This window comes from Streptomyces sp. NPDC059743 (assembly GCF_042732975.1).
Lineage (GTDB): Bacteria > Actinomycetota > Actinomycetes > Streptomycetales > Streptomycetaceae > Streptomyces.
On the sequence record NZ_JBHWGS010000018.1, the window covers coordinates 77,223 to 131,083 of the forward strand.

Consider the following 53,861-nt stretch of genomic DNA (forward strand, 5'->3'; position numbering starts at 1 on the left):
CCTCAAGACTCTGCGCGGCGAGTGCGTGGTGCTGTTCCTGCCCGGCTCCGATCCGTCGGGCCCCCCCCCGGGGGGGGGCCGCCGCGCGTGGCCCCGGCGGGGGCCCCCGCGCCCGGCGGGGGCGGCGGGGCCCGCGACAACGAGCACACCCCCCGGGTGACCTCCAGGTGCCCCGCGCTGCCCAGCCCGACGACAACGCGCCGGCGCGAGCCGTAGCTGAAAACCGTGGTCATCGGGGCGTTGAGGCGGTGCCCGGCGAGTACCGGCTGAGCATGCCTGCGGGCGTCAGAGATCAACTGGAGTCATTCCCAGGTAGTCCAGGAGGAAGCCGAGGTGGTCCGTGAGAAAGCCGGCCGTCCGGGCGTGATTCTCGCTCGCACAGACGGTCGCCACTTCCTGGCTCGTCAGCATGACGCCGAACTGCTCGTTGCGCTCCAGGAGCTTCTGACGCGAGATCTCCTCCAGGATTTCGGAGACACGGACCCACTGCTCTTCATCCAGCCCGGCGTCGCGGGCAGTCTGGAAGCGACCGAGGAGGTGCCGGGTCTCGTCCGCGATCGTTCGGTCAGCGACCGCGAGAACCTCGCGGTCCACGTGGCTGGAAGAGTCCAGCAGGTTCTTCGCGGAGCGGATACCGAAGTAGAGCCCCAAGCCTCCGCCCTCGGACAGGTCGACCGCGATGGCACCGAGCTCGTCATCCCGGTAGCTCAGCCGCAGCTCGGTGAGCGCGGCTCCCTCCTTCAGGTTTCCGAGTTCCGCGATCGCCGGCGGGGGTGTGGCGGATTCGATGAGGAGGAACAGGTCGTGCAGCTGGGCGTAGTGCCGGAGCTCGTCGGAAGCGAAGCTCAGCTTGGTGTAGGTGCTCTTCAGCGGAGAGGGAGCGACCGCCCCGCGGCCCAGCGGCGCGACTTCTTCGGCCACTTCGGCGATCATGCTGGCCACGGTGGTGTGCCGGGGACCGTAGACCCCGCTGCCGGTCCACTCCTTGAACATCTGGTGGCCGACCCAGACCTTGTCGGAGCCGGTGTTCCGGGCGCTCGAACCGAAGTAGCGCAGGGCGATCTCGTGCTCCGCAGCCCAGTACGGGGCGCTCATGCGCAGCGCCTGCTGAATCGTTCCCATGGGACCTCCGTGGTTGTGGTGATTGAAAGCGCTGCCTGGATGGGAGGCGGCGCGTTCGGGATACGCTCGAACGGGAGATGACCGAAGGCGTTGGCGGCGACGTCGAGCAGTTCTGCGAGAGGCAGATGCGACTCGGCGACGTGCCGGGAGACGCCGCGGCACTCCAGGACGTAGCGCAGCATCGGGGCCCGCTTCTGGTGAGCGGGCGGGCAGGCTGGGCGTATGACCGGCGGTATTACGCCCACCGGCGGGAGGGGCCTGGCTGACGGGGGCAGTGCGCGATCCAGGGCACCCTTGTGTAGGGCGAGTTCGGGCGGGTTGCTGGCGCGTCAGTCACGGCGAGCTACCACCAGCTTCCTGATGCCGGCTGCGCCGCGAGGTCCGGCAGCAGGCTGGCGCCTCTCCCTCATGGGGGCGGGCGGGGGACCACGACGCCGCTGAGCTCCGGCCCGGGAATGCCGATGACCGACAGGACGGTGACCGGCCGGCGGTCTGTGGACTTCGCGGTCACACCGTCACCTCCACCCGGTTGTAGGCGTCACCTGCGGCGTGGAGTTCGGCGCGTATCCGGCCGTAGGTGTCGTCGACGAACGTGAGCTCCTCATGCGTCAGTGGCGCTCCGAGGCAGGAGTAGTTCTCGCGGATCTGCTCGGCAGTGGTGAACCCGACGATCACCGCCGTGTGGTCGGCCTGCTGGAGGCTGTACCGCAGGGCGACGCGGACAAGGTCCTGCGGATGGCGGCCGAAGCGTTCGCGCAGCGTCTCCAGGCCGCGGTCGATGATCTCGAGACCGGGATTCGTGAACCACCGCTTGTGCCGTCGGTGGTCGCCCGGGCCGAAGACGACGGGGGCACCCGGGTGGTACTTGCCGGTCAACAGCCCTTGAGCAAGGGGCTCGGTGAGCATCAGCGAGACCCCGTGGCGTGCCGTGAAGCTGAAGAGGTCCTCGCCGTCGACCAGAGTCGGCGGACTCAGCGGGTTGCACCGGGTCCAGAGCACGTCGGGACGCAGCAGACGGAAGATCTTGGCGAACCGGGCACTGCGCACGTCCGCGGCGTCCTTTCGGTCCGAAGCCAAAGGGTGAGGTCCGCGCATGCCGATGGCTTTGATGTACTCGGCGTCGCGAAGTGCGTGCATCTGGTTGATGGCGACATGCAGATAGTCGTCGTCGTCCCCGAAATCGAGGGTGTGAAGGAAGTAGGCGTCCAGGTATTCGACGCCCAGGTTCTCCATGCTCTGCTCGAACTGGTGGCGGAGTTTGGGGCCTGCGTACGGGTGAGGTGCTGTGCCTCGCACCCATCCGATCTTGCTGGCGATGTGCACGGACTCCCTGTCGACCTCTTTGAGGAGCTGTCCCAGCAGCCTCTCGGAGTGGCCGTGCCCGAACACGTCGGCTGTATCGAAGAAGTTGGCGCCGTGCTCTACCGCGGTCCGTAGGCCGTCGAGCGACTGCGCGTCGTCGACGGAGCCCCAGCCGACTGGATGGCCCGAGTTGACCGTCGGGCCTCCGATCGCCCAACAGCCCACTCCGAGCGGGTTGACAGTCAGCCCGGGCGCGATGTGCCGCGGCTTGAGATCGAGGGCGGTCATCGTGAGCTGTTCTCCTGGAGCGCAATGGCGAACACCGCGACCACCGCCTTGCCGCCGGCCGTGGTCGGTTCGGCGAACCACTCCTCGGTCAGTCGCGCAACGATGTCGAGCCCGCGGCCGTTCTCGTCGGACTTCCGCGCAGACTTGACGGCCACCGCAGAGCAGTTCGCACCAGCGTCGAACACCCGCACCGTGGCCCGGTCCTGGTTCACCTCCAGCAGGAGGGCCCCGATGCCCGGGGTGTGCCGGAGGGCGTTGGCGACCAACTCGTCCACGACAAGGACCATGTCGTCGACCGTTGCCGGGTCGGCCCTTCCATCCAGCACCGTGCGGATCTGAGTACGCGCGGCCTTGGTGGGCCACTCGCTCACGCTGAGGTCGAGACGGTGCTGTTCGGGCGCGTGGTCGAGATGACCAGACGGTTTCAGCGCAGCCGATAGAGGTGGCACCATCGTCTCCCTGCACGTGCGGTGACCGCCAGTGGGCCGAGCCCGTCAGCGGAGGGCCCGGTGAAGGCCCGCTTCCACGGTGAAGGAATCCCGATGGCGTCGGTACGCCATTGGGTTGCCACTCCACTGCCATTTCGTCTGGCGGCTGGAGCAGTCGAGACGGCCCATTTGAGGTGAAGCGTGCACTTTGCCGGAATGGGAGGGAACGGGGCCCTCGTCGACAAGTGGCAGAGAAGTGGCAGACGAATGGCGTACCGACGCCATACGGATCCGGCGAACGTAGATGCCAGCCGCCCTCTGCGAGCTGACGCATGAGCAGCTCGCCGAGGGCGGCATCGAACGGACGCCCGCTTGGGCGGACCGCGCATTGACCCCTTCCTCAGCCGGAGGCTGCTGTGCCCTTACCTTCCACGTCCGTGTCGCGAAGGCCCCCCACCCGGTGCGACACCATCGTCATCGGTGCCGGCCCCGCGGGGCTCCTCGCCGCGATCCGCGCGGGGACTCCGGCCGGCGGCGTCGTCGTCCTGGACCAGGGCGACGACATCGACGGACGCATCCGGGCCCGCGAGTTGGGCCAGGACGAGAAGCGCACCATCACCTCGGGGTTCGGCGGGGCCGGCATGTTCAGCGACGGCAAGCTGTGCCTGTCCCACCGCATCGGCTCGACCATCTCCCACCGCTTCCCCCCTCACGAGGTCGAAGCACGGCAGTACGCGATCGACGAGCTCTTCCGCGGCGGCGAGGACGCCCCCCTGCACGGCGTCGACGATTCCACGGCCGCCGAGCTGGCCGAACTGGCCGCAGCCCACGATCTCGAGTACTTGCACTACCCCGTCCGCCACGTCGGCAGCGACCAGCTCATGCGGATGACCTCCGCCCTGCGACAGCACGTCGAAGCCGTAGCTCCCGTGCTCTGCGGGATCCGCTGCACCGACGTGCGGCCTTCGCCCGTAGCCGGCCACCGCTGGGAGGTCTGGGTCACCGGAGCCGACTGGACAGAGCCAATGCCGCTCTACGCGGACAACGTCGTGCTCGCCCCCGGAAAGATCGGCGCGGCCTGGCTGCGCGCCTTGGGCGCCACCCTGGGACTGCCCCGCAAGAGCGCCCAACCCAAGCTCGGCTTCCGCCTGGAAGGCCCGCGCGAGTTCCTGGACCTGCTGCTGAAGGTCGCCACCGACCCCAAGGTCATCTGGAAGCCCGGCGCAGGTGCCGAGGTGCGCACGCACTGCGTCTGCTTCGGAGGGGACGTCGTCCCGGCTCAGTACCAAGACCTCACCCTGGTCGGCGGCCACTCCACCAGCGACCACGGGCACGACCGCAGCAATACCGCGGTGCTGGCCACCGCCGGCGACGGATTCCCCTTGAGCACCGAGTACGTACGCGACCTCGTCACCCGGATAAACACCAGCACCGGAGGCCGGGTCATGGCCCAGACGCTCGGTGACTTCCTGGCCGGCCGCCCCACCACCGGGACCGTCACCGATGCTGCGTCCGGCTTCGTCCCCAGCATCCCTGACGCCGCCACCGGGAACCTCGCAGACCTCTTCCCCCAGCCGATCGTGAGCCTGCTGCGCGACTACCTCCAGCGTCTCGCCCGGCTGTGCCCGCAGGCCCTGGGCCCTCGCAACATGCTGTACGGGCCGGCCGTCGAGCGCTGGGCAGACCGCTTCGAGGTCGACGACGACATGCAGGCTCCGGGCTATCCCGGTCTGTACCTGGTCGGTGACGGACCCGGCCTCACCGGAGGGATCATCGGCGCCGCCGACTCCGGCTGGCTCGCCGGTGACGCAATCGCCGCCCGCCGCAGCGTCACCGCCTGACTCCCCCGGCCTTCTCTCAAGGACTCCAGCATGTTGCCCTCCCCTCGCACAGCCCGCCCGAAGTGGCTGACTTCCGACGAGGCCCCTCTGTGGGGCCCAAGCACCTTCTCGCCCGAAGCCTGGACGTACACGCTCTCGCGTGAGGAGTCCGCCGAAGTCATCGACGCGCTCACCGTTGCGCAGAACCGACTCCGTGACCGCGACATGCTCACCGACCGCGACATCAACCGCCAGGACTTCCCTCTCGGCCACGTCGGCTCGATCCTGGAAACGATCTCCAGCGAAGTGTCCGACGGCCGCGGCTTCGCCGTGCTGCGCGGGCTACCCGTCGACCGGCTCGATGAGCGCCAGAACGCGCTGCTTCTGCGCGGACTGGCCACCTACCTGGGACCCATCGCCACCCAGAGCCGGGACGGACAGCTCATCCGACATGTCCGCGCGACCGGACGCGCCTTGGGCGACGGAACCGTGCGCGGCCATCAGACCGCCGACCGCCTGTGGTTCCACACTGACGGCGCCGACGCTGCAGCCCTTCTGTGCCTGACCGCGTCCGAGACCGGCGGCCTCTCCCGTCTCGCCTCGGCCGGCACCGTGCACAACCAGATGCTGAACGCCTCCTCGACGTGGACCGCCGAGCTGTACCGGCCGTTCCACTTCCACATGGCCGGCGGAAACGTGCCCGGCCTGCCCCCCACGTTCATATCGCCAGTCTTCTCGCTCCACCGCGGCCGCTTCTCCACCCGCTACGTCCGACACACGCTGCTGGAGACCCCCACCTTCACCGAGGTTCCGCTCCCACGGGATGCGATGGCCGCCTTCGACCTCCTGGAAGAACTCGCCGACGAGAACAGCGTCGACATGGAACTGCGGGCCGGGGATCTCCAGCTGGTCAACAACCACACCGTCCTCCACTCCCGCACCGCCTACCGCGATCCGCGCCCTCCCGCAAAGCCCCGTCACCTGCTCCGGTCGTGGATCACCTTCCCCCACTACCGCGGCCGCCGGGCCGGAGAGGCCGACGAGTACCTCCGCTTCGGGTGGCTCACCGATCCCCAGCAGCAGCAGCTCGCCACCTCCTGGAAGCCGCCGGCCAATCCCGCGCCGACCACCGCCTCATGAGCCCGCAGCTGTCGTCGGCGCAGTGGCGGGCGGACATCGTCGGCAAGCTGCACCGCACCGCGCGCCAGAGACCCGACCACCCCGCTGTGATCGACCGCCACGGCACGACGAGCTTCCGTTCCCTCTACCTGGCAGCCGCTCGGCAGGCGCAAGACCTGGAAGGCCACCCGGAGCACAGCGCGGGCGTCGCCGTACTGCGTGCCGCGCCCAGCGCCGCGTTTTTCATCCAGGTGTGCGCCGCCCTCATGGCGGGCCGTACACCCCTGCTCCTACCCGCTCGTGTTCCCGAAGCCAAAGTGCTGCACGACGTGCAGACAGCACGAAGAGCCGGCTGCCGGCCGTGGAAGGCGGTCCTGGCCGTTTCAGGTCACCGCCAGGTCCCGGTCCTGACGCACGGCGAATCGCCCGCCGCGCCGCGCAAGGCCCGCGCTCTGGGCATGCGGGCGGGCGGCCGCGCTCTGTTCGCCGCCCCCATGCACCTGAACGGACCGTTCGAGTTCGCCCTTCGACAGCTCCTCCTCGGCGGCTGCATCATCCTTGCTCCCCGCTTCACGCCCGAACAGTGGCTGCACTACGCCGGTGCGTACAAGGCGGACTGGGCGTTCCTCGTTCCGTCACAGATCCAGCAGGTCTGGAACGACTCAACGCCGCCCCGAGAGCTCCGCACCGCCTGCTCCTCGCTGCGCCTGCTCCTGCACTCCTCGGCCCCGTGTCCGCCCCCGCTGCGCCAGCGCCTGGCCGACGTCCTGGGGGCCGAGCGCGTCGCGGAGTACTACGGGACCACCCTGTACGACGGAACCCTCAGCCCCTACGCCTCTCCCGGCCCCGGCGGGCCTCCACTGCCCGACTCCGAGCTGCGGGTCGTCGACGCCAGCCGCTGGCCCATCGCGACCGGCGCCCAGGGAGTCATCGAAGGCCGCAGCCGGGCCGGGCTCATCTCCCACCGCACCGACCAGCCGTGCACCGGCCGGTCTGAATGGCAGAGCGTCGGCGACATCGGCAGGCGGATCGGGGACACCGACCGCATCGAGGTCACCGACGTGGCCGTTCCCGGCCGCGCCATCGTGGCGGGCATCAAGGTCGCCCTGGCCGAGACCCACGACACCCTGATCGCGCACCCCGCCGTCCGGACATGCGAAATCCGCATCAGCCCCCACGGCCGGTTCGGATCCGTTCTGTCCGCCGTCGTGCACACCGAGGACCCGACCCTCACCTCATCGGATCTGCGCACCTGGTGCGCCCGGCGGCTGACACCCCCTCAGCGCCCTCATGCCATCGAGCTGCGTCGGGACACAGCTCACGATCACACGACCCTGCGAGAAGGACATGCCCGACTGTGACCTGTGCCAGGCCATCAACCCGGACGTCGACGACTGCACTCTGCAACGCCATCTCCACGCCGGCCAGCAGCGCGTCGTCGCCGCGAACACGGGCGCGGCGGCGGTGCCGACCATAGGCGCCTTCGTCCCCGGCTACCTGCTTGTGGTGCCCACCACCCATGTCTTGTCCCTCGGACGGCTGAGCGACAACGAACTCGAGGAGGTGGAGGACCTGGCCCACGACCTCGCCGACCGACTTCACCAGGTATACCGGCGCCCGATCCTCACCTTCGAGTACGGCCTCAATCTCCCCGCCGGGCGGCGCATCAGCCACGGCCATCTGCACATGCTCCCCAGCACCGCCGATCTCGGTGAATGGCTCGCGGCACGCGTCTCGGGATACGAAATCGCCAGCTACGCCCAGGTCCCCCGGGGCGCTGACACCTCCTACATCACCGTCCGGGACCAGACCGGCACCCTGACGTGCTACCCCATTCCTAACGATGCCTTCCCCCGGATCCGTTTGCGCCAGGTCGTGGCCCAGCTTGATCCGCAGATCGAGGCCGCGGCGTGGGACTGGCAGGCAAACCCGTTCCCCGAGCTGATCCGGACCACCGTCGACGACCTCACCACTGTGAAGCCGGCGGTGTCTCGGGCCACGGCATACGGGGCCGGGACGCCAGGATGAGCAGTGAACTCGACTTCGCGAGCCTGTGGCGGCGCATCGCTGCAGACCATCCGGAGCGCCTCGCCCTCATCCATGGCAACACCACGGTGACGTGGCGCCAGTTCGACGCGCAGGCCGCCACGCTGGCCGCGCACCTCCGAAGTCGCGGCATCGACCGCGGAGACGTTGCCGCACTGGCATTACCGAACCGGCCGGAGCATCTGGTCTGCCTTGCCGCCTGCCTGCGCATCGGCGTCGTACCCGCCAACGTCAACTACCGCTACCGGGCCCGTGAACTTGACGGCCTCCTCGCCATGCTCACGCCGAGCGTCGTCTTCCTTGCGTCAGAGCAGCTCACGGAGATGTCGTCCGCCCGTGCCGGGCTGCCCGGCTGTCGCTCGTGGATTGTCACGGGCCAGCAGGTCTTGCCCGTCTGGGCACAGCCGCTGGAGCACATCCTGCGGGCCGAGAGCGCCTCGGACTCGGACGATCACCGCTCGTCGGCGGACGACACCTTCATCAAGTGCACCGGTGGCACGACCGGGGAACCCGCCGCGATCCGCTGGCGCGTGGGTGACCTCGCGCGCAACGTCAACGCGCACAATCCGTGGTTGCGACGCAACGACACGGGGCCGGCTGGCCAAATCCCGGTTGCGGACGCCCGGTTGGTCGTCGCAAGCCCGCTCATGCATGGTTCGGGGCAGACGCGTGCCCTGGGCGCGCTGTGCGCCGGCGGCACGGTGATCACCGTGCCCCAGCCCGGCCCCTCGGCCATCTGGGACGCCGTCGCCCAGCACCGCGCCGACACCCTCGCCATCGTGGGCGATCCCCTCGCCCGTCCCCTCGCCACGGCCCTTCACCGCCGGCCGGGCCGATGGGACCTCTCCGGCCTGGCCACCATCACCTCCTCGGGTGCCGCATGGAGCCAGCAGGTCAAGCGCAGTCTCCTCGATGTCCTGCCCCACGTACGGCTTATCGAGACGCTCGGCGCCACCGAAGCGACCGGGATCGGCGCCTCCACGGCCACGGCCGACTATGTGCCGGCCACCGGAACTTTCGATCTCGGCGCCCATGCCGTCGTACTGCGAAGCGACGGGACGTGCGCGTCCGTCGGGCAGGACGGCCACCTGGCCGTCGCCGCGCCCCATCCGCTCGGCACACACCCCGGCGGCAGCCTTCCGGCCGAGCGATTTCGCGTCAGCTCCGGAACCACGTATCTGCTGTCCGGAGACCATGCCAAGCTGGTCGGGGATCGCCGCATCGTCCTGCTCGGCCGGAACAGCGAGTGCGTCAACCTCGGCGGGGAGAAGGTCTACCTCCCCGAGATCAGCCGCGTGCTTCAGGACCATCCCGACGTGCAGGACGCCGCCGTCGTGCCGACGGCTCATCCCGTACGCGGACACACCTTGGGCGCACTCCTCCACCTGGCGCCCGGTGGCGAGGTGGAGGACGTACGCCGGTACGCCCGCAGCCAGCTCGCAGACTTCAAAGTTCCCCGCACCATCGTGCGGGTCGCCGCCATCCCGCGCACCGAGGCGGGCAAGCTGGACACTGCCGCCGCCCGTACCCGCCTTGAGCAGGCACAATATGCCGCCGCTCCCGTCAGCGAGGAACTCGTCATCGTCCCCGGAGCCCCCTCTACCAGTCCCAGCATCTGGCAGCGCCTCACCCAGGTCGCCGAGCGCGAGCAGCTCCTCTTAGAGCGCGCTCTTGCGTCCCTGTTCAATGATCCGGCTTTGGACGGCCGGATCGGCAAAGCCCTCGGATACCCCGAGTGGCCCCAGCCGCTCACCCTCCTTCCGGTCCTGGCCCCCGAATTGGTCAACGCCACCGAGGACCTCGCCCTCTACCTGGAGGCGTCCGCCGACGCCACCGCGGAGGTGATCGACGCGGTGGCCAGGCATCGCTGGCCGAGGCTCGACCGGCACGGTCCCTCTGCCACCGATGCGGTCTGGCTGCTGATGCAGCACGCGGATCTCGCGGGCGAGCGCAGAGACGAACTCCTCTACGAAGCAACCCGCAACGTCAGCACCCGGCTCATTGACGGACGGCACCTGGCGCTGCTCGACGACCGTGTCCAGTCCCTCCACGGGCAACCTCAGCGCTACGGCACCTTCGTGCTTGTCCGTGACGAGGAGCCCCGCTTCCTCTACCCGCTCGACGGCTCCTACGCGCAGGTCGACGAACGGCGTCAACTCATCGGGATGCCCCTGCTGCACGAGGACCTCCGTCACGCTTACAGCCCGATCACGCCCTATGGCGCCGGACGGACCACGGCAGGCAATCGCTTCTCGGCCAGGCCGGGACCGGCCCGTCTGCGTACGGCGGCTCCGCACCGGATCCCGCCCAGCGAGCCCGCCCCGCCTGGGGCCGTCCCTGTATATCTCGCGGCCACGCTCCGCCACCGCAATGAAATCCGCCGGCTCCGCGACAGACTGCCCGCGCCGCTGCACTCCACCTCGCGATGGCTCGACCTCGACCCGCTCACCCGGCCCAGCTGCCAGTTCGATGCCGGCATAGCGCTCAACCGACTGGCCGCCCGGCTGTGCCTGGACGACGTCCGCCGCTCCAAGGTGCTCATCGCCCTGGGGTTCAGCAGGCGCAGCGCGGGGCTGAGCGTTGAGATCGGATGCGCGCTGGCCGCCGGCATCCCCGTCATCTACGTGGGCGAGCCGAGCTGCTCCTTCGACATGCTCCCCGAGGTCACCCTCGTGCCCGACGTGGACGCCGCGATCGAGACTGCCCTCACCTTGACGGACGACTGAGCCCGGCGGGTACACCCCGGGACGCACGAAAGGGGCCGGCGCCGCGGACGAATCGCGGCACCGGCCCCTTTCGCGGCGTCGTCCTCAGCCTTGGCGAGGACTCGTAACGGTCGGTGCGGACATAGCCAGGCCGATCATGTCGGCCCAGGCCGCGTCGCCCACGTTGTCCTGGAGCTCCTTGGCCGCGCGCTCCTCGGCCGTCAGCACGCCGAACTCCACCCGTGTGTCGTACGGCAGGAAGTCGAGCGCCAGGCGCCGACCGACGTAGTCCAGCACCGAGGTGGCCTGCCTGATCTCGGGGTCATTGGTCAGGCCCGCGGGCTCGAAGCGCATGCTGACGTACTCGCGGACGAACACCTCCAGCGGTACCTGGTGCCGTAGCCCCTGGGTGATGGTCGTACTGAAGCCGTCCATCAAGCCCGCCAGGGTCGAGCCCTGCTTGGCCATGAAGATCGTGACCGCAGCAGGGCGGCCGTCTTCGGTGCAGGCGACCGTGAGGTAGCCCTTCCCCTCGCCGACGTTGAACGACCGGGTCGTCGACTTCAGACGCCTCGGGGACCGCAGCGGCACCTGGGCGAGGGGGTGCTCCCCGCCCCTGTGCGTGCGCGCCATGCCATCAACGGTTCGGTCCGCCATCGAAATGTGTCCTCTGGGTGGTCGAAATGGGCATAACAGGGCGACACCCACAACCTATGGGCATCTCGCTTTCCGCGACCACAAGATGTGGGATTCCTACCGTAGAGGTGAGGGGTGGTCGGCACCAATCGCGGCGCGCCGAACACGCGCTCTCCGCCCAGCCGTTCGGCAATGGCGCGGTCAGGCCTCCACGAGCCTGGGAAGCGATCGGACGAGAACGTCCGGGTGCTGCTCCCTGAGCTTCAGGAGCCGTTCCAGCACGCGGCGGCGGAAGTCGGGCCGGCCAGACCAGATTGCGCTTCCGGAGTAGGTGTCGCTGCGCGCCCAGTCGCGTTGGCTGCGCCCGTCGTCCTCGCTGGCGCCGAAGAGCGCGTCGTACATGTCGGTGGCCGGGAACGGCGTGAAGAAGTGGTGCTTCTGCTCGTTGTGCGGGAGCAGGGCCAGGTCCTGGACGAGGCGGAACGTGAGGTCGCTGTCTTCGTCGGTCTCGTGCGGAAGGTCGTGGATCCAGCTGGTGAGCTGGACGATGCCGGCGTCCGACAGCATCCGGCAGCCGTCGATCGTGTGCTGGACCGTCGCGTTCTTGGTCATCAGCTCCAGCATCCGGTCGGAGCCCGATTCGCAGCCGACGAAGACCGCGCTGAAGCCGACCTTCCGGAGCCTTTCGAGGTCGATGTGCCCAGAGAGGTTCACGATGTCCTTGGCCCGCATGTTGGCCCGCAACTGGATGCACAGGCCGCGGCGCTCCAGCTCCTCGACGATGCCGATCACACGCTGGGTGTTGGTGGAGAAGTTCGGGTCCATCAGGCTGATCTGGTCCGGCGCGTAGGTCTTCCAGAGCTTCTCGACCTCGTCGACGACTCGCTTCGGCGGCAGCCCCTTCCAGCGGCGCAGGCTGGTCTTGGGCTCGCTGCAGAACCCGCAGGGATGCGGGCAGCCCCAGGACGTGAGGTAGCTCAGGTCCCGGACCCGGTCGGTGTAGTACGAGGTGACCGGAATGAGGGTGTAGTCCAGGGGTGGGACGGCGCTCATGTCCGCCAGGGCGCCGTACGGGGTCTCCAGGATGCGATCCGCCACGGTGCCGTGCAGCGAGATCTCGCGCCTTCCGTCCCGGTAGGCCAGGTTCGGGATGGCGGCGAGCGAGGCAGTATCGGTCAGGCCCCCCGTCCGCTCGGCCAGCTCGGCCAGTGCGACTGCCGCGGCTTCCCCTGGTCCGAGGACGACCACGTCCACCCACCGTTCTCGCAGAATCCCGCGGTAGGCGAGTGAGGCGTGGTAGCCGCCCCACACCAGAGGAACGCCCGGCGCGTGCTCGCGCACCGTGCCGATTGCGTCCAGCACGTTGCCGATGCTCGGGCCCGTCATACACGAAACCCCGACGTAGAGGGCGTCCTTCGCCTCGTCCGCCAGCTTCCTGCGCCAGTCCGGTTCGATCTGGCAGTCGATGATTACCGGTTCGTGCCCGGCAGCCCGCAAGGCGGTGCCGACCGTCAGCACGGACAGCGGGTGCCAGGGGTAGTCGGACTCGCCGGTGGCAAGCGGGTCCACGCCGGCGAACAAGACGATCTTCCCCACTGAAGGTCACACTCCCAGGCCGTAGATGTCAGTCGCCGCTCGACAGCGGCCACAACCAGCCTCGGGTCGCCGCGATGGCGTCGGTACGCCACGCGCCTGCCACTCCACTGCCACTTGCGCGCCCAACCGCAAGCGAGCCGCGGGCGCGTGCTCAGACCCCAGGACCCGTTCGGTTACTCAATCCGTTCGATATCGCCTCGAAGCGACCGGGCTTCCACGCAAATGGCAGTGGAGTGGCAGACGAATGGCGTACCGACGCCACACGTCAAGCGGAACGCTGATCACGGCGGCTACGCGAAAGCCGAGCTCCCCCCAGCAGCACCGCTTCTCCCGAGGACACACCATGTGCCAGCACAAGCCCACCTGCCCCTCCGCTGTGGCCACAGACCGCGAGGCCGCCGTCGTGGTCGCAACTCACCCGGACCAGGGCTGGTCGCGGCTGTGCAACGGTGTCCTGCTCTTCGACGACACCGGCGAACTCCTTCCCGACGGCGAAATCATCGCCCCCCGCCGGCTGGCCGGCGCCGCCACGAGCGCTGCCGCATGAGTGTGACCCGGCACGAACAAGGTGGCCTGCCGGTTCCCTACGTCACTGCGTGGAGTGCCGAAAAGCACCGCACTCCTGCGGTGGTGCGGCATCCGAGCGGAAAGGGAATTGGCTTCGCCGACGAGATGCCCTATGACCGCGACGCGGACGGGGTGTTGTGGGTCAGGCAGACAATCGGCGCGGGTGCGGGCAGGGCCCTGTTCCCTACGGTCCACGCCCTGCGTCAGCGACGCGCGGTGAGCAGGCTGTTGTGTCAGGTCTGCGGTACGGACACTCTGGAGCAGGATCCGGAGCGGCAGCTCTTCGTGCTCAAGGACGTCGGCCAGCCCGTGGGCGAGGGAGAGCTGACCACCGCCGCCCCTGTCTGCCCGCCATGCGCACTCATCGCGGTCAAGCACTGCCCCCACCTGCAGAAGCACGTGGCCGCCTGGGTCGAACGGCCGATGTCCTGGGGTGTGGCGGGCATTCTCTACGACCAGAGGACCTTGCTGCCGGTCCCGGGTGACGACCTGGTCAAGGTCTCCTACGACGATCCCGCTATCCGCTGGATCCTGGCGACGCGTCAGGTGCTATCGCTCCAGGGCTGCACCGCGGTGGACGTCAGCGACTTCAACGCGACGGTCGTGGCCCGGTGACGAACGCGCTGGCACACATCCTCACTGGAGTTCGGTGCCGCTCGTCGAGCCTGGCTCCCCGGCGGTCCCGCGCGTCACCGCTGGGATGGCGAGCCGCGTATCACTCCCGTACCCATCCGTGTTCCCGCCCTGTGCCGCAGGCCCCGGGAACACCCGCACCTACCGAGACGGACATTCCATGGCTGGGCGTATCGAGGACTACGCACTCATTGGGGACATGCAGACCGCTGCCCTGGTCTGCCGTGACGGCAGCATCGACTGGCTGTGCCTGCCCCGCTTCGACTCCCCCGCGGTCCTCGCTGGGCTGCTTGACAACGAAGAGAACGGCTTCTGGCGCATCGGACCGGCGTGTGCCGACGGAGTGAATCCGCCCACCGCGGACCGGCGCAGTTACGTCGACGATTCCCTAATCCTGAGCTCGGAGTGGGACACCCTCCAGGGCACGGTCCGCGTCACGGACTTCATGCCGCCGCGTGACGGGGCGCCGCAACTGGTCCGGATCGTGGAGGGCCTGAGTGGCCAGGTGCAAATGAGGTCCGCGCTGCGGATGAGGTTCTCCTACGGACGTGTGGTGCCCTGGGTCCACAAGGTTGGTGACCGCACCGCGGCTGTGGCGGGCCCCGACTCGGTCTGGTTGGACACCGCGGCCCATACGCGAGGCGAGGACCAGACGACGTACGCGGACTTTACCGTCCGGCCTGGCGAGCGGATCGCGTTCACCATCAGCTGGCAGCCGTCGCACAGGGGCGAGCCGCCGCTACCGGAGCCGTACTCGGCCCTGGAAGCGACCGCCGATTTCTGGCGTGGATGGGTCGAGCAGTGCACCTACCGCGGCCCGCACCGGGACGCGGTGGTCCGTTCGTTGATCACGCTGAAGGCGCTCACCTACGCCCCGACGGGAGGGATCGTCGCGGCCCCGACCACGTCCCTGCCCGAGGAAATCGGCGGCGTACGAAACTGGGACTACCGCTACACCTGGCTGCGGGACGCGGCGATCACTCTTTCCTCGCTGCTGCGTACCGGCTACCGCCAGGAGGCGCACGCCTGGCGCGAGTGGCTGTTGCGGGCGGTCGCCGGGGACCCCGAGAACTTGCAGATCATGTACGGCATCGCCGGAGAACGCGAACTCGTCGAGGCGGAGCTGGACTGGCTGAGCGGATACGAGGGATCTTCCCCAGTCCGTATCGGCAACGGCGCCGCCGGCCAGCTCCAGCTGGACGTCTACGGCGAGACCATCGAAGCGCTGCACCTGGCCGACCGCGCCGGCCTGGCCCCCAACGACCACGCGGCCGCCCTGCAACTCAAGATGATCGCCTATCTGCAAGAACACTGGACCGAGCCGGACGAAGGCATCTGGGAAGTTCGCGGCCCGCGCCGGCACTTCGTCCACTCCAAGGTCATGGCATGGGTCGCCGTCGACCGCACCGTCAAGCTGATCGAATCCGGTCGTGCGGTCGGACCGCTTCAGCAGTGGCGTGAGCTGCGCGACGCCATACACCGGGACGTCTGCGCCAAGGGATTCGACTGGGAGCGCAACACGTTCACGCAGTCGTACGGCTCCAAGGAGCTGGACGCGTCGCTGCTGCTCATCCCCCAGGTCGGCTTCCTGCCTCCCGAGGACAAGCGCGTCATCGGCACCATCGAGGCGATCCAGCGGGAGCTGTCCACCGAGGACGGGTTCATCCTGCGCTACCGCACCGGCGGCCCGGGAGCGGGCCTCGACGGGCTTCCCGGTGACGAGGGCGCCTTCCTGGCCTGCTCCTTCTGGATGGCCGACGACCTCGCCATGATCGGCCGCCTGGACGAGGCCCGCGACCTGTTCGAGAAGCTCCTCGCCCTGCGCAACGACCTGGGACTGCTCGCCGAGGAATGGGACCCGCGGCTGAAGCGCCAGGTCGGGAACTTTCCCCAGGCGTTCAGCCACGTTCCGCTCATCGACACCGCATTGCGCCTGCAGCATGCCCTCGAACTCGCGGAGGCGGCATGAGCTCGCACAACGAAACGCTGCGAGGACTCTTCCCCGACGCCCTCGCCGTCACCCGTCCCGTCACCGTGGCAGTCGGTGAGCGATTCGAGGTCGTCACCCTGCCCGAAGTGCACGCCCGGGCAGTCCTCGCGAGGTTCGCCTATCGCCGGCCTCATCCGGTTGGTGCCGCCGTCGCGGACAACGGGCGATGGAGCCTGGTGCTTCCGACCGGGTCGGAAGAACCGCGCTGGCCGTCGGTGGCCCACTTCCAGAACAAGGGGTGGCTGCGCATTCCGCCGGTGTCCTCCTCGGGACCCGGAACCCTGCACTGGGCCCGATTCGGCAACGAAGTCGGCTGCGCATTCACCGCCCCGCTGCTGCTGAACTTCGCGCTGGCCGCGCGGGAATCAGTCTCCGTCGCCGGCGGGGCATACCCCTCCGCCTCTCGGGCCGACGCTGAACCCGGCCCCCTCTCCCGTATCCCTGTGAGGGCTTGATGATCAACGAGATAGCGGACGCAGCTCCATGGGCCCTGACTGGGGTCTTCGTGCTCGCCACGGCGCTCGTCGGACGCCGCCTGGTGGCCACCAAGCAGCAGCTGCGCGACCAGGGCCACGCGGCCACAGCGGAACTCCAGTTGCGGGACGCGGCACTGGCCGAGCTGAACGAAACACGGTTGCCGGCCATCGCCTACGCCATCGCCCAAGGGCAGCCCCTCCCCCCGGCACGGCCCCCGCTCGACGACTTCACCAAGCATCTGCGCACCGTGGAGGAGCAGTTGGCGCGGGTCCTGGCGGAAGCCAGGGACCGCGCCGGACAGGTCAGCCAGGGGACGCTGCTCGCGGTCACCCGCACGCTGCAGAGCCTGGTCAACGGCCAGCAGGTGGCCGTCACCGACATGATCGGCCGCTACGACTCCCCGGAGGTGGTCGCTGACCTGATGGTGTTCGATCACACCACTGCCCAGGTCCTGCGCCGCACCCAGTCGCTCGCCGTGGCCTGCGGTGCCTGGCCTGGACGGCAGCACGACGCCACGCCGGTGTTCGACGTGGTGCGCGGCGCTGTTGGGCGGATCTTGGACTACCGCCGCGTCGACATCGCCCAGCCCGAAAGCAACCGGGCGGTGGTCGGCCGCTCCGTCGAGGGCCTCGTGATCGCCCTGGCCGAGCTCTTGGAGAACGCCACCCGGTACTCACACCCCGACACGGTGGTCCAGGTCCAGTTCCAGCAGGCTCACAACGGTCTGTCCATCGTCATCGACGACGCGGGCGTCAGCCTGCCGCCGGGAGACCGCGAGCGGGCCCGCTACTTCCTCGCCGCGGAACACCCGATCGACATCACCCGCCTCGGCACCCCGCCGAAGATCGGGTTCCCGGTGATCGGGGCTCTGGCCCGGCGCTACGGCTTCAGCGCCTCGGTCGACACCCCCTCTCCGTACGGCGGGGTGCGCGCCGTGGTCTACCTGCCCAGCGCCACTCTCACCGACGTCGACACCCAACGAGCCGCGAGGGGCGAGAGAGCTGTGCATCTTCCGGCCCCCAGTTCTGCCGGCCCTGTCGAGCCGGTGGGTTCAACGGCTCATGGCCTGCCCAAGCGGCGCCGCCAGGATCCGGCAGACAGCCACTCCGCTGACGCTCCAGCTGTCACGGGGCAGAGCCCCGAGCAGGCCGCCGTCCCGTTCAGCGCCTTCGTGCGCGGCTCGCAGGCCGGCCGCAGCACGCCAACCAGTGAAGGGAACACTTCCGCATGACCGGCACCGCGAACGACCAGAGCAAGCAACTGGCCTGGATGCTCAACCAGATCCTCGCCCAGCCGGAGGTCTACGACGCCCTGCTGGTGAGCGGCGACGGCCTCCTGCGGGCCTGTTCGGAGGGGATGAACCGGGCCATGGCCGAGCGGGTGGCCGCCGCGCTATCCGGGGTCAAGGCGACCAGCACCGCCACAGCGGAGTTCTGCCGGTCGAGCACCGGCTCGTGGCGGCAGAGCCTGATGGAGTTCGACGGCGGCTACGTCATCATGATCGGCGCGGCCGACGGCACCTACCTGGCGGCGGCGACATCCAGCAATGTGGACATCGCCGTGGTGGTCATGACGATGCATACGGTGGTGGGCCAGCTCGGCCGGGAGATGGTCAGCACACCGCGCCAGGAAGACGGCAGCCCCACGTGACGCCGAGGCGCGCCCGCACCGACATCGTGCGGCAGTACGTCATCACGGGCGGCCGGGCCGCCCCGTCGCGCAACGCGCCCGTCTTGGACATGGTCACTCTGGTGGTCGCCCCCGGCGACCGCCCTGTGACCGGGTTCGGCCCGGAGCTGACGAGCATCGTCGAACTGTGCGCCGGGGGCTACCTCTCCATCGCCGAAGTCGCCTCCCGCACCCAGCTGCCGATGATCGTCACCAAGGTCCTCGTCGCGGACCTCATCGACACCGGCCACCTCGTCGCCCGCCGCCCCCCGCCCAAAGCCACCCTGCCCCCCGGCGACCTCATGGAGAAGGTGCTGCATGGCCTCGAGCGTCTATGACGGCATCTACGTGCGCGAATCCGTCGAGAACACGGCGAAGATCTTGGTGGTGGGGCCGTTTGGGGTCGGCAAGACGACCCTGATCGACGCCGTCAGCGAGATCGAGCCGCTGCGCACCGAGGAACTCATGACGCAGGCCGGCGCCGCAGTGGACAGTCTGGCCGGCATCCACGGCAAGACGACCACCACGGTGGCGCTGGACTTCGGGCGGATCACCCTCGGAGACGACGTCGCCCTGTACCTGTTCGGGACACCGGGACAGAGCCGTTTCTCGCCGATCTGGAACGAGCTCGCCCAGGGCGCCTACGGCGTCATCGTCCTGGTGGACTGCCGTCGTCTTGAGGCTTCCTTCGAGGCGATGGGCCTGGTCGAGCGGCGCGGACTGCCGTACGTGGTGGCGCTGAACGTCTTCTCCGACTCGCCCGAGTTCCCCGAAGAGGAACTGCGCGAGGCCCTCGACCTGGCGCCCGATACACCGCTGGTCACCTGCGACGCGCGTGACCGCGCTTCGGTGGTCCACACGCTGATCACTCTCGTCAAGCACCTGACCCGCACCCAGGAGTCCGTGTGACGTCTTATCCCGCCCACGCCGCCGTGCCGCCACCGGGCTGCCCGGCCCACCAGCCCACCGGTCTGCCGCCCTTGTACGGGCCGGACTTCGCGGCCGATCCCGAGAGCACCTACCGACTCCTGCACCAGCAGGGCCCCGCCTCCTGGATCGAACTGCCCCAGGGGATCCAGGCCATCGTGATCACGGACTACAGCTGCGCCCTGGAGGTGCTGCGCAGCCCCTACTTCAGCAAGGACGCGCGCCGGTGGGAGGCGCTGAACCAGGGACTGGTGCCCGCGGACAGCGAGCTGCTGCCGATGATGGCCTGGCGCCCGTCACTGCTGTACGCCGACGCCGACCGGCACCGGCGGCTTCGCCAGGCCGCGGACGACTGCCTGGCCCGGGTCGACGCGCACCAACTGCGCCATTTCGTCCAGGCGAGCGCTGTCGGCCTCATCCAGCAGGTCGCTCCGGCTGGCAGGGCCGACCTGGCCGCCGACTACGCCGTCCGGCTGCCGGTACTGGTGTTCACCCAGCTCTTCGGCTGTCCCGACGAATGGGTGGCGGACATGGCCGCTGCCTGCTCCCAGATGATCGACGCCGAGCCGGCCGCAGCGCAGGCCGGCGGGGCGAACCTGGCCGCTCTCCTGGGTCAACTGATCGCGGCCAAACGTGAGCGACCAGGTGCCGACCTGACGTCCTGGCTCCTGGAACACCCGGCCCGCCTCACCGACGAGGAGATGGTCCACCAGCTCGTCGTCCTCATCGGCGCGGGGACAGTCCCGATGTCGGCCTGGATCTCCAGCACGCTCATGATGATGCTCACCGACGACCGGTTCGCCGGCGACCTGTCCGGCGGCAGCCTGACCATCGGGGACGCGCTTAACGACGTGCTGTGGTCCAAGTCGCCCATGTCGAACTTCTGCTTCCACTACGCGACCCGCGAGTACGGCCTGCGTGACCGGCACGGACGGCAGTTCATCGTTCCCCCGGGCGTGCCCGTCCTGGTCAGCCTCGCGGCGGCCAACGCCCGGCTCAGCGCTGAAGCGAGCAGCGGGCACCGCGCCGCCAACCACGCGCACCTGGCGTTCAGCGCGGGGCCGCACGTCTGCCCGGCCCAGGACCTGGCCGGCGTCATCGCCGAGGTGGCCGTCGAAACGCTGCTCGACCAACTCCCTGACGTGCAGCTGGGCCTCGACGCCGCGGACCTGACCTGGCGACCGGGGCCCTTCCACCGCACCCTCACCGCACTGCCCGCACGGTTCCCTCCCTCTCCCGCCCCGACTTCTTCTGGATCTGGAGCTCCGACATGGAATCAGCAGCACTCCGACAGTGCCCCGTCCTGGACCCCACCGGCAGCGCCCTCCACGCCGAGGCCGCCAGCCTCCGCGCGCAGGGCCCGGCCATCCAGGTGGCGCTCCCTGGTGGCGTCATTGCGTGGTCGGTGACCCGCCTCGACCAGATCAAGTCCCTGACCAGTGACCGGCGGGTATCCCGCGACCCCCGCCAGCACTGGCCCGCACTTTCCGAGATATCCCCGGACTGGCCGCTGAACGCGCTGGTCCTGCCGGAGAGCGCCTTCAACTCCTACGGGCCCGAGCACCGGCGGCTGCGCGGCCTGATCTCCACCGCCTTCACCCCCCGGCGGACCGAAGCCCTCCGCCCGAAGGTCCAGAGGATCGTCGACCGGCTGATCACCGACCTCATCGCCGTCGAGCCCGGACACAGCGTCGACCTGCGTGCCACGTTCGCCTACATGGTGCCCACCGAGGTGATCTGCGACCTGTTCGGCGTGCCCTCCCAGATGCGGCCCTGGATGCGGCGCGTCATCGACGCCGCGCTGCACACCGCGGCCAGCCCCGAGCAAGCCCAGGCCGACTACCTCGACCTCGTGGCCTGCATGAGGGCCCTCATCGCGGACAAGCGCGCCCACCCGGACAAGGACATGACCAGCGACCTGATCGCCGCTTGGGACACCGAAGGGCGACTCGACGAGGAACAGCTGATCGGGACGTGCATCCTCATGGTCGGGGCGGGATCGGAAACGGCCGTGAACCTGATCCTCAAGGCGGCCCACGCGCTCCTGTCCAACCCCGACCAGCTCGCGCTGCTGCGCACCGAAGCGGTGACCTGGGCCGACGTGATCGAGGAGACCCTGCGCAGCGAGGGACCGATCGAACACATGCCGCTGCGGTACGCGGTGGAGGACATCGACCTCGGAGGCGGCGTCCTCATCAAGCAGGGAGAGGCCATCATCCTCGGCTTCGGCGCCGCCGGCCGCGACCCGGCCGTGCACGGCCGGGACGCCGACACCTTCGACGCCACCCGGGCCAACAAGGAGCACCTGGCCTTCGGCCACGGACCGCACTTCTGCCTCGGCGCGCCCCTGGCCCGCATGGAGGCGGACATCGCTCTTCGCGCGCTGTTCGGCAACTTCCCCAACCTGGCGCTCGCCCACCCCGACCAGCCGCCCCTGCCACAGGAGTCGTTCGTCGCCAACGGATTCCAGAGCCTGGACGTCGTCCTCTCCCCGGCGCCGAGCCAGGCCTGAAGTTCCGGCGTCTCTCCCGCCCGGAACCGAGACCACCGGTATTGGCCGCGGCGCACCACTTCGGTGCGCCGCGGCCGCCGGCAGCGGACACGCCCTGCCATCCCTCCGCCCCCACCGCCAAGCCCGCCTCTCGAGTAAGGACGAGCCATGGTCGCCATCCTGCGCTCAGCAGATGAGCTGAGCACCCTGACCCCCACCCAGCAGCGCGTCGTCGAGAAGATCGCCGCTGGCCTCAGCAACCAGCAGGCCGCCACGGAGCTCGGCATGAAGACCGGCACGCTGGCTGGGCACGTGATGAGCATCGGCCACAAATTCGGCGTCACCTCCCGTCCGGCCAAAGTGCACGCCGCCCTGGCCAGTGGGCAGGCGTGCGCCCCCGACGCGCCGGCCACCGTGCCGGACTTCACCGAGGACGAGCTGCGGCTGCTGCACGCTGTCGCCACCTGTTCGGAGAACGACGAGATCGCCGCGGCCGCGCGCATCGCACCGGTGCTGGTGACAACGCGCATCCGCGACCTGGTCGAGAGGGCCGGCGCCCTCAACTCCAGCCATCTGATCGGCCTGGCCCACGCCTGGAAGCTCCTGAGCACCCGCACGGCCCTGGAACCGGGTACGGCGGCCGTGCCGTCTCCGACGAGCCCGCACCACCCCGTCTCCGGAAGTGCGCGATGACGACGCCGTCTTCCCAGCCCCAGCGGCCGGACATCGCCCAGGACCTCATCCAGCGCGCGCACGCCGCACACGAGAACTGGCGAGGCGCCCGCGCGACGGCCACGCCCCCGCAGGGGCGGGCGCCGACGGCGCTCGACACCGCGCTGCTCGCGGACCGGGCCAACACCCAGCTGCTCGAACGGATCATCTCCGCCCACGGTTGGCCCGGCCACAGCCTCGTAGGGGACGAAGCCGCGCGGGCCGCGCTGACGCTCGCGCTGCACGCCGAGCACGACCCCCGCGCCCAGGACTCCTTCCTACGCACGGTCCGTGAAGCCGCCCAACGACACGAGGCGACCCCCGGCCAGTGGGCTCGCCTGTACGACCGATGCCTCGCGCGCGACGGGAAGCCGCAGGCCTACGGAACGCAGCATCGCCAACAGCCCGACGGACAGCTGGAGCTCTACCCGGTCCAAGACCCCGATCAGCTCGACGCCCGGCGTGCACAGGTCGGCCTGCTCCCGTACGCCGAGCAACTCCAGCTGCTGTGCGAACGCCTGTCCGGCAAGAGCAGCTCGTTACCGGCCGGAGACGATCTGGACGTCCTCGTGCTGGCCGGGACCAGGACATGAGCCGCAACCGGCCCCTCCCCCGGGCGCCGTCGTCCGCGCGAGCGCCCGACCGCGACGGCGGGTGCATTCCGCAGCCGTCCATCCCGCCGATCTCCGACGGGGACCGTCGTCCATCAACCCGCACCGGGAGTTAATCCTTGAACCTTCCCACCGCCGAGGCCGATGTGATCCGCATCGCCTCCTGGAATGTCGAGCACAACGGCCTGCCTGGCCACACCGCCGGCGGCGACGACCGGCGCCGACACCTGGCGCACGAGGTCCTGCGCGCTCACCGGCCGCACATCGTGCTGCGCCAGGAGCTGACGCTCGCGCACCTCGACGGGAGGCGCCACCTGCACGAGGAGGGCAAGAAGCTCGGCCTGTCCGCGGTGATGGCCCCGGGCAACCCCGAGAGCCCCAACCCGACCGGTGTTCTCTTCGACCCGAACACGTTCGCCTTGCACGCGGAGTACACGCACGTCACGAACGGTTGGCACCCGATCTGCAACCCAGTTGTCACGCTGCGCGGCGACACCGAGGCCATCAAGCCGCTCTCCCTGGCCTCGTTCCACCTCTGCTCCTACGACCCCGCCACCCGCGAGACCGAGGCCAAGCGTCTGGTCACCCTCGGCGGGCAGAAACGGACCGCCGTCATCGGTGGGGACTGCAACTCCTACCCGCACCGCGGCGCCGACGAGAGCGTGCCGCTGCCGGACTGGGCCGAGGTCAAGGACCCCGCGCACTTCGAGCACCGCACGATCCGCACCGCGGCTGGCCGGGTCTCCGACACGATCCCCGACGAGGTCCTCGCCAGCACCAAGCCGGGGGGCGGACGCGTCTTCGTCGAGCTCGGCCATCACGCCGCCACCGAACTCGGACAGCCCGGCGGACTGGAGGCGACCGCGAGCCTGTGGCGGAAGGACCAGGGGCACCGCAGCCGCATCGACCGGATGTACTGCACGCCCGACCTCGCACCGGCCCTGAAGTCGCTGGAGGTCTTCGCCGACGACGCGGTCGCCGAGGTCTCCGACCACGCCCTGGTCGTGGCCACCTTCGACCGCACGGCCTTCCGCCACGCGCTCACCCCGGGCCGGTGAACCATGCCGCCGCCCCCATCCACCGTCAAAACCGTCAGCGAGGAGAAGCAGCACGTGGCCGATGAACTGCGCGTCGTCTGCTGGAACATCGAGCACAACGGCCGCGGCCGGCATGGAGGCGACGACCACCGCGACCTGGCCCGCGACATCCTCGCCTCCGTCGAACCGCACATAGTGATGCGCCAGGAGCTGACCGGAGCCTGGGACAACGGCAAGGCGGACCTATACTCCGAGGCCAACCGGCTCGGCGGCCTCACGCCGTTCATGCCCGCGCCGCGGGAGGGACGTAGCCGCAACCCGGTGGGCGTGATGGTCGATCCCGCCCTGTTCTTCGTCGACGGCGTGTTCGAGCACGACCTGTCGTGGAAGCCGATCACTAATCCGCGCGTCCGCCTCAAGGGGTGTCCGAAGCCGCTCGATCTGGCGTCGGCGCACCTGTGCCACTTCGACCCGGACACGCGCGCGACAGAGGCGAGGCGGCTCACCACCCTCGCCGACAACGGCCGCACCGCCCTGGTGGGAATGGACGCGAACAGCTATCCGCACCAGACGGCGCTGGAGTCCGTGGCGCTCCCGGACTGGGACAAGATCGAGGACCGCGTCCACTACCAGCACCGCACCATCGAGCGCGACGGCCGGCGCGTCTCGGACACCCGGCCGGACGAGATCCTCACCGGCGGCAACCCGGTCTTCACCGACCTCGGCCTGCACGCCGGCACCACCCTCGGCCAGCCCGGCGCGCTCGCGGCGACGGCAAGCCTGAAGCGCACCGACCAGGGGCCCGCTCAGCGCATCGACCGCATGTACTGCACCCCCGACCTCGCCCCGGCCCTCATCTCCTTCGAAGCCGTGGCCACCGACGAGGTACGGGAGGTGTCCGACCACGCCCTCCTGGTCGCGCGCTTCGACCTCGACATCCTCCGCCAGATCCTCACGCCCACCCGCTGACACCTCTGCCTCTGGGGGAAGCTCCATGCTCATCAACGCGGCAATCTGCAACTTCGAAAACAACGGCGGCGGCGACCGCGCATTGTGGCAGCAGATGCACGACAAGCTGGCGTCGCTCGACCTGCATCTGCTCCTGCGACAGGAGATGTGGAACGCACAGGACAACGACAACGAGCTCGCGGACGCGGCCGAAGAAGTGCTCGGCATGGCCGGCCTGATCGGCGCCGAGTGCTGCACCGCCCTCTACCACGACCCGAACCTCTTCACTGCGGTCGGCGAGTTCCCGAAGACCGGCCCGATGTGGGTGCTCCCGCCGACCGTGCGCAGCCTGCAACTCGCCGGCACCGCCCCCGGCGCGGTCCCGCTGATCGTCGGCTCCTACCACCTCAACTACTGCTCCACCACCACACGCCTCTCGGAGGCCGAGTGGCTGACCAAGTGGAACGACAAGTGGGTGAAGGACAAGCACGGCGACCGGTACGTCCACCACCCCGTGCTGCTCGGCGGCGACAACAACAGCTACCCCGTCGCCGGCACTCCCGGCGACCCGGCTCTGCCCGTCCTGGAGGAGATTCGCGACGAACCCCACCGGGTGCACCGCTCCTACATCGGGCCGGACGGCGTGCGCCGGATGGACGACCGCCCGGACGACACCCTGCGCACCGCCGGCCTCCAGGACGTCGCCCGCCACCTCGTCGACACCACGGGCGACACCAGTGCCGTGGCGCCGACGGTCGACGCCTGTGACACCCACGGCCCGGACGCGCGCATCGACCGGATCTACGTCAGCAAGGAACTCCTGCCCGCCGTCCGCGCGGTCGAGGTCATCGACACGAAGGGCCTGTCCGACCACCACACGGTCCTGCTGCGCCTGGACCGGGACACGCTCACGGACATCCTCAACAACCCGATCAGTCGGGCGGCATGACCGATGGCAACGCCAAAGGACCCGGGCTCCGCATCCTCCGCACCGCGCTCGCGCACATCGCCGCCACGCTGTGCCGCCCCTCTCCCGAGGAGTGCGCGGAGGACTACGCCTGGTTCCGGGAGCGCCTCGCCGACCCGGGCCTCCTCGACTGCGCGGTCGGCGTGAAGACGGACGGCGCCGTACTCCTCGCGGTGCCCGCCGGCGGCAGCCGCAGCGGCGGCTACCTGTCGGTGGGCAGCGTGACCGATGCCGTACGCGTCTGGGCAGCCCTTCGGGGCCAGCCTGGGTTCCCGCGCGTTCGACTCGGCCTGTCGGTCCACCGCGACACCTGCCACACCGTCAACTGGGGCCCACGGCAGCCCCAGACCGACGCGGAGCGCGGCAGGTACTTCGGGTACGCGCCGTCCGCGATCGCCACCTTCCTCCACCGCGTCTCGATGTTCGACCCGCTTCCGGAATCCGCGACGAGCGGAGCGGACAGGACCGGCGCACGCGCCTGGAACAAGGACCCGCTGCTGTCGACGCTTCGCGACGTCGGCGGCTGCCTGGCCGTGATCTTGATGGGCGTTCTGATCACCGTGCTGGTGTCAGCGGCCCGCGGCACCTGGCCGCTGATCGGCGACATCCCCTGCCCTCACGTCATTCACCGCACCTCACAGGACCAACGATGACCACGAACCCGCCCGCACCCGCTCAGCGCCCCCAGCCCTCGGACGACACGCTGGAAGCCGCCGTTCCCGCCCAAGGTGCGCCCGCCGCGCGGGAGTCCGCCTCCGCGAGGACCTTCTCTGCTCATGGGAAGGCCTTCACCCGCCTCCCCCGCCGGGCCCTGACCGTATGGCGGGCGGCCACGGTGCTGTTCACCGCCGGCGCGGTCCTGGTCGTCGGCGGCCTCGGGGCAGCGCTCGTTCCCCGCCTGTGGGCTTCGGTTCCCCCCTGGCCGGGGTGGTGCGCGGCGGGCGTGGTGGCCGCCGTAGGGCTGGTGCGGTTCGCGCGTCTGCCTGCTCGCTGGGCGCGGACCGGCTTCCACCTCGCCGACCAGGAGCTGTGGATTCAAACGGGCCTGTGGCGCCGCACGCTGGAGATCCTTCCGTACGGACGCATCCAGTCCGTTGAAGTCGAGTCCGGTCCGCTTCAGCGCCGCTACCAGCTGGTGTCGGTCATCGTGGCCACCGGCTCCTTCCACAGCTTCTGGCTGCACAACATGGACGTCAGCGTGGCGGACGAGATCCGCGACCAACTGCTGCGCGCCGCCCAGGACCAGCAGGTCGCCCTGTGACCGAGCCCGCCGTCCTCGAAGGGCGCCTTCACCCCATCACACCGTGGCGCCGCGCCTTGGCCACCATCACCGGAGCCGTCCTGTTCTTCTTCCGGGACGCCGAATCGTGGGTCAAGTCCGCCGAGGGTTGGCCCCGCTGGGTCCTCGCCCTCGCCGCCGCAGCCGTCTCCCTGGCCGGCGCCGTTTACGGCTACCTGTCCTGGAGGAAGACCTCCTACCAGCTGACCGACGACGCCCTCCACGTACGTACCGGCATCCTCTTCCACCGGCGGCACCGCTTCGTCCTCGACCACCTCCAGGCAGCCGACGTCCACCGCCCCCTCCTCGGCCGGTGGATCGGCGTATGCAGCCTCCGCCTGTCCGTTTCGGGGCAGAGCGCGACGTTGAGCTACCTGAGCGAAGCCGACGCCTCAGCGCTCCGCAGTGCCCTGCTGCGGCGCATGTCCGGCGACACGCCCGCCGCGAGCGAACAGGTGGCCGAGTCCGAGGAACTGGCCGAGCCACCGCTCCTCGTCGTTCCCGCCCGCCGGCTCGCCCTGTCGATCCTGCTGGAAGCCCACACCATGGTCCGCGCCGGGATCGCGGTGATCGGTGGGCTGGTCCCCTATCTGATCTTCCACGAGCCGCTCGCCCTGCTCTCCCTGGCAGGATCGGCCGGCGCCGTGTGGAAGATGACGTACGGGCGCTGGCCCCGCTACCACGGCTGGACGCTCACCGCGGCTCCCGGCGGCTACCGCGCCGAGTACGGCCTGCTCGACCGGCGGCACCAGACCTACCGCCATCAGCGGACTCAGGCTGTCACCCTGGTCCAACCCCTCCTGTGGCGGCGTCGCGGGTGGGTGCAGATCCTGGTCTCGACCGCGGGCTACCACCACCCCCTCCTCCTCGCGCCCGTGGCGACCCTCGCCGAGGCCGAACGCCTGATCGCCGACCTCTACGGGCCCGACGGCGTACAGCTGCTGAACACTCAGACACCGGCCCCACGCCGTGCCCGCTGGGCCACCCCTTGGAGCCACGTGCTGTCCTGCAGCGTCAGCTCCGACCACGTGAGCGTGTGGCACGGCCTCTTCCTGCGCAACGTCAGAACTCTCTGCCCCACTTCGAAGACACAGAACATCGTCACGAGCCAGGGTCCCTGGCAGCGGCGCCTCGGACTGGCCACCGTGCACCTGGCTGTGGCCGGCGGGCCCGTGCTGTCCGGGCGCCATCGCGACGCAGGCGAAGCCCAACGGATCGCCTCCCGCATGCTGACCCTCAGCCGGACGACACGCCTCCCCGCGAGGGACGCAGTGCTAGTTCCCGGGACGCTGGCGTCGCGCGATCCACAAGGCGCGGCCTCGTGAACCGATCAGTGACCTCGTTCGTGCGCCGTCACCGGCGCCAACTGCAGGCAGACGCGCCCCGGTGGCACCCCCGGGCGGCCGGCTCGCTCGCCCTGTGGCAACTCGGCGCCGAAATCGCCCTGTTCTTGCCCACCTACAACACCCGGGGCTGGTACCTGCCGGGCGGAGCCCTGGAACAGGACGAGGACCCCGAACACGCGCTGACCCGTGAACTGCTGGAGGAGACAGGACTGCACCGCCGGCCTCTGCGCTTGCTCGTGATCGAGTCGGTCCGTGCCGACCCGGCTCGCGGCAAGCCAGCGGGTGAGAACTACATCTGGCAAGTCGACCCGCTGACCCGCCAGGAGTGGGACAGCGTCCGTCTGCCGCCCCAGGAGCTGAAGGACAAGCGCCTCGTCGCCTCCGGCGACCTGGGCCGCTTCGTCCGACCTGCACTGGAGCGCCGCATCCGCGCGGCGCTGAAAGCACAGACCACCGGCACCACGCTCTACCTGCCGCGCAGCCACTGACGATGAATAGGAGCGCGCCCGTGTCGTCACCTTCTCAGAAGCCGTCACCGCCCAGCGCGATCGCGTTCGACTTCGCGGGCACGCTGACCACCGCCGAACGGTGCCGCCCCAACGGCGCCCTGGTCCGCCGCGTCCTGACCCGTATCGGCAGCGACGTCGGCCCCGAGTTCGCCACCAGCTTCGACTCATCGATGTGGCGGTACTACACCGAGTCTCTGCCCGACTCCCTTGAGCGCCTCGTGCGCGCCACTGCGGCCCGCCACGGCGTACGCCTGCTCCCCCTGGAAACGCTGCTTGATGAGATCTGGCGAGAGTGCGGCGATCACCCCATCGATCCGGACGCGGCCGACGCGGTGCGCGCACAGCACGCGGCCGGCCGGACCACGGTGCTGGCCAGCAACACCTGCCGCCCCCCGGAGCGACGCCGGGCGACGCTGGCCGCAGCAGGTCTGGACTGTATGCGCGTGGTCTGCTCCAGCGACGTGAAGGTCGCCGCGGCCAAGCCATTCGACCGGTTCTACCAGCAGGTGATCGAGGCGGCCGAGGCACCCGCGCGCGAGATCGTGTTCGTCGGCGACCGGCTGGACAAGGACGTGATCGGGCCGTGCAACGCCGGCATGCGGGCCGTCCTCGTCGACAGCCGCCGCCCGCCGACAGCAGCGCCCGAGTGTCTGGTGGACGGAACCTTCGTCATCTCCCGGCTTGCCCAGCTCATCGAGGTCATCGAGTGATGTGCGGCTCGCGCCCACCTACGGCGTCGCGCCGGAAAACCAACCCCGCGACTGCTCAGTGGCGCCTACTCGCACTGCCTGACAACTGATAGCGCTCCGCCGTCTCCGGGGATCTCCCGCACCCACCCCGGGGCGCGGTAGCCCCTCGCCTCGGAAGGACTCTGGCATGGACGACAGGCACACAACGGTGCTGGACCGACTGGTCCGCGCCATTGCTACAGCGCACCCTGGCAGGCGCCCGCTCACGGACACCGACCGGGATGCCTTGGCGCCCCTACTCACCTCGCCCAACAGCCTGCGGACTCGGCTGGAGGCCCATCTTGGTGGGGAGGCGGGGCGGGTGAAGGTCACCGGAACTCTGGAACGGCGCCTGCTGCTCCTGGAACGCCCCGGCAGCAAGTGGATCGCCGCCGACCTGTCCGGTGCCGACCACGCCTCCCGCCGCTGGCCGCAATGGGCCAAGGAGCATATCCAGTTGGCTACAGCCGACTCGTGGCTGTCGTTCGCCGAGTTGACTGAGACGGCCGTCGAGCGGCTTGCCCGGCCGGACGTGCACCTGATGGCCCTGTACCACCCGGAGTTCTTCCCCATGCCGCGTTTCCCCCTGGGAATCAGCGACGTGGCCCGCGCGGCCCGCACCACGCTCACGGGCACGGTCACCCTGGCCGACATGCAGTTAGGCATCACCATCGAGGACCTGATCGAGCAGCTCATCACAGAGAAACCGGACATCGTCGGCATCTCCGCCACGTTCGGCCAGCACGACCTGATGATCCGGCTCCTCGACGCCGCCTTCTCCCTGCCCGCGCCTCCGTTGGTAGTGGCCGGCGGAAGCCTCACCGCTCGCAACGAAGCTCTGCTCTTGCAGCGCTACCCGAACCTGCTCGTTGCCCGTGGCGGGGGCGAGGCCACCATCGAAGGGATCCTGGCCCACTGGCACGGCGACATCCCCCGCGAGGAGATACCCGGCATCGGCTACACCGGCGCCGCCCGCGGAGGCGGCATGGTTCTCGGCCGGCGCCGCACCGCCAAGCCGGTCACCCGGGACACCAGCAGCGACATCCTGCCCGAACTCGACTTACTGCCGGCCACCTTCGCCCACCACGGCGTCGCGCAGCTCGAGTCCAGCCGCGGCTGCACCAACACCTGCTCCTTCTGCCCGCGCGGCCACAAGGGCCTGTGGGCCGGCGCTGCCCCGACCCTGCTGCCCTGGATCCTCAACGAGATCCGCCAGGTCTTCGACCGGTACCCGGACATCTCCCGCACCTTGTACCTGGTCGACGAGGAGATCATCGGCGCCGGCCCAGATGCCGTCGGCCGCGTCCTGGAGCTCGCGCGCACCCTGCACGCGGCCGGGTTCGCCTGGGAGTCCAGTTGTCGCATCGACCAAACCGTACGCACCGACCAGGACGAGGCGTGGCACATCGAACGGGCGCAGATGTGGCGCACCCTCGTGGAACTGGGGCTTCGCCGGATGCTGTTCGGCGTGGAGTCCGGCGTCGACTCCATCCTGACCCGCTTCAACAAGGAGACCACCGCCGGGCAGAACGCGCTGGCGATCCGCACCCTGTCCGCGCTCGCGGTCCCCACCCGCTACACCTACATCACCTTCGACCCGCTCATGACCCTGGCCGAGCTGAAGGCCACCTACGCCTTCCAGGGGCGGACCGATCTGCTGCTGTACCCCCAGCCCGACCTGGATGCCCGAGAGATCGTCCGGGGGGTCCGCGACGAGGAGTGGGTGGCCGAGCACGCCACCGGCCGGCCGCTGCATACCGGGATCAGCTACATGCTGGTGTCGATGGAGTGCCTGATCGGTGCCGCCTACACCCGGCAGGCGACCGCCGCGGGTCTGACCGGGCAGGCCGAGCCGCTCATGGGCCGCGTTGCCTGCCGATACCGGGACTGGCGGATCGGGGTGGCGAGCAGTTGGGCGCAGCGGTGGGTGGACCGCCACTTCGCCCTCGACTACACCCTCAAGAGCCTGGAGAAAGTCCTCGACGGCGCGTCCCGGCACGCGGTGCGCCAGGCCCGCGTGGTGCTGAAGGACGCCGCCTACCACGTCCTCGGCGACATGATCGCGGCCATCGAGCACTACGACCTGGAGCAGCCTGAGCAGGAGGACGTACTGACCGTGCGGATCGTGGCGGCTTTGGAGGCCCGCGCCGGGCTGCTGCGCCAGCAGATGGCCACCACCGTGTTCGAAGTCGGCCGCCATCTGTCCGGTGAGCATGCGGCCATGCTCACCCGCGAGCACGGCCGCTGGGCAGCAGCGGCGAGCTGGGAGCTGATCAACGCGGGAGAGTCCTGTGCGTGAGCGGCCGGCCAGGAACCGGGTGCCCCGCCGCTTCCCGGGCGGGACACCCCACGCCTCGTGGTCAGGCGCCGGTTTTTTCCGGGATCGGCACCCAGTTGAACTCCGGGCAGAAGCGGGCGTACGTGACGAGTTTCCAGGTCGCGTACTCCTCGACCCGCCCCGAGCTGCGCAGCAGGTGCTTGACCCAGGTGTGGGCGATGCGCTCCTCCGGGGTCATGGTCGTGTCGATCTGGTCGAGCATCCGACAGGAGACGGCGAAGTCCTCGACCGTCAGCGCGCTCAGGTCGATCTCGATGCCGTCCACGGTGAAGGCGAAGACGAGCCGGGAGGTGGAGAAGCGGGTCTTGCGCTCGCCCAGGAACGTCGTGTGCGGCGCGAGGACCTCCCGCAGGCGGTCGCGGTCCTCCACCGGGTAGCCGATGCCGAGGTCCAGGTCGGAGGTCTCGAGGTTCAGCCGGGTCCCGAAAGAGCCGACGTCGCGGGGCTTGTGCCCAGTCCACTCACTGATCAAGGCGGCAGCCTCGGCACGCACTTGCTCCAGGCGCTCGTCGGCGGCGCGCATCTGCTCGTAGAAGGCGCGGGCGCGCTCGAACTCAGCGTCGGTGAAGTCCCGGCGGTCGACCCAGCGCCGCTCGGTGATCGCGTTCAAGTCAAGGTCGGTGAAGGGGGATTGTGTCGTCACTCGACGCACCATACTCACTCCGTGAATCGGTATATCAGCGTTTGCCACTAAATGAGAACTAAGAGGTGCTTCCTGTGAATGCAGCGCAGTCTCCGCCGCGCCGTGTCCTCGCCCGCGGCCTGTCCGTCCATCCGATCGGCATCGGAGCCTGGGCCTTGGGCGGCCCCGACCACAACCTGGGCCTGCCGATGGGGTGGTCCACCGCCGACGACGCCTCCTCCCGCCGTGGTCTGGAGACCGCCTACGAGCGCGGCGTGAACCTCGTCGACACCGCCGACGTGTACGGACACGGGCACTCCGAGCGGGTTATCGGCGACTTCGTCGCCACCGTCGACCGGGCCACGCTCGTGCTGTCGTCCAAGGTCGGCTACCACCGCGGCACGGCCCGGCACGCCTACCTGCCCTCGGCGATGCGCCGTCAGCTCGAGACGACGCTGGAGAACCTGCGCACCGACCGCCTGGACATCTACTTCCTCCACAACGCCGACTTCGGGCCTGACGACCGCTACCTGGACGAGGCCGTCGCGCAGATGCGCGACTTCCAGCGCCAGGGCCTGGTCACCGCAGTCGGGATGCGCGGCCCGCACCGCTACGCCACCGAGCGGGTCACCGTCGCCAAGGAACTCCGCGGGGACAAGTACGCCCGGTTCGCCTACCTCGCCGACCAGATCCGCCCCGACTACCTCGCGGCCCGGTTCAACGCGCTGACCCCGCCGCCTGCCGGCGGCCGTCCGGACATCTTCGCCCTGGCGGCATCCCTTGGCGCCAGCGTGCTGATCAACAAACCGCTGGCCCAGGGCCTGCTCACCGGCAAGTACGACCCCGACCACCCGCCCGTCTTCACTCCCGGCGACCACCGGCTGCGCAAGGCATGGTTCACCCCCGGAGCGCTGAGGATCATCCAGGACGGTCTGTCCCCGTTGCGCGAACGGTTCGGCGCCGCGCCGGCCACGCTTACCCGAGTAGCCCTGCAGATCTGCCTGCAGCAGGCCGACAACGCCGCCGTCCTGGTCGGCTTCACCCGACCCGAGCAGGTCACCGAGAACCTGGCCGCCGTGGAAACCCCCCTCACCGACGACGAACTCAACTTCGCCCGCACCACCCTCGGCCGGCTCCAGCAGAACCTGGACGCCCACAGCGAGGTGTTCCTCGACGAGAAAGACGCCCGCCGATGACCTCCCCCAAGCAAATGTCCCTGATCACCTCGCAAGCGCCCACACACCGGCCGGCCGACGACGTCGTACGGCTGCTGCTGTTCAACGCCCAGCACGCCTCCCCTGAGCGTTCCCGGCGGCAGGCCGAATGGATCGCCGACCAGGAGGAAGCTGACATCGCCGTGCTCACCGAGATGTCCTCCTCCCACGACGCTCTCCTCACCGCGCTCACCGACGGCGGGTACGACGCCGTCATCGCCACGCAGCCTGACGGAGCCGACTACCGCACGGTCATCGCCTGCCGCACCGCCGACGCTCGGCCGGTCGATACACCAGTCACCGTCACGCCGCACCGCGCCCCGGCCGCCCGCGTCACCATCGACGGCCCGGGCGGGTACACAGTCGGCATCCTGGGCCTGTACGTCCCCTCCCGCGGCCCGAAGGACCAGCGCAACGTCGCCAAACGAGCCTTCCAGAACGCGGTCACGCAGGCCCTGCCGAAGCTCCGCCGCACCTTCCCGGACATGCCCGTCATCGTGGCCGGCGATCTCAACGTCCTCGAGCGCGGCCATCAGCCGCCGCACAAGGTGTTCGGCGAGTGGGAGTACGCCTTCTACGACTCCTTCCGGGCCGTCGGCCTCACCGACGCCTTCCGGCACCTGCACCCCGACACGACTGCCCACTCCTGGTACGGGCGCAGCGGCAACGGCTTCCGCTTCGATCACCTCTTCGTCTCCACACCTCACACCGGCCAGGTCCTCGCCTGTGACTACCACCAGGGGCCGCGGCAGGCCGGTCTGACCGACCACGCGGTCATGACCCTCCGCCTGGACGTATCGGCCCCCGGCAGACAGAGCGAGGCGTCACCGTCGCATGCCAGCTGATCGGGTACAGCGGCCCGTCTGACCATCGGCGTTTCGGCCATTCCGCCCACGGACGCACGCTCTTGCGCGGCAAGGGTCGGTGCACGGTCCACCTTGAGAGATCCGCTCAATTCCACCGTGCACAACCCGACCGAAAAACAGGTGTTCGAAATCGTGGCGGCGTCGTTGGACACGCCGAAGCCGCCATCCATGTCCACGAGGGGGAACACGTTGACGTCAGCCGAACCCGACAGCGACGAGAACGAGAACCTGCTGAAGACCGCCACGACGGGCGGCATTTCGGACGCCGAGCGCGAGCTGTACGGAGGGCGGTTGCGCTACGACCAGTCCTTCGTCCGCCACGAGGGCCCGCTGACCCGGCTGAAGTTCGGGCACATGGCGGCCGCGCTGCCGCGCATGGTCGGCATGGTGCTGCGCACCGGATGGCAGACGGACCGGCGGGCGCTCGCCGGTGTCGTGGCGGCCCAGCTCGGGCAGGGCGTGACGGCAGGGTGGGGGCTGGTGGCGGTCAACAACGTCCTCACACAACTGTTCGCCGACGGGCCAACATCGGGCAAGCTCCGCGACGCCCTGCCGTCGCTGGTGGTCCTCGCCGTCGCGGCGGTGGCCACCGCATTGCTGTCGGCGTGGTCGACGGCGATGTCGGGCCGGCTGGAGCCGCAGGTGGAGCGCGCCGTGTCCGCCCGGTACTACACGGCCGTCACCCACGTGGAGGTGGAGGCGACCGAGCGGCCGGAGGTGCAGCGGGTCCTGGAGGCAGGGAAGTTCGGCACTGACTCCGCCCGGAGCATGCTCCGGCTGTCGGTGGGCGTGGGAAACGTGGTGATCGGCATGGCGGCGGCCGCTGTCGTGCTGGCGTCGCTGCACTGGGCGCTGCTGCCGATGCTGCTGGCCATCGCCGTGCCCAAGGGGTGGGGCGCGGTCCGCTCCGCGCGCCGCGACTACCTCTCGCGCCTGAACTGGGTCGACCACCGGCGGGCGATCGCTTCCCTGCTGGCCTACCTCACCCGTCCGCACGCCGCCGGCGAGATCCGTGTGCACGCGGCCGGCACCAAGTTGCTGTCCAGCTACGAGGAGATGTCAAGGCAGACCGAGGCGGAGCAACGGCGCCTTGCCCGGGCCCAGGCCTCGACCGACCTGGTCGCGGGCGGCTTCGCCGGCCTGGCATCGCTGGCCTGCTACGGATTGCTGTGGTGGCTCCTGTCGACCGGTGGTCTGCCACTCGCCGTCGGTGGGACGGCGGTCATCGCGATTCGAACCTCGACGGCGCGGCTGACGTCGCTGGTACAGCAGATCAACCGGCTCTACGAGGAGTTGCTGTTCCTCACCGACACCGAGGACGCCATCGAGGTGGCGCGGGAGAACGCGATCCCGCGCTCGGGCGCTGCCCTGCCGGAGCCTGTGCGGGAGGTGCGGACGCAGGAGGTGTCCTTCACTTACCCAGGAGCCTCATGCCCCGCGCTGGAGAAGGTGAGCGTGCGGGTGCCCCGGGGGAAGGTGACGGCACTTGTGGGTGCGAACGGCTCGGGAAAGACCACGCTGACGAAGGTGCTGGCCGGCCTGCTGCTGCCCACGGATGGAAGCGTGTGGTGGGAGGGAGGGGCCGGCGAGGCCGTTGAGCTCCGCGAGGCGGACCGTGCTCGGGTGTTCGCCTCGGTCGGCTTGCTGGCACAGGACTTCCCTCGTTGGGAGATGACCGCCGCCGCGAACGTGGCCATCGGCGCCGGCGACCGTCCCCGGGACATGGACCGTGTCCGGAACGCCGCCCAGGCCGCGGACGTGCTCACCCTGATCGACGGCCTTCCGAACGGCTGGGACTCCATCGTCTTCAAGGGCTACGAACGCGGGGTTCAGCTCTCGGGCGGGCAGTGGCAGAAGCTGGGTACCGCGCGAACTCGGTACCGGCAGGCGCCGTTCCTGCTGGTTGACGAACCCACCAGCGCTCTCGATCCGCATGCGGAGATCGCGGCGTTCGAGGGGCTGTGGTCCCTGGCGCAACAGGGTCACGCCGTCGTGCTCGTCACTCACCGGCTGGCCGCCACCATGAAGGCCGACCACATCTACGTCCTCGATCAGGGGTCCGTCGTCGAGGAAGGCGCGCACGCGGACCTGATGGCTCGCGAAGGCGGCATGTACCAGGGGATGTTCACCGCGCAGGCCGCCCAGTACGGACTCGCGGCGGCGGCCCACCCCGTCCCCGGCCCCCGCGGCACGCGACCGTCCAACAACGAGAAGGCGGGCTGACCGCTGGCCCGACCTGCACAAGCCCGGCCGCCCCCGCACCCGAAAGCGAGACGACGCTCGTGTCACCCAGCCCTTCCTCGATCCGCAAGACCGTCGAGGCGTACCTCGATCAGCACCCGGACGAACGCGACACCCTGGCCGAACTGATGGCCGCGCTGGACCAGCCCGGCGACGCGACCGCCCGGTCGACCGTGCCCGCTCACGTCACTTGCAGCGCCGCCGTCATCGACCACCGGTGCCAGGTCCTGCACATCCGGCACCGGGCCAGCGGCGGCCTCGTGCTCGTCCCCGGAGGTCACATCGAGCCCGGGGACCGCACGCTACTCGCCGCGGCGCTACGCGAGGTGAAAGAGGAAGCAGGGATCGAGCCGGGCGCCCTGTGCCTGGCCCGGCAGACTCTCGGCTCTCCGATCGACATCGACGTCCACCACATCGACGCCAACCCTGCCAAGGGCGAACCGGCCCATCGGCACTTCGACTTCCGCTACGTGTTCTACCTCATCGACGGGGAGCCGCCGACGATCACCTTGCAGGACGAGGAGGTCTCCGGCGCCCAGTGGCTCCCCCTACCCGAGGTCACCTCCCCGACGCTGCGGGCGAAACTTCTGCAGGCGCAGATGGACGGGCGGCCGGAGCCAGTGAACGCCTCCGCGCTCATCCACGACGGGGCCGGCCGCTACCTCCTTCATCTGCGCGACCACGCACCCGGCATCTGGCAGTCCGGGGCGTTCGACCTTCTCGGCGGCGGCCGCGAACCCGGCGACCTGGGCCTTGAGGGCACCCTGCTGCGTGAACTGTCCGAGGAGGTCCCCGACCTCCGCCTCGATGTCCTGGAGCCGTACGCCGTGGGGGCGGCCACCAGCGTCGACGGGCTCAGCGTTCCCATCGAGGTCTTCGCCGGCCGTTGGCGCGGCAACCCCGATCGTCTCCGGTTGCACGAAGGGGTCCTGCTGCGCTGGTTCACCCCCGGCCAGATGGACCGGCTGCGGTTGAGCCCCGCAACACGCGACCTCATCGACCGGCACGCGGCCGAGAACGCCCCGCACGTGGCCGCGCCGGAGATGCCGCCGGTGTGGGACGGCGGCAGCCGCACCGTGCTGAACGGCATCGGCGTTCACCTTCACCTGGAGGACAACGACGGCCGGATCCTCCTCGGTCTGCGCCACCCCGACTCCGTGTACGCAGGGAACACCTGGCACTACCTGGCAGGGAGATGTGAGCAGGAATCGGCGGTGGCATGTCTGGTCCGAGAAGCTCGGGAGGAAGCGGGACTGGACATCGACCCTGCGGACGTGGAGCTGGTCCACGTCGTGCACGTCGTGGACGCACCGGGCGGACAGCCGCTGCTGCAGTTGGTCTTCACGGCACGCCGCTGGGAGGGCGCTGTGGAGGTCCGTGAGCCCGACAAGTGCCTGGCCTGGCAGTGGTGGCCGCAGCAGGACCTCCCCGAGCAGCTCGTCCCCTACACCCGCACGGCCATCAGCGGCATCGCTGAAGGCCGCACTTACTCGCAGATGGGCTGGTGAACGGCGTGCGCGCGGGCACCGGCCGCGGTGCCGGACTGTCGGCCGCCCAGGACGGTCCGGTGCCGGCCGGTCCGTTCCCGGAAGCGTACGGACGCGCCCGGTATGAGGGGCGCCGGTGCATGAGGGAGTACCTGGAGGAAGCCGGGGTGATGCTGCGTGATCTCCCGCACTGAGTCCCCCGGGTCCGCCTCGTCCGGCGATTCGCTGTGGCAGCACCGCGACTTCCGCCGGTACCTGACGGGACAGACCGCGAGCGTGGCCGGCAGCTCGATCACCCAGATGGCGCTGCCGGTGCTGGCCGTGCTGCACCTCCACGCGACGACCGCTGAGGTCGCTTGGCTGACGTTCTTGGGGCAGCTCCCGCCCGCGCTGCTCGCCCTGCACGCCGGCGCGCTTGCCGACCGCCACTCCAAACGCCGACAGATGATCACCGGTGATCTGGTCAGCGCTGCGGCGCTCGCCACCGTGCCGTTCTCGGCCGCGCTCGGCACCCTGACCCTCACCCAGCTCATGATCGTCGCTGTCGTCCAGGGGGCCGCGAGCGTCCTGCACGACGCTGCGGCGATCAGTCTCCTGCCCGCTCTCGTCGACCGGTCGTTGATCCAGCGGAGTAACAGCCGCGTCGGCGCGCTGTTCGCGGTCGCCGCGACCGGCGGAAGCAACCTCGGCGCCGCGTTGACCGCGGCGCTCGGCCCCGCCCGGGCGCTGCTCGGCGACGTCGCCTCCTACCTGATCAGCGCCGGCTGCACCGCCCGCATCCAGGCCACCGAACCCGTGCGCGCTCGCACCGACCGCGGCAGGCTGCGCGACGAGATCAGCGCGGGCTTGCGGTACGTGCGCTGCGAGCACCGACTGTGGACCCTGACTCTGATCAACGCCACGACGTCCTTCGCGCTGGGGCTGCTCAATACCCTGTGGGCGCTATACCTGTTGAGGACTCTGGAGATGAGCGCGACTGCCTTCGGCGTGGTCCTCGGCGTGGGCGCTCTGGGCGCGGCCGCAGGTGCGCTGGCCGCCCCCGCGCTCGTCCGCCGCTACGGCCCGGGGCCGATGATGACGACGGCGCTGGCGATCACCCCGCTGACGCAGATTCCGCTGCTGCTCGCCTCTCCAGGCCTTCGCTGGCAGATCACGATCGCGGCGGCGTTGTTCGTGCAGCTGGGTTGCGCCGGGGCCGCGGGCACCACCCAGCGGTCGATCCGTCAGATCATCACCACCCGAGGCATGCAGGCGCGGATGCAGGCGGTGAGCACCTGGCTGACGTCCGGTGCCCGCCCCGTGGCCGCGCTGCTCGCCGGCGGGCTGGGAACGTGGCTCGGGGTTCGGCCCGCCCTGACCGCCGGTACCTTCCTGCTGCTCGCGCCTCTGCTCGTCTTCACCAACTCCCCGCTGCGCGCGCTGCGGCAGATGCCGGACCCACCGACGCGGCCCGGCCCAGCCGCCCCGCCCGTGCAGTCGCCGCCCGCGCCCCGGACGGCGCCACCGGAGGAGCCCGCGGCCACGCAGCCGGAAGATGCCTGGCTCGACCGCTCGCACGGGGGCGATGCCCCGTGAAGGAGCTGCAGAACTCGCCAGAACCACCGCCCTGTGTGGCTTTCGCGCCGCTTGATCCCCTGGAGGGCGCCGTGCTGTCCGACCCCGCTGCACCGAGTGCCCTTCCTCTGCCGCGTCGGCCTGCCGATGACGTATCTCAGGTGACGGCCGCCCGGGCGGCGATGGTCGCCTGCCTTGAGGAAGAAGGGGTTCTCGCACCGGGCCTGATCCGCGACGCCCTCCTCGCGCTCCCCCGTGAAGTGCTGATGCCGCAGGCGTACGTCCGCCGCAGCGGGCCGGGCGAGGAGCCGCCACGGTGGGATCTGCTGGACTGGTCGGCGCCGCAGGACCGCTCCGAGCTGCTCGGGCTCCTGTACGGCGGAGGCAGTGTGCTCGTCCAGCACGACGGGGAGCCGCTGCTGGGCCGGGCGCGCGAGACGCGGTCGGGGGCGTCGATCACGTCGATGTCGACCGTGATGAGCCTGACCGCCTCACTGCTGGAGGAGCTGGATCTGCGCCCGGGGCTTCGGGTGCTGGATGTCGGAACAGGTGCGGGGGTGACCGCCGCGGTGGCCTGCCAGGTCTGCGGCGACCGGGGCGTGGCCACCCTCGACCGGGACCAGCACCTCATCGCCGCGGCCGCCGACCGCCTGGCCGATCTCGGTTTCCGCCCGCAGACGGTGTGCGGCTCGGGCGAACATGGCGTCCCAGGCCGGGAGTTCGACCGCATCTTCGTGTCGTACACGGTGGAGCGCGTACCGGCGGCCCTCGTCGAGCAGCTCGCGCCGGGGGGCACGTTGCTGGCGCACGTCAGTAGCGCGTCCCCGTCGTGGCCCGGCCTTGCCGTCGTGGAGCGCACCGCCGACGGGAAGGTCCAGGCGGATCTGCGGGCTGTGGAGTTCGCTCACCGGGCCGGGCACGGCATGGAGCGGATCTGGCTCACCGCGGAGTTCCGTCGGCGCATCGCCACCGATCCGGGCACCTGGACCCAGCGGAGCATGCTGGCGCCGCCGGCCGACACAGACCGGGGCCTGTGGCTGGCCGCCGATCACCTCCTCGGCGGACTGGTGCGTGACTTCGGCGCCGAGGATCTGACGATCGGCGCACCCGGCTGCGGCTCGTGGCTGCGCGTGCAGCCGGTGAGCCACAGCCGCTGGGACGTCACCACCCAGGGACCGCGCGACATCTGGAAAGAACTCCAGGACCTGGCCGCCCGGTGGCGTGCGGCCGGCAGCCCCAGCCGCTACCGCCTCCTGTTCGGGCCGGACGGCCGCCAGCGGGCCGTGTCGGCATGCGGGCGACTGTCCTGGCTGCTTCCCGCCCTCCGCCCGCTCGATGAAGGATCCGCCCCGTGAGCTATCCCGATGATCCCTTTCCCGCGCTGCCCGCAGAGCAGGCAGACCTGTTCGCCGCGGCCGCTGCGGGGTACGACCGCTACCGGCCCGGCGTGCCGGCCGAAGCGGCCGAGCTGCTGGCCGGCACTCTCCGCGACCTTCCTGATCCGACGCTGCTGGACCTGGGCACCGGCACGGGGCAGGTCCCCAAGGCCCTGCTCAAGGCTCTGCCCTCCCTTGCCCGTGTCGAAGGGGTCGACTGGAGCCGGCAGATGCTCGCCCAGGCCAGGGTCGCGCTCACGCCCCTGCTCGGCAGCTGCACCCTCAGCCTCGTCCAGACCTCGGCCGACGTCTATCAGCCCCTCGCACCGCTGCCCGGTGAGGAGTGGTGGACCCCGGACCTGATCACCTGCTGCCGGGCCTTTCACTGGATGAGCGGTCCGGACGTGCTGGCGATGGCGCACCGTGTCGCGGCACCGCAGGCCTCGCTGGCGATCATGGGAGATGGCAGCCTGTGGACCTACGAGGCGGACTGGACCCGGGCGCTGCGCCACCTGATCCAGCAGTATCTGGGGCCCGGGCGGCGCGCCGGCGCGATGGGCGACTATCCCCAGCCGATCCGGCCCTTCCAGGAGGAGCTCGCGGATTCGGCGTGGAGCGACGTGGCCGATCACCGCTTCCCCATCACGCGGTCCTGGACCCCGCAGAGGGTGCTCGGCTACCTGCGCACCACCTCCTTCGCCGGGGCCGACCTGTTCGCCGACCGGCACGCGGCGTTCGAGGAGGAGGCCCGGGCGCTGCTCGACGACCTGACGGACGGCGGAAGCCTGCTGGAGGAGAGCGTGTTCACGGTCCTGCTCGCGCGACGGCCGGCAGGTGCGCGATGAACGGCCGGCAGCGGCACACCGAGCCGGTGGACGTCCACCTGATCCTGCGCCGGGAGACCGCCGACGGGCCGCAGGTGCTGCTGTCGCGGCGGGCCGGCCCGGTCTACGCCGCGGGCCTGTGGCACCTTCCCTCCGGGCATCTGGACGGTCCGCACGAGGACGTCGTCACCGCCCTGGTGCGCGAGGCGCGGGAGGAGACCGGCGTCGTCATCGATCCGGCCGACGTGCGGGCTGCGGTGACCGTGCACCACCGAAGCCCCGGCGGGGTCAGCCGTACCGGTCACTTCTTCGAGGTCCGCCGGTGGCAGGGGGAGCCACGGATCGCGGAGCCGGACGTGTGCGATGCGATGGAATGGGCGCCCCTGGACGCGCTGCCCACCGGGATGGTGGCGTACTGCCGCGCCGGCCTGGACGCCTACACCGCCAGCGCGCGACTGGCCGTGCACTTCCAGATGCCCGGCGACGCCATCGCCTTCGACCCTGCGGCCGACCGGCTGCGCCTCGTCCCGAACGTGGCCGACGGGCCGGGCCCTGGCGGTCCCGAGGCGGCACTAGTGGAGTTCGCGGAGCGGGCGGTCGGCCGGATCACCCGATGGACGGACACGTCGTGGGCGCGGGAGAACAGCCGCGTCTGGCGCGCCGACGGCGCCCAGGGCGGCACCTGGTACGTGAAGGCGCACCAGAACCAGCGGTTCCACGGCCGGGAGGTGCGGGGGCTGCGGACGTGGGCGCCGGCGCTGGGCGCGGCCGCGCCCCGGCTGGTGGCCGCCGACAAGACATTGCGGGCTGTGGTGATCACTGCGGTGCCGGGCCGTCCCCTGCACGGCGTGGTCCTGGGCCCGGAGCGGGAGAAGGCGGTCTTCCGGCGGATCGGCGCGCTGGCCCGCCGCATCCATCAATCCGGTCCTGCCCGTCCCGCTCCGGCCGGCAGCGGTCCGGCGATCGCCAAGGCGGACCGGCATCTTGCGGCAGCGCGGGCTCATCTCAAGTTGGGCGACGAGGAGTTCGTCCGCGCCCTCATCGCGCAGGCCGACCGCCTGGAGCCACTGGAGTGGGTGGAGACCCACGGCGATTTCCAGCTCCGCAACATCCTCTACGACCCCGACATCCCCGCCGCCCCTGCCGAGGCGGAGGCCGGGCCTTTCCTGGCGGTGATCGACCTCGAGCGCAGTGAGCCGGGACCGGCCGTACGGGATCTGGTGCGCCTGTCCGACGCCTGGGCCGACCGCCCCGACCTCTTCGAGGCGTTCCGGGCCGGATACGGCAGAGCCCTGACCGCTGCCGAGGAAGCCCGGCTGGTCGTCGACGCCGCGCTCGACTCCGTGAGCGGGATCGCCTACGGCGCCGCCCACGGTGACCCCGAGCTTGTCGAGCGGGGACGTCGGACGCTGGCTCGGCTGCGCGCCGAGCATCGTGCGCCCCTCTCACCGACCAGAGACGCGAGGTGAACGCCGACATGGCGCCCACTGCCACACCCGGTCCGCAGGGCGATGCCGGGCGGCTGCCGGTCCGCGCGGCCACTCCCGCTGACGCCGAGGCCATCATCCGGATGCGCTCCCAGTACGTCCTGTCCGCGCCGATGACCGAGGAGTGGATCCGGCGGTGCACAGTCGAGCTGGGGCCACGGTTGGCGCCGGAGGGCGATGCGCGCGGCTTCGTCGTCGACGCCTCCGACGGGGTGATGGCGGCCTGCGCCCTCGGCCTGATCCACCCCGTGCTCCCGGCCCGGTCCTACCCCCGGGGCCTGGCCGCCCGCGTGCAACTGGTTGCCACACACCCGGACCACCGGCGCCGCGGCCATGCCCGGGCCGTCGTCTCCGCGCTCCTGGACCACCTGGCCGACGTTGAGGACGTCACGCTGTTCGAGCTGCACACCAGCGCGGAGGCCGCGCCCCTGTACCGGGAGTTCGGCTTCAGCGGCGACCCGGCGCTCATGCGGATGACCCGGCACAGCACATCCGCCGTCCCGCTTCCTGATGCGAGAGCGGATTCCTCGTGGGTGCCGCCGGAGCAGCACGCGCAGTCTCTGCCCAAGGCCGTCGCATTCGTCTGCCTCTACGTCACCGACGAGCATGACCGGCCGCTCCAGCTGCACTCCGTCTACTCCCCCGGCCACCCCTGGCACATGATCGGCGGCGCGATGGATCTGGGCGAGCGGCCCTGGGACGCGGTGGTGCGTGAGTGCCGGGAAGAGACCGGCATGACCGCCGCGGGCCCGCCTCGGCTGCTGGCCACCGTGTTCGGGCAGCCCCGGGCGCGGCGTCCGTACAGCACGCTCCAGCTCGTCTTCGACGGCGGACGCCTCACCGATGCCCAGATCCGCGCCCTCACCCTCAACCCGCGCGAGCACGACGAGGCCCGCGTACTACCCCTGACCGAATGGGAGCCACTGATGCCGGCCCACGATTTCGCACGGCTCCGCGCCGTGGAGGAAGCCCGCCGAACCGGCGTGGCCGCATACATGGACACCTGGGGGAACGCATGACCAGCAGCATCATCTTGATGTCCGACCGCCGGGTGGCTGCGATCCCTGTGAAGGAGTGCGGCGAGGACCTCGTCGACGTCCGCGCGCACGGCCTGAGGGTCGACGACCGCAAGCGCGACGCGGCCGGCGCCTGGGCCCACGTACGGCAAGGCGTCCTTGTCCGGCTGCTGCACGCCCAGTCGCTGCTGCCCACCGGAGTGCTGCTGCTCTTCGTCGAGGGCTTCCGGCCGCCAGCCCTGCAGCGGACGTACTTCGAGGAGTACGCCGCCGAGCTCGCACGCGCCCACCCGGACTGGCAAGCCGCCGAACTCCGGGATGCCACCAGCCGCTTCGTCTCGCCTCCGGAGATCGCGCCGCACTCCGCCGGCGCGGCCGTCGACGTGACGCTGATCGACCACGAGGGCCGCGAGCTGGACATGGGCACCCGCGTCAACGCCTCACCGGAGGAATCCGGTGGTGCCTGCTACACCAACGCCCCCGGCCTCAGCCTCCGGGCCCGAACGAACCGCGCCACCCTGAGCGGCGCATTGTCCGCAGCGGGCTTGATCAACTACGGCACGGAATGGTGGCACTACTCGGCCGGGGACCGGTACTGGGCGCTGCAGACCCGGCAGCCGGCCGCCCTCTACGGCCCCGTCGAACTGCCCTGACAACCCGCCACCCCACCTATCACGAACGAGGAGCGATCTGTGGGAATCACCCTGACCGACTGGTCCGCGCACTACAGCCAGGGGCGGGGGTTCCGTCGGCTCGGCGACGATGAGAAGAGGTTGATCGTCGAGCACGCGCCGGCGCCGGAGGGCGGCCGCGCGCTTGACGTCGGCTGCGGAACGGGCGAGATGTCCGTCTACCTCGCCTCGCTCGGGTACGAGGTGGACGCCGTCGATGCGGTGGACGCCGCGCTCGCGCGGGCCCGCACGGACCACCCCGACACCGCGGTGCGGTGGCTGCGCCTGGACATCGAACGCGACGACCCCGCCCCGCTGGACGACACCCTGTACGACCTGGTGGTCTTCCGCTTGTCCGTGGCCTTCGTGCACGACCGCACCCGCGTCCTGCATGCACTGGGGCGCCGGCTGCGCGAGGGCGGCACCGTACTGGTCGTCACCCCGCTGGCGGCGCACACCTCCGCCGAGAGGCGGCACATCGCACTGGACGAGGATGAGATCAGCGCCCTCACCTGCGGATGGACGAGCGTGCAGCGCATCGCCGTCGGCGACCTGGCGGCGCTGGTCCTGCGCGGGCCGTGCGCGGACACGGTCGCCACGGAACGATCTGTGCCGGCCACCGGCAACGCCGTTGCCGGGGCGCTGGCCGTCGTCACCGACGAGTACGGGCGTGTCCTGCTCGGCTGGTCCAAGCGCGGGATGTGGGAGCTCGCCGGAGGGAAGATCGACGGAGCCGAGTCGCTGGACGGAGCCGGGGTCCGCGAGCTCGCCGAGGAGACGGGTCTGCGCGCCACCGGTGCCACCGTGCTGGCCATCCTCACCGACGCCGCCCAGGGCGTCCCGCGGGTGACCGCCGTCATCCGGATCGCCAGCTTCACCGGCACCCTCACCACCGCGGAGCCGGAGAAGTTCACCCGCTGGGAATGGCACGACCCCCACGCCCTGGGATGCCTCGGCCCGCTTTTCACCCCGGCCGCGCAGGCTCTGGACGCCGTGTGGCCCGGCGTCATTTCCGGCCTGCCGCCGGTCCATACCTATCCGCACGCCACCGAACTGGCGCCGGTGACCGGGGAGCCGGCCGAAGCCGTCCGGCTACGCCGGCGCATGGCAGATTCCGTCATCGCGGGCGGCTGGGCGCCCTCGGCCGCTGTCCAAGAGGCGCTGCGCACGGTGCCGAGGCACCGGTTCGCACCGGAGACGGACCTCAAGACCGCGTACGACGACGACCTGGCCGTCGTCACCCGCCGGGACAAGAACGGCAAGGCGACCAGCTCGGTCAGCGCCGCCTGGCTCCAGGCCGACATGGCCGAGCAACTCCAGCTGAAGCCCGGGGCAACAGTCCTTGAGGTCGGCTCCGGCGGGTACAACGCGGAACTGCTCGCCCACGTCGTCGGACGGGCTGGACGGGTCGTCACGGTGGACGTCGATCCGTACGTGGTCCACCGCACACAGCGGCTGGGCGCGGAGGCCGGCAGCGGCCGTGTCACCGCCGTCCTCGGCGACGGTGGTCTCGGGGCACCTGGCCACGTCCCCGCCCTGGGGTTCGACGGGGTGATGATCACCCACAACGCGGCAGACATCGCACCGGCCTGGCGGGAACAACTCGCCCAGGGAGCACGGTTGGTGGTGCCGCTGGAGATGGGCGGCTACACCCGCTCCCTCACCCTGGTGCGGCGTGGCGACGTGCTGCACTGCGAGCACTGGACGTACTGCGGCTTCGTACGTGACCGCGGCGCCGCCGCGCGCTCCGCTCCCGCCGTCCGGCTGGCCGACGGCGAGGTCACCGTGCGGTGGGAGGACGGCGAGCCCGGTGACACCTCCGGGCTGGAGGAGGCGCTGCGCGGGCCCCGGCGCGAGGTCAGCACCGGCCTCGTGGTCCGGGGCACCTTCAATTTCGAGACCTTGCAGGTCTACGCCGCAACGACGCTGCCGGGGTTCTGCCGCCTGACCGCCCGGGAAGGGTCCGCGCTGGTCGCGCAGCAGGACGCGGCGGCGATGCTGTCGGACGGCTCCCTCGCCTACCTGACCTACCGCAAGGTCAAGGACGCCCCGGACCCGGCCGACCGCCTTACCGAGTTCTTCGTCCACGCCTACGGCCCGGCCGCCAGCGAGGTGGCGGAGCAGTTCGCCGGCTGCGTGCGCACCTGGGACCAGGTGGTGCGCGAGGGCGGCTACCCGCCGCTGACCGTCCACCCGGCCGGCACCCCCGACGAACAGCTGCCGGCCGGTGACGTGCTCGACAAGCCCTCCGCCAGGCTCATCTTCCAGTGGCCCGGCCGCGTTCCCGACGGGACGCAGGCCCTGCTCGCGGGCGGCGGTCAGCGGGCCTGACTCCGCCAAGCCGATCCCTGCGAGATCGGAGCCGCCACAGGCCGGTGGGCCGCCGGCCTCGTTCCTGGTGCGCGCGCACCCTTCGCTCACCGCGTACCTGACCGGGGAGGCGTTCCGCCCGTCCTTCCTGCTGCTGGTAGCCCGGCTCAGCCGCCTAGCGGCCATGTCCTGCCGCAATCATCCAGGAGGCAGCGTGCCGCCGCGGCGGGTGTCTGAGCCCTGGCATCAACCTGTTTCACTGCGAGAAAGGCGTTCCTCGTGCCACCACCCGCGCCCGAACTGAAATCACTGCTTGGGGTCTTCGCCCACCCCGACGACGAGAGCATCCTGGCCGGTGGCGTACTCGCGCAGCGCTCTGCCAGCGGTGCCCCCACGGGGGTCGTCACCGCGACCTGGGCCGCGGACAGCCCGCGGGCCGCCGAGCTCTCGGACGCCCTGGGCGTCCTGGGCGCAGGGGAGCCGAGGATGCTCGGGTTCGGCGACGCCCGCAACGAGTCGTCGGCGCCCGGACAGCTTCGGTGGTGCGACGTGGACCTGGACGAGGCTGTCGCTCAAGTGGTCGCGCACATCCGGCAGTTCCGGCCCTCCGTCGTAGTGACCCATGACGTGCTCGGCCAGCTCACCGGGCACCCGGACCACCGGCGCACCCATCAGGTGACGCTGCTCGCGGTGGAGGCCGCCGCTCTCCCTTCCCTCTACTCCGAGTCCGGTGAGCCGTGGCAGACCGGCGCCCTCTACGCGGCCACCCACCCCCGCTCCGGAATCGGTGACCTGGGCCCGCTCCTTCAAGGGGTGGGCAAGACGCTGCTGAGCGTGCCGGACGAGTACGCGACCGCCGCCGTGGACGTGACGCCGCAGCTCGATCAGAAGTGGGCCGCGATCTGCTCGCACCGCAGCCAACTCGAAGGCGAACGGCCACTGCCCGGAATTCTGTCGCGCCTTCCGCACGGGGCCCGGAATCGCATTCTGGCCACCGAGTACTACACCCGCATCGGACTTGGCCCTGCCCCGCACGGCTTGACGCGACTGACGGTCTGACCCACCGCATCCGCCGGACCGGCCTGCCCAGAGAACCCGCAACAGCCGGCTCCGCTCAAACCCACGATTCTTCTCGTTATCAAGGAAAACAGTTGCCGACCATATCTGGGCCCGCTTTGTGGCCTCACCAGCAAGAAGCAGTCGATGCCCTGGTGGAGGCGTTCGAGGGGGCGGAGCGCGCTACCGCAGTGATGGCGTGCGGCACGGGGAAAACCCGAACTGCTGCCGCGAGCGTCCGAGTCCTTGCGGACAGGTCGAACGTCAGGAGGGTCCTGGTCGTCGTGCCGTTCCTGGAGCTGATCACGCAGACGCTCAGAGAATGGCGAGAGGTCCTCGGGGACGCGGGGCTCGGCCGGGTCGTAGCCGTGTGCTCGGACAAGGAAGTCCTGCGCGACCACCAGCCCCAGCTTCGTGCACAGCGTGCCGTGGTGACCACCAGCGCCGCCGACCTCGCCCAGCTCACCGCCGGTCCGGGCCGCGTCACGGTCGCGACCACATACGCGAGCCTGCCCGTCGTCGCGGCAGCGCACGATGAGTTCCAACTGCCACTGTGGGACCTGATCATCCCGGACGAAGCTCATCGAAGTGCCGGCAGGGCCGACAAGGCGTCCGCCATGATCCACAGCAACGCCTTCATTCCGGCAGCCCGACGGCAGTACATGACCGCTACGCCGAAGATCTTCACCGGGTCGGGCGACGACACCATCAGCATGGACGACGAGAAGGTCTACGGTGAGGTCGCTTATCGTCTGGGGTTCTCACGCGCGATCTCCCTGGGGCTGTTAGCCAACTACCGCATCATCGTGCCCGTCGTGACGGATGAGCAGGTCCGTGCCGCGGCCAGTAGCCCGGACGGCGACTTCTACCAGAGCGGGCACTCCGCGATATCCCCGGCTGTGCTCGCCACACAGATCGCCATCCTCCGCGCGGCCCACGAGTTCGGGCTGCGCAGAATGATCACCTTCCACAATCGGGTCGTCGCAGCTCACTGGTTCGCCCGTACGCTGCCGCACGCCGTTGCCCACCTGGCCCCCGGGGTCCGCCCCGCCGACCTCTCGGTCGGTCACGTCCACGGTGAGCAGTCGCTGTCCGAACGGCAGAAGACCCTGACCCGGCTCCGATCCGAAGACGACTCGCTCGTTGTCATCACCAACGCGAAAGTCCTCGGCGAGGGCATCGACGTGCCGGCCGTGGACTCCATCGCCTTCATCGACAACCGCGGCTCGGCCATCGACTGCATTCAGGCAGTCGGGCGTGCCCTGCGGCGTGGCAGCCACCCCGGTCCCAAGACCGCGTCGGTCATCGTGCCCGTCCTGCTCAAGCCAGGTGAAGACCCGGAAGCCGCCCTGAGCACCTCCGCCTTCGCCCCGGTCTGGCAGATAGTCCGAGCCCTGTGCGCGCACGACGACGGACTCGGCGAGCGCCTCGCGCAGATGCGCCAGGACCTCGGAGCCCGCCCGACGAGCACGGACCGTGAAGACGACCTCCGTGGGACCCCCGGCGAACTCGCCGCCGACGACAAGGACCTCCTGGCGCTCCCGGACTGGCTGCGGATCACCGGCGTTCCCGTTCCCCCGGGATTCGCCAATGCCATCACGGTGCAGACCGTCCGCACCGCAACCAACTCCTGGCAGGAGTACTACGGCGCCGCCTCCGCCTATCAGCAGGTCTTCGGCAACACCGACATCCCATCCCACTGGGTCACGGCCGAGGGACTGAGGCTGGGAGCGTGGTGGACCAAACAACGCGTCGCATACAACACCGGTGAGCTGAGCGAGGAGCGCCAGGCGCTGCTGGAGAAACTCGGCATCGTCTGGGACCAGCTCAGCACAAGCTGGATGGTGACCTACCAGGAGGTGAAGCGCCTCGCGGCGGAGCAGGGCCACTTCGTGTTCGACGACAGCGTCCTCACCCCCCAAGGACTGGTTGTCCTCAACTGGTGTACGCAGCAACGGAGCCGACGGCGCGCGGGCAAGATCACTGAGCAGCGCACCGCGCTGCTGGATGCGATCAACTTCCCCTGGGACGGTGCGCAAGAACGCTGGATGCGCCGCTACCGCGACCTCAAGACCATCTACGACCGCCGCGGAAGCCTGCTCCGCCTTGCCGCCAGCACCCCGGAGGCAGTGTGGCTGGAGGGCCAGCGCGCCGCCCACCGGAACGGCCGGCTCGCACCGTGGCAGATCAAGCTGATGGAGGCGGTGGGCATCGACTTCACCAACCGGCGCGATGCCGCCTGGCGCAACACCTACGAGACGCTCAAAAGGTTCCACGCCGAAAAGGGCCACTGGGCCGTTCCCAGTGATCTCACCACCGTCGACGGCATGAAAGTCGGCCTGTGGATGAGGACACAGCGGGTCAGCAGAAGAGCCGGCACCCTGCTCGCAGAGCAGGAGACCCTGCTCAACGAGATCGGATTTCCGTGGGATCCCATCCAGGAACGCTGGGATAGCCGATACGCCGAGCTGGAAGGGTTTCACGCCGCCCACGGCCACCTCGATGTTCCCCCCGGCTCGCTGAAAAACTGGCTCTACCAGCAGCGCAAGAAGCACGGGAAAGGAAAACTTCCTTCAGACGCACAACAACGTCTCTCCGCGATCGATCCGCTCTGGTACGAGAAGACACAGGCGCCATCGTGACCCGCGATTGGACGCGACCGGAGTGGAGGTCCCGTCGTCCGGCTCGGCGACGCCATCAGACAAAATCATCTTGAGCCCTGGCGCCGCCGCAACGTCGGCACCAACCCCACAGGGACACGCCGGCGCGCACGCCAGGGTGAGTTCGCCAGCCGCCTACGCCTGCGCCCGGTCGTCAGGCGACCGTCAGCGGTACCTGTTTGGTCATGGCCCGGTTGACTCGGGGGTCGCGCCCGGCGACGTAGGAGGGGCAGGGCATGTAACCGGTGCGATGGTAGAGGGCCAGGGCGGCGCGGTTGCGCCGTCCGGTCTCCAGCATGATCCGCGTTGCGCCGCGGCTGGTGGCGTACCGTTCGAGGTTTTCGAGGAGGCACCGCCCGATGCCGCGGCCGCGAGCATCTCCGGAGACATACATCCGTTTGACTTCCGCAGTGTGCTCGTCGCGGAGGCGTACGCCTCCGCATCCGACCGCATCGTTGCCTACGTGGGCGATGAGGAACAGGCCCGCTGGCGGGGCGAAGTCCGTCTCGGGAGTGGTCTCCGGGTCGTCGGCGAAGCCGTACAAGCCGAGTTGCTCGGCGCGCAGGGCCTGGGTGAGGCGGCGGGCGTCCGGGTGATCGTATGGCGTCGCGGTCACCCTATGCGTCAGAGGACGCATCGCGGTCGGGGCGTCGGGGCGTTGGGCAAGAAGGACATGACGCCGATGGTGCCCGTCGGCGGCGGTGAGCACACGGGACATGGCTGGCGTGCATCCAGGCGCCGGGCGGAGCGGTGGATCCAGCGCAGACGAAGAACCGTCCTCTTCCTTCTCACTGCACAAAGTGCGCTTCAGCCGACGGAGCTGCTCTGGGTGTCCGGGACCTGAGGCAACCAGTGCACGGAATTGTCGCGGAAAGACTGGTTGACGGGGACGAGATCGTCACCGGTGGTGTCGTCCAGGGCCGTGACGACGATGCCGAGCTCGGGGATGTCGCTGTCGATCCCCGCGAGACGGCTGCCGCAGTTCGAGCAGAAGCCGCGCTGAGCCTCCCCCTCGAACGTGGTGAACCAGGTCGGCTCGACTCCGGCAGTCCAGGTGACCTCCTCGGGTGCGAAGCCGGCCCACCACATCATCGGCCCACCGCCGAGTTTCTGGCAGTGCGGGCAGCTACACGTATGCGGGTAGATGGCCTTGCCCCTGACAGTGAAGCGGATCCGCCCACACAGACATCCGCCGGAGCGCTCCTGAGCAGACGCGGCGACTTCGGAGGTGGTGTTCATCAGTTCATCTCCCGCTAGATGTACATAAGTTGGGCCACGGAGTCTGTCATGGCTCCGCGAACACCAGGAACTCGCCACAGGTCGATCCCGAGTATTTACTCTCAGGACCTGGCGAGGCCGACGGCCGCCGTACGGGCAAGGCACGCTCCGGTGGCGCGGGGCGAATCAGGCCACGGACCCGAGCGGCCGCCTGCACGTACCAGTCCGGGCCGACGTCTGCCTCAGCTGTTGACCGGGCGGCTCGCAACGTACGAAGCCGGTCATTCAGAGGCGTGAGGGCCCCTCACGTCCAGGGGCCCTCCGCAGAACAGACTCAGATTCGCTCGAGCGATCCCTGGCGTCGCGGCGACAGCTCGGGAGCGCCCTACGAAGAACGCTCTATGCGAACTGGGACGTTGAAGTACTCCCCCAGCGCAAGTCGTGCCAGGACAGACTGCTTTAGCTTGTGCCGCTTCGCGGTCTGCTTCAAAGTTGGGATCCACTTCGTGGACACCGAGTACTGAAGCCGAGTGTTGGCTGGCTCGATCTTCTTAGGCCGGCCCGGGCCACGTTCGATCACCTTGAGACCTGGGAACAAGCCACCTTCTCGGACGGGACCCCGCGCCTCAGCGATGAGCTCGGGCAGCCGATCGGCGCATTCCGCCACCGCGGTAAGGACGATCGTCTCCGCAGACTTCCCAGTCTGCTGCATCTGCTTGACCTTTGCTGCGATCGTGGACGGTACGTAGGTCTGCAGCGTCACCTTCCCTGTGGCGGAGTCGAACGCATCATCATCCTCGCCCCAGTCATCGTCCTCAGCATCAGCTTCCTCGGCGGCGAGACGCTCCTCCTCCGCCTTCTTCCGATCAGCCTCTTCGGCGGCGAGACGCTCCTCCTCCGCCTTCTTCCGATCAGCTTCCTCGGCGGCGAGACGCTCCTCCTCCGCCTTCTTCCGATCAGCTTCCTCGGC

48 protein-coding genes and 1 pseudogene are annotated in these 53,861 nt (G+C 70.0%); 39 read left to right on the forward strand and 10 right to left on the reverse strand.

The window, feature by feature from the left end; translation table 11 throughout:
- Nucleotides 1-285: 285 nt before the first annotated feature.
- From ACFV6H_RS29185 to ACFV6H_RS29200, 4 genes are all read right to left on the reverse strand, one after another.
- Nucleotides 286-1,122 (reverse strand): hypothetical protein, encoded by an 837-nt coding sequence (locus ACFV6H_RS29185; protein ID WP_385547965.1) that lies wholly within the window; start codon nucleotides 1,120-1,122, stop codon nucleotides 286-288.
- A complete protein-coding gene (locus tag ACFV6H_RS29190; RefSeq protein ID WP_385547968.1) occupies nucleotides 1,092-1,304 on the reverse strand; it encodes a hypothetical protein in 213 nt (70 codons plus the stop codon). The genes ACFV6H_RS29185 and ACFV6H_RS29190 overlap by 31 nt, the downstream gene beginning before the upstream one ends.
- Before the next feature lie 325 nt (nucleotides 1,305-1,629).
- Nucleotides 1,630-2,712: an aldo/keto reductase gene (locus ACFV6H_RS29195; protein WP_385547971.1), complete on the reverse strand. Its 1,083-nt coding sequence runs from the start codon at nucleotides 2,710-2,712 to the stop codon at nucleotides 1,630-1,632.
- Nucleotides 2,709-3,164, reverse strand: a complete 456-nt coding sequence (locus ACFV6H_RS29200) for an ATP-binding protein (RefSeq protein ID WP_385547974.1) — start codon at nucleotides 3,162-3,164, stop codon at nucleotides 2,709-2,711. The genes ACFV6H_RS29195 and ACFV6H_RS29200 overlap by 4 nt, the downstream gene beginning before the upstream one ends.
- A gap of 413 nt (nucleotides 3,165-3,577) precedes the next feature.
- Here ACFV6H_RS29200 and ACFV6H_RS29205 point away from each other — a divergent pair, with 413 nt between their 5' ends.
- The 5 genes from ACFV6H_RS29205 to ACFV6H_RS29225 are packed head-to-tail and all read left to right on the forward strand — an operon-like array spanning nucleotide 3,578 to nucleotide 10,851.
- Nucleotides 3,578-4,981 carry an FAD-dependent protein gene (locus ACFV6H_RS29205; protein WP_385547977.1) on the forward strand — a complete coding sequence of 468 codons (1,404 nt, stop codon included), beginning with the start codon at nucleotides 3,578-3,580 and terminating at the stop codon, nucleotides 4,979-4,981.
- Nucleotides 4,982-5,011: 30 nt separating this feature from the next.
- Nucleotides 5,012-6,100, forward strand: coding sequence for a TauD/TfdA family dioxygenase (locus ACFV6H_RS29210; protein WP_385547980.1), 1,089 nt, complete (start codon nucleotides 5,012-5,014; stop codon nucleotides 6,098-6,100).
- On the forward strand, nucleotides 6,097-7,440 hold the full coding sequence (locus ACFV6H_RS29215) for an AMP-binding protein (protein WP_385547982.1): 1,344 nt from the start codon (nucleotides 6,097-6,099) through the stop codon (nucleotides 7,438-7,440). Before ACFV6H_RS29210 ends, ACFV6H_RS29215 begins: the two co-directional genes overlap by 4 nt.
- Nucleotides 7,427-8,107, forward strand: a complete 681-nt coding sequence (locus tag ACFV6H_RS29220) for an HIT family protein (RefSeq protein WP_385547985.1) — start codon at nucleotides 7,427-7,429, stop codon at nucleotides 8,105-8,107. The genes ACFV6H_RS29215 and ACFV6H_RS29220 overlap by 14 nt, the downstream gene beginning before the upstream one ends.
- Nucleotides 8,104-10,851 carry an AMP-binding protein gene (locus ACFV6H_RS29225; protein ID WP_385547988.1) on the forward strand — a complete coding sequence of 916 codons (2,748 nt, stop codon included), beginning with the start codon at nucleotides 8,104-8,106 and terminating at the stop codon, nucleotides 10,849-10,851. Before ACFV6H_RS29220 ends, ACFV6H_RS29225 begins: the two co-directional genes overlap by 4 nt.
- An 84-nt stretch (nucleotides 10,852-10,935) precedes the next feature.
- Here the strand turns inward: ACFV6H_RS29225 and ACFV6H_RS29230 are convergent, their stop codons facing one another.
- Nucleotides 10,936-11,487 (reverse strand): ribonucleoside-diphosphate reductase, encoded by a 552-nt coding sequence (locus ACFV6H_RS29230; protein WP_385547991.1) that lies wholly within the window; start codon nucleotides 11,485-11,487, stop codon nucleotides 10,936-10,938.
- A gap of 180 nt (nucleotides 11,488-11,667) precedes the next feature.
- Complete coding sequence (locus ACFV6H_RS29235) at nucleotides 11,668-13,062, reverse strand: B12-binding domain-containing radical SAM protein (protein WP_385547994.1); 1,395 nt, start codon at nucleotides 13,060-13,062, stop codon at nucleotides 11,668-11,670.
- A 343-nt stretch (nucleotides 13,063-13,405) separates the two neighbouring features.
- Here ACFV6H_RS29235 and ACFV6H_RS29240 point away from each other — a divergent pair, with 343 nt between their 5' ends.
- The 21 genes from ACFV6H_RS29240 to ACFV6H_RS29340 all read left to right on the forward strand — a co-directional run bounded on the left by ACFV6H_RS29240 (nucleotide 13,406) and on the right by ACFV6H_RS29340 (nucleotide 32,250).
- Nucleotides 13,406-13,609 carry a DUF5999 family protein gene (locus tag ACFV6H_RS29240; protein WP_385547997.1) on the forward strand — a complete coding sequence of 68 codons (204 nt, stop codon included), beginning with the start codon at nucleotides 13,406-13,408 and terminating at the stop codon, nucleotides 13,607-13,609.
- A gap of 236 nt (nucleotides 13,610-13,845) precedes the next feature.
- Nucleotides 13,846-14,244, forward strand: coding sequence for a hypothetical protein (locus tag ACFV6H_RS29245; protein ID WP_385548000.1), 399 nt, complete (start codon nucleotides 13,846-13,848; stop codon nucleotides 14,242-14,244).
- Between the two features lie 178 nt (nucleotides 14,245-14,422).
- Nucleotides 14,423-16,231: a glycoside hydrolase family 15 protein gene (locus ACFV6H_RS29250; protein ID WP_385548003.1), complete on the forward strand. Its 1,809-nt coding sequence runs from the start codon at nucleotides 14,423-14,425 to the stop codon at nucleotides 16,229-16,231.
- Nucleotides 16,228-16,707 (forward strand): hypothetical protein, encoded by a 480-nt coding sequence (locus ACFV6H_RS29255; protein ID WP_385548006.1) that lies wholly within the window; start codon nucleotides 16,228-16,230, stop codon nucleotides 16,705-16,707. The genes ACFV6H_RS29250 and ACFV6H_RS29255 overlap by 4 nt, the downstream gene beginning before the upstream one ends.
- On the forward strand, nucleotides 16,707-17,960 hold the full coding sequence (locus tag ACFV6H_RS29260; RefSeq protein ID WP_385548009.1) for an ATP-binding protein: 1,254 nt from the start codon (nucleotides 16,707-16,709) through the stop codon (nucleotides 17,958-17,960). The genes ACFV6H_RS29255 and ACFV6H_RS29260 overlap by 1 nt, the downstream gene beginning before the upstream one ends.
- Nucleotides 17,957-18,379, forward strand: a complete 423-nt coding sequence (locus ACFV6H_RS29265) for a roadblock/LC7 domain-containing protein (RefSeq protein WP_385548012.1) — start codon at nucleotides 17,957-17,959, stop codon at nucleotides 18,377-18,379. The genes ACFV6H_RS29260 and ACFV6H_RS29265 overlap by 4 nt, the downstream gene beginning before the upstream one ends.
- Nucleotides 18,376-18,735 (forward strand): DUF742 domain-containing protein, encoded by a 360-nt coding sequence (locus ACFV6H_RS29270; RefSeq protein WP_385548014.1) that lies wholly within the window; start codon nucleotides 18,376-18,378, stop codon nucleotides 18,733-18,735. Before ACFV6H_RS29265 ends, ACFV6H_RS29270 begins: the two co-directional genes overlap by 4 nt.
- Complete coding sequence (locus ACFV6H_RS29275; RefSeq protein WP_385548017.1) at nucleotides 18,716-19,306, forward strand: ATP/GTP-binding protein; 591 nt, start codon at nucleotides 18,716-18,718, stop codon at nucleotides 19,304-19,306. Before ACFV6H_RS29270 ends, ACFV6H_RS29275 begins: the two co-directional genes overlap by 20 nt.
- Nucleotides 19,303-20,733 (forward strand): cytochrome P450, encoded by a 1,431-nt coding sequence (locus ACFV6H_RS29280; RefSeq protein ID WP_385548020.1) that lies wholly within the window; start codon nucleotides 19,303-19,305, stop codon nucleotides 20,731-20,733. The genes ACFV6H_RS29275 and ACFV6H_RS29280 overlap by 4 nt, the downstream gene beginning before the upstream one ends.
- A complete protein-coding gene (locus ACFV6H_RS29285; protein WP_385548023.1) occupies nucleotides 20,730-21,836 on the forward strand; it encodes a cytochrome P450 in 1,107 nt (368 codons plus the stop codon). The genes ACFV6H_RS29280 and ACFV6H_RS29285 overlap by 4 nt, the downstream gene beginning before the upstream one ends.
- Before the next feature lie 147 nt (nucleotides 21,837-21,983).
- Nucleotides 21,984-22,508, forward strand: a complete 525-nt coding sequence (locus ACFV6H_RS29290) for a LuxR C-terminal-related transcriptional regulator (RefSeq protein ID WP_385548026.1) — start codon at nucleotides 21,984-21,986, stop codon at nucleotides 22,506-22,508.
- Nucleotides 22,505-23,119: a DUF6624 domain-containing protein gene (locus ACFV6H_RS29295; protein WP_385548029.1), complete on the forward strand. Its 615-nt coding sequence runs from the start codon at nucleotides 22,505-22,507 to the stop codon at nucleotides 23,117-23,119. The genes ACFV6H_RS29290 and ACFV6H_RS29295 overlap by 4 nt, the downstream gene beginning before the upstream one ends.
- Nucleotides 23,120-23,256: 137 nt before the next feature.
- Entirely contained in the window at nucleotides 23,257-24,195 is a 939-nt protein-coding gene (locus ACFV6H_RS29300; RefSeq protein WP_385548032.1) for an endonuclease/exonuclease/phosphatase family protein, read from the forward strand.
- A 3-nt stretch (nucleotides 24,196-24,198) separates the two neighbouring features.
- Nucleotides 24,199-25,143 carry an endonuclease/exonuclease/phosphatase family protein gene (locus ACFV6H_RS29305; RefSeq protein ID WP_385548035.1) on the forward strand — a complete coding sequence of 315 codons (945 nt, stop codon included), beginning with the start codon at nucleotides 24,199-24,201 and terminating at the stop codon, nucleotides 25,141-25,143.
- Between the two features lie 25 nt (nucleotides 25,144-25,168).
- Entirely contained in the window at nucleotides 25,169-26,071 is a 903-nt protein-coding gene (locus ACFV6H_RS29310) for an endonuclease/exonuclease/phosphatase family protein (protein WP_385548038.1), read from the forward strand.
- On the forward strand, nucleotides 26,068-26,742 hold the full coding sequence (locus ACFV6H_RS29315) for a DUF6302 family protein (RefSeq protein WP_385548041.1): 675 nt from the start codon (nucleotides 26,068-26,070) through the stop codon (nucleotides 26,740-26,742). The genes ACFV6H_RS29310 and ACFV6H_RS29315 overlap by 4 nt, the downstream gene beginning before the upstream one ends.
- Nucleotides 26,739-27,350 (forward strand): PH domain-containing protein, encoded by a 612-nt coding sequence (locus tag ACFV6H_RS29320; RefSeq protein ID WP_385548044.1) that lies wholly within the window; start codon nucleotides 26,739-26,741, stop codon nucleotides 27,348-27,350. Before ACFV6H_RS29315 ends, ACFV6H_RS29320 begins: the two co-directional genes overlap by 4 nt.
- On the forward strand, nucleotides 27,347-28,693 hold the full coding sequence (locus tag ACFV6H_RS29325; protein WP_385548047.1) for a PH domain-containing protein: 1,347 nt from the start codon (nucleotides 27,347-27,349) through the stop codon (nucleotides 28,691-28,693). The genes ACFV6H_RS29320 and ACFV6H_RS29325 overlap by 4 nt, the downstream gene beginning before the upstream one ends.
- Entirely contained in the window at nucleotides 28,690-29,202 is a 513-nt protein-coding gene (locus ACFV6H_RS29330; RefSeq protein ID WP_385548050.1) for an NUDIX domain-containing protein, read from the forward strand. The genes ACFV6H_RS29325 and ACFV6H_RS29330 overlap by 4 nt, the downstream gene beginning before the upstream one ends.
- A gap of 20 nt (nucleotides 29,203-29,222) precedes the next feature.
- Nucleotides 29,223-29,933 carry an HAD family hydrolase gene (locus ACFV6H_RS29335; RefSeq protein WP_385548053.1) on the forward strand — a complete coding sequence of 237 codons (711 nt, stop codon included), beginning with the start codon at nucleotides 29,223-29,225 and terminating at the stop codon, nucleotides 29,931-29,933.
- A 166-nt stretch (nucleotides 29,934-30,099) separates the two neighbouring features.
- Nucleotides 30,100-32,250 (forward strand): B12-binding domain-containing radical SAM protein, encoded by a 2,151-nt coding sequence (locus ACFV6H_RS29340; RefSeq protein WP_385548056.1) that lies wholly within the window; start codon nucleotides 30,100-30,102, stop codon nucleotides 32,248-32,250.
- Nucleotides 32,251-32,311: 61 nt separating this feature from the next.
- On the opposite strand, the gene ACFV6H_RS29345 is transcribed toward ACFV6H_RS29340, so the two are convergent.
- Nucleotides 32,312-32,899 carry a hypothetical protein gene (locus ACFV6H_RS29345; protein WP_385548059.1) on the reverse strand — a complete coding sequence of 196 codons (588 nt, stop codon included), beginning with the start codon at nucleotides 32,897-32,899 and terminating at the stop codon, nucleotides 32,312-32,314.
- Between the two features lie 107 nt (nucleotides 32,900-33,006).
- Here ACFV6H_RS29345 and ACFV6H_RS29350 point away from each other — a divergent pair, with 107 nt between their 5' ends.
- From ACFV6H_RS29350 to ACFV6H_RS29410, 13 genes are all read left to right on the forward strand, one after another.
- The gene (locus tag ACFV6H_RS29350; protein ID WP_385548062.1) at nucleotides 33,007-34,107 is read left to right on the forward strand and encodes an aldo/keto reductase; all 1,101 of its coding nucleotides are present in this window, start codon (nucleotides 33,007-33,009) and stop codon (nucleotides 34,105-34,107) included.
- Nucleotides 34,104-34,970, forward strand: coding sequence for an endonuclease/exonuclease/phosphatase family protein (locus tag ACFV6H_RS29355; RefSeq protein WP_385548064.1), 867 nt, complete (start codon nucleotides 34,104-34,106; stop codon nucleotides 34,968-34,970). The genes ACFV6H_RS29350 and ACFV6H_RS29355 overlap by 4 nt, the downstream gene beginning before the upstream one ends.
- Nucleotides 34,971-35,087: 117 nt before the next feature.
- The gene (locus tag ACFV6H_RS29360; protein WP_385548068.1) at nucleotides 35,088-37,214 is read left to right on the forward strand and encodes an ATP-binding cassette domain-containing protein; all 2,127 of its coding nucleotides are present in this window, start codon (nucleotides 35,088-35,090) and stop codon (nucleotides 37,212-37,214) included.
- Between the two features lie 59 nt (nucleotides 37,215-37,273).
- Nucleotides 37,274-38,740, forward strand: coding sequence for an NUDIX domain-containing protein (locus tag ACFV6H_RS29365; protein ID WP_385548071.1), 1,467 nt, complete (start codon nucleotides 37,274-37,276; stop codon nucleotides 38,738-38,740).
- A 156-nt stretch (nucleotides 38,741-38,896) separates the two neighbouring features.
- On the forward strand, nucleotides 38,897-40,294 hold the full coding sequence (locus ACFV6H_RS29370; protein ID WP_385548074.1) for an MFS transporter: 1,398 nt from the start codon (nucleotides 38,897-38,899) through the stop codon (nucleotides 40,292-40,294).
- Nucleotides 40,295-40,434: 140 nt separating this feature from the next.
- The gene (locus ACFV6H_RS29375) at nucleotides 40,435-41,628 is read left to right on the forward strand and encodes a protein-L-isoaspartate O-methyltransferase (RefSeq protein WP_385548077.1); all 1,194 of its coding nucleotides are present in this window, start codon (nucleotides 40,435-40,437) and stop codon (nucleotides 41,626-41,628) included.
- Nucleotides 41,625-42,494 carry a class I SAM-dependent methyltransferase gene (locus tag ACFV6H_RS29380; RefSeq protein WP_385548080.1) on the forward strand — a complete coding sequence of 290 codons (870 nt, stop codon included), beginning with the start codon at nucleotides 41,625-41,627 and terminating at the stop codon, nucleotides 42,492-42,494. The genes ACFV6H_RS29375 and ACFV6H_RS29380 overlap by 4 nt, the downstream gene beginning before the upstream one ends.
- Nucleotides 42,491-43,942 (forward strand): phosphotransferase, encoded by a 1,452-nt coding sequence (locus tag ACFV6H_RS29385; RefSeq protein WP_385548083.1) that lies wholly within the window; start codon nucleotides 42,491-42,493, stop codon nucleotides 43,940-43,942. Before ACFV6H_RS29380 ends, ACFV6H_RS29385 begins: the two co-directional genes overlap by 4 nt.
- Before the next feature lie 8 nt (nucleotides 43,943-43,950).
- Nucleotides 43,951-44,979: a GNAT family N-acetyltransferase gene (locus ACFV6H_RS29390; protein ID WP_385548086.1), complete on the forward strand. Its 1,029-nt coding sequence runs from the start codon at nucleotides 43,951-43,953 to the stop codon at nucleotides 44,977-44,979.
- Entirely contained in the window at nucleotides 44,976-45,629 is a 654-nt protein-coding gene (locus ACFV6H_RS29395) for a M15 family metallopeptidase (protein WP_385548089.1), read from the forward strand. The genes ACFV6H_RS29390 and ACFV6H_RS29395 overlap by 4 nt, the downstream gene beginning before the upstream one ends.
- Nucleotides 45,630-45,668: 39 nt before the next feature.
- Complete coding sequence (gene fxlM / locus ACFV6H_RS29400; RefSeq protein ID WP_385548092.1) at nucleotides 45,669-47,978, forward strand: methyltransferase, FxLD system; 2,310 nt, start codon at nucleotides 45,669-45,671, stop codon at nucleotides 47,976-47,978.
- Between the two features lie 258 nt (nucleotides 47,979-48,236).
- On the forward strand, nucleotides 48,237-49,016 hold the full coding sequence (locus ACFV6H_RS29405; RefSeq protein WP_385548095.1) for a PIG-L deacetylase family protein: 780 nt from the start codon (nucleotides 48,237-48,239) through the stop codon (nucleotides 49,014-49,016).
- Nucleotides 49,017-49,132: 116 nt separating this feature from the next.
- Complete coding sequence (locus ACFV6H_RS29410) at nucleotides 49,133-51,655, forward strand: Helicase associated domain protein (RefSeq protein ID WP_385548257.1); 2,523 nt, start codon at nucleotides 49,133-49,135, stop codon at nucleotides 51,653-51,655.
- Between the two features lie 172 nt (nucleotides 51,656-51,827).
- Here ACFV6H_RS29410 and ACFV6H_RS29415 read toward each other — a convergent pair whose 3' ends face one another.
- From ACFV6H_RS29415 to ACFV6H_RS29425, 3 genes and pseudogenes are all read right to left on the reverse strand, one after another.
- A complete protein-coding gene (locus ACFV6H_RS29415; protein ID WP_385548098.1) occupies nucleotides 51,828-52,391 on the reverse strand; it encodes a GNAT family N-acetyltransferase in 564 nt (187 codons plus the stop codon).
- 89 nt (nucleotides 52,392-52,480) lie between these two features.
- Nucleotides 52,481-52,912, reverse strand: a complete 432-nt coding sequence (locus ACFV6H_RS29420; RefSeq protein ID WP_385548101.1) for a GFA family protein — start codon at nucleotides 52,910-52,912, stop codon at nucleotides 52,481-52,483.
- A 364-nt stretch (nucleotides 52,913-53,276) separates the two neighbouring features.
- Nucleotides 53,277-53,861, reverse strand: a pseudogene (locus tag ACFV6H_RS29425) (hypothetical protein); the annotation flags it as partial.

Coding starts and splice junctions, on each gene's coding strand:
- ACFV6H_RS29185 (WP_385547965.1), bottom strand. CDS start 1,122: ATGGGAACGATTCAGCAGGCGCTGCGCATGAGCGCCCCGTACTGGGCT.
- ACFV6H_RS29190 (WP_385547968.1), bottom strand. CDS start 1,304: ATGCTGCGCTACGTCCTGGAGTGCCGCGGCGTCTCCCGGCACGTCGCC.
- ACFV6H_RS29195 (WP_385547971.1), bottom strand. CDS start 2,712: ATGACCGCCCTCGATCTCAAGCCGCGGCACATCGCGCCCGGGCTGACT.
- ACFV6H_RS29200 (WP_385547974.1), bottom strand. CDS start 3,164: ATGGTGCCACCTCTATCGGCTGCGCTGAAACCGTCTGGTCATCTCGAC.
- ACFV6H_RS29210 (WP_385547980.1), top strand. CDS start 5,012: ATGTTGCCCTCCCCTCGCACAGCCCGCCCGAAGTGGCTGACTTCCGAC.
- ACFV6H_RS29215 (WP_385547982.1), top strand. CDS start 6,097: ATGAGCCCGCAGCTGTCGTCGGCGCAGTGGCGGGCGGACATCGTCGGC.
- ACFV6H_RS29220 (WP_385547985.1), top strand. CDS start 7,427: ATGCCCGACTGTGACCTGTGCCAGGCCATCAACCCGGACGTCGACGAC.
- ACFV6H_RS29225 (WP_385547988.1), top strand. CDS start 8,104: ATGAGCAGTGAACTCGACTTCGCGAGCCTGTGGCGGCGCATCGCTGCA.
- ACFV6H_RS29230 (WP_385547991.1), bottom strand. CDS start 11,487: ATGGCGGACCGAACCGTTGATGGCATGGCGCGCACGCACAGGGGCGGG.
- ACFV6H_RS29240 (WP_385547997.1), top strand. CDS start 13,406: ATGTGCCAGCACAAGCCCACCTGCCCCTCCGCTGTGGCCACAGACCGC.
- ACFV6H_RS29250 (WP_385548003.1), top strand. CDS start 14,423: ATGGCTGGGCGTATCGAGGACTACGCACTCATTGGGGACATGCAGACC.
- ACFV6H_RS29255 (WP_385548006.1), top strand. CDS start 16,228: ATGAGCTCGCACAACGAAACGCTGCGAGGACTCTTCCCCGACGCCCTC.
- ACFV6H_RS29260 (WP_385548009.1), top strand. CDS start 16,707: ATGATCAACGAGATAGCGGACGCAGCTCCATGGGCCCTGACTGGGGTC.
- ACFV6H_RS29265 (WP_385548012.1), top strand. CDS start 17,957: ATGACCGGCACCGCGAACGACCAGAGCAAGCAACTGGCCTGGATGCTC.
- ACFV6H_RS29275 (WP_385548017.1), top strand. CDS start 18,716: ATGGCCTCGAGCGTCTATGACGGCATCTACGTGCGCGAATCCGTCGAG.
- ACFV6H_RS29290 (WP_385548026.1), top strand. CDS start 21,984: ATGGTCGCCATCCTGCGCTCAGCAGATGAGCTGAGCACCCTGACCCCC.
- ACFV6H_RS29295 (WP_385548029.1), top strand. CDS start 22,505: ATGACGACGCCGTCTTCCCAGCCCCAGCGGCCGGACATCGCCCAGGAC.
- ACFV6H_RS29305 (WP_385548035.1), top strand. CDS start 24,199: ATGCCGCCGCCCCCATCCACCGTCAAAACCGTCAGCGAGGAGAAGCAG.
- ACFV6H_RS29310 (WP_385548038.1), top strand. CDS start 25,169: ATGCTCATCAACGCGGCAATCTGCAACTTCGAAAACAACGGCGGCGGC.
- ACFV6H_RS29315 (WP_385548041.1), top strand. CDS start 26,068: ATGACCGATGGCAACGCCAAAGGACCCGGGCTCCGCATCCTCCGCACC.
- ACFV6H_RS29320 (WP_385548044.1), top strand. CDS start 26,739: ATGACCACGAACCCGCCCGCACCCGCTCAGCGCCCCCAGCCCTCGGAC.
- ACFV6H_RS29340 (WP_385548056.1), top strand. CDS start 30,100: ATGGACGACAGGCACACAACGGTGCTGGACCGACTGGTCCGCGCCATT.
- ACFV6H_RS29355 (WP_385548064.1), top strand. CDS start 34,104: ATGACCTCCCCCAAGCAAATGTCCCTGATCACCTCGCAAGCGCCCACA.
- ACFV6H_RS29385 (WP_385548083.1), top strand. CDS start 42,491: ATGAACGGCCGGCAGCGGCACACCGAGCCGGTGGACGTCCACCTGATC.
- ACFV6H_RS29390 (WP_385548086.1), top strand. CDS start 43,951: ATGGCGCCCACTGCCACACCCGGTCCGCAGGGCGATGCCGGGCGGCTG.
- ACFV6H_RS29395 (WP_385548089.1), top strand. CDS start 44,976: ATGACCAGCAGCATCATCTTGATGTCCGACCGCCGGGTGGCTGCGATC.
- ACFV6H_RS29415 (WP_385548098.1), bottom strand. CDS start 52,391: ATGTCCCGTGTGCTCACCGCCGCCGACGGGCACCATCGGCGTCATGTC.
- ACFV6H_RS29420 (WP_385548101.1), bottom strand. CDS start 52,912: ATGAACACCACCTCCGAAGTCGCCGCGTCTGCTCAGGAGCGCTCCGGC.